We start from the raw sequence: 56,514 nt of genomic DNA on the forward strand, positions 1-56,514 counted from the left end.
GCAGTTTGAATAAAAGTCCGAAAGGCGTGGGCCGTGGTTGCGAATCCATCCGGCACCAGAATGCCCTTTGAGGTCAACTGCTGCAGCATTTCGCCTAAGGATGCATTTTTGCCCCCCACCAGCGGCAGGTCTGCTATTCCTACGGCATGCAGGGGAATGACAAGCAAGGTTTCTTTAACTGCGTTAGGGATGGATTCAATGGCTGTCCTCTGTGTCATGCGGTCTTTTTCTCCAAAGTTGGGATTGAAGAGATCGACGAACCCTTGCAAGCAAAGCCCCACTTTGATGGGGGCTGGGAATGCTTGCGTATCTAAACCCTAGATACTACTGAAGATACTACTGATATAAATGTAAAACTTGAGGAACTTGTGGGGGAATTCTGCTCGACTCAGTATGACAAAATAAAGCTACAGGATACAGACCATTCACTTAAAACGGGTTACTTCGCCAGTATGGCCTATTGTCTATCGCGATCGCAGGCGATCGGTCTCGGAATGGGTTTAGTCGGTTTGACGACGAGCTGCGCGACCCATACGGTGACCGCGCCTTCGCCGTCCCCGCCCGCACCATCCCCGCCCGCACAATCCCCTGCCGTGCAGGTCCAGACCCCAGCCGCAGATGCGCCCAAACAGCCCGTCGCTAAAACGCCTTTACCTTCAGCTTCAGGGTCGCCTGCATCTGGGGCAGTCGCGGATCTAAATCCGGCATTACTCAAAAAAATTCGCAAAAATCTTTCGGAAAAGGTGGCGATCGCCAAGCAGGATACAGGCAAAACCTACCTCAGTAGCTTATTGCTCTCCCAACAGGCCGAGAAGCTGGTCCAAGGAAAATTCACGAGCGACCTCAAACGATTGGCCGCAGACGTCCCGATCGAAACAGAGGAGTATCGTCTGGAAGTGCGCCAAGCCGATGCTTCTAAAGCCATCATGGTTGCTCTTGCCAAACAGCCTGGTTTTGCAAGCTATACCGGAGCCGTCCATGCAGTGGAGGGCGGCATTCCCGTGACGAGTATTTGCAAAACCAACGTTCCCTCTCAAACACCGCCCGCAGCGCCGAAATTCACCTACTCGACGTTTATGTGTCCTCCAGGGTCCTCTTCTACAAACTAGGAGAGCGTGCCAAGTTGCCCTTTAATGTCCCTTGAACATACGGAATTGAAGCCCTTAAAACCAAGTTGAGATTTCCTTAAGATCTTCTTGAGAAAACGCGACTTCCGTTTCGACGACCTCTTCGAGGCGCGGCAGCGGAGTTGAGTTAGAAACAGGATTTTGGAGCACTTTTCCCAGTGCTTGAGAAACCGCAGCCTTGATGCGATCGTTAAATTCTGCTAGACCTCGCTCGTACTGAAGACCGATCCCTTCCTGACTGGACGCGTAAAGTGGGGGCACGCGGTTGAGCGCGTAGGTTGCCACTTCAATGCGGTTAATTTTCTGCGCTTCGGTTTGCGAATAGCTGCAAGTTTGCAGATCGATTTCGTTATCGATCAAAAGCTCCATTACATTTTTATAGCTATTGGCTTGGTACATATTCTCCCTTTGCCCAATTTCAGCAACGGACTGCATTTGTCTGTGAATTTGCTTATAAAACAGAATGCCCCAAAATTTTAGATTTTGAACGACCCCCAATATTAGGCATCGGACGCGAGGAGATCGAGAGTGAGCTAGGATAGCGATGCTCCTCTACCTCAGGCCGTCTGGCGCGTTTTGTCCGTATGAACTCCCTCGCCTCCCTACTCAGTTCAGATCGTTTGCGCCAATGGTGCGTAATGGGTGCGATCGCGGGCGGGATCGCCATCAACACCCTCTCCAATTTCTTTCCGCTGAACGGATTGAATGTGGGGCAGCTCTCCAATCAACTATTCGGTGCCGTCCGCATTATTCCGGCAAACTACGCCTTCGCCATCTGGGGATTTATTTATTTGGGGCTGATTGCCCTAGGACTTTACCAACTGCAACCCCGTCAGCCGCAAAACTCTGCGCTCGGGCGGGGCGGGTGGTTGCTGGTCATGGCCTCTGTCGCGCAGATCGGCTGGATTTATCTCTTTCAAGCACGCTTGTTCGCGCTGTCCACCCTTGCCATGGCGGGTATCTTACTGCCCCTAATGGCACTCTACCGACAGCTAGAGATCGGCAAACGAACGGCCTCTCGCCAGACGCAATGGTTGGTGCAGTATCCCATCAGCCTTTATCTCGCCTGGATTAGCGTCGCAACTGTAGTGAACGTTGCCATTGCCCTTTACAGTCTTAACTGGAACGGTTGGGGTATCTCCCCTGGCGTGTGGGCGACGATGATGGCGCTGGCGAGTGGGGCGATCGCCGTTGCGGTCGCCATCCGCCATCGCGACCCGGTCTTTCCGTTGACGATCGTATGGGCCTTGGTGGCGATCGCCCTGCGTCACGCGGACATTCCGCTGCTGGCCGCTACCGCCGCTGCTGAGGCGGCAGGTTTAACAGGGCTTGTCATAGCTCAACGTCTCAGACCTCAGCGATTGGAAAAATAAGAATACGTCAGACGAGAGACCGTTTGGACGTAATCGCGACCGCGCGGGTCGTCGTAGGGTCGTTTCAGCATCACTGCCGCAATATATTGCCTGCCGTTGGGCATGTAGATAATGCCAGCATCGCCGATCGCAAAGCCAATGTCTCCCGTTTTGTGGGCAATCTGAGCGCTGGGGCCGATGCCCGGAACCAGCAAGCTGCGGGTACGGCACGTTTTGAGGATGGCGATCGCTCGTTCTTGGCTGCTATTGGAGAGAAAGTTACCCTTGGCGAGCTTGGTCAACGTCAGGGCCAGATCGTGCGCGCTGACGGTATTCGTGCCCGACAGGTCCGGCAGCCAATTGCGGATGGCGGTGTCTTGCAGTCCCCAACTTTTAAAGCGCTGATTGAGAACCCGCGCTCCGCCCAGGCGCTTAATAATCATATTGGTTGCGGTATTGTCGCTGGTTTCAATCATCTTGCCGACGGTGTATTTGGCCGAATAGGACGACCAAGGCGCTAGGTCTTGCATGTAGCCCGAACCCGATGCAATCAGCTCGGGCCGCATGACCAGTTTTTCCGTCAGGCTGACTTTACCTGCGTCCACATCCTGAAAAAAGGCGATCAAAATCGGCAGCTTAATGACGCTGGCGGCAGGAAAGGCTTTGCCGCCGCCAACGTCGGCATAGTCCCCCGTACCGAGGTCTAAGACAAATAGGCTGGGACTGACGACCGGATAGCGACCCTGCACTGCGGCAAGGCGCTGCTGCAGCCATCGTAGTTCTCGGCCTACGGGCAGCACGCCGCCGATGCTGCCACTGCGGACTAGGTCGGGATGGACGGTTGGCACTGCAACGGGGGCTTCCAGCTGCAGTAGGCGATCGTTCCCGCTATTTTGTCCCGGCTCCGGCAGCACTAAAGACCAACTGCGTCGCGAATTCGCCTGTACTCTAATGCGTTCGGGGTTGACGGCATAACCAGGATCCAACTCGACGACTAAGCGAGTGATGTACGCATTAAACTGCCCAATCCGCAGCGATTTATACTTGCCGCTGAGGGCGCTCAAGATTTTGGGGCGTTTCAGTCGAATGCCGGGGAGGTCGATCACAACGCGAGTCGGGTCGCCGATTACCTTTGCGACGGGTCGGACTTCTGCATCAGTTGTAAAGCTGAGGCGATCGGTGTGGGGGTCGAATTTCCAAGAAGTGAGGGTGTTGGCGGTTGCGGGCGGCAAGGCAATGAAAAGGGCACCCAAAACCGACGTTGATAGGTATCTCAGCTTCATGAAAACTTCTCCATAAGAGGAATCGTTAATGATTGACCGCAGGGCGATCGAGCAGCTTGCACTCTGGCCCTCTCAACACTTTAATCAGTACGGGCGTCTTGTCAATCTTAATTTTTGCCCAGTTGGATAGATTTCTAAGAGTTGTGCGAGAAATCTACTGCTGCAACAATCTCAGCATATTTTGGACGGACTGATAGAGTGGACCTTCTGTAATGTTTGCTTTTTGAAAGAGGGTTACGACGGTTCGGATATCGGCAATCGCTCCTTGTTTGTCTCCCATTCCTAACCTTGTATTGGCGCGACGAACGTAAACAGTTGCCGTATTGATGTTGTTGGGATCTCGATCGATCGTCGCACTCAACAATCCTTCGGCCTTCTTAAAGTCCTCAATCGCCCCGGAAAAGTCCTTGAGGGATTGCCTTGCGAGTCCGCGAGTTTGGATTGCATCAGCGTAATCTGGCTTCAGGGCGATCGCCTGATTCAAATCCAACAACGCCCGCTGCGGATCGCCAGCCTGGATATAAAACTCGCCGCGATTGTAAAAGGCCGCAGCATTTTTAGGCTGTAGCTCGATCAGTTGGCCCATATCGGCGATCGCCTTGGGCAAATCTTTGGTGCGGGCATAGGCCAGCGCCCGTCCCATATAACTTTGGGCAATCGTATTTAGATCGGTTTTGCCAGGAATGTTTGCATTAATGGCGGCAGTCCAATCGGCGATCGCCCCATTGAAATCTCCTCCCCCAAACTTCACCAGCCCGCGACTCATGTATAGCAAAGCCTGATAGGGCGAAGCCGCTGGAATAAACGTAATGGCCCGATCGAGGTCTGCCAAAGCTGCCGGAGATTTACCCAACGCCGCATTCATCGTGCCGCGACCGATATAGCTAAAGTAGTCGTTGGGCTGTAGTTCAATGGCTTTGCTGTAGTCTCTCAAAGCAGCTTGATAATCTCCAGCGCTAAACTGCGATCGCCCGCGCTGCATGTAGGTATAGTAGTTGGGTTTGAGGGTGATGGCCTGGGTATAGGCCGCCGTTGCGGGAGCATGTTGCTTGGACTGAAACAGTAAATCGCCCCTCAGCGCATGCAAGAGGGAATCATCGGGCTGGATTTGAATGGCCCTATCAATAGCCGCAATGGCCTGGGGATATTGCTTCATCTGCTCTAGCATTTGAGCCTGCATTCGCCATGCTTCGTAGAACCGAGGTTCAATGCGAGTGGCGGCCTCGAACGCGGCGATCGCTTCAGAAAACCGATCTTGGGCCGAAAGCGCCATTCCTTTAACAAAAAAGGCTTGATGGAAATTTGGTTTGAGCGCAATGGCACGATCTAAAGCCACCACCGCTTCCTGGAACCGACCTAGCCGCCACAAGCGATTCCCGTACTTTAACCAGTCAAATGCCGTTGCGGAGTTGTCAGAAGGCTTTTCTAAACGATTAAAATCCAGCACCGCCTGAATTGCGCTCTGATTCATCGCGGGCGGGACTGTATTTTCAACCTTGAGCAGATTGGGACTGACTTGAATTTGGGACGCCAACCCTAAAAAGGTATGAATGGGTACCCCCAAACTGCGGCCTAAATACGTAGGGAAAACTTCCCCGCTGCTCTCATCTGTTTCCAGCTTTGTCTCCGATGCATTGTGAATGCCAATGACTCGGCCTTGCCGATCTAACACTGGCCCGCCGCTCATACCAGGTTGAGAAAACGTCGTGTAGACCAGCTCTCGACCGCTTGCCATCGAGTAGGCATTTTGAGCGGCAAAAATTGTGGTGCTGGCTGGAAACACAGTGCCCACAGCGAGCTGACGCGAAGCGCCACCGCCGCCTGGGAACCCAGATAAAAAGGCAAGGGGGCGATCTTCCAGGCCAATGTAGTAATTTGCTAAAGTCGCGACTTGATAAGCTTTTGGACTTGCGAACCGAACAACTGCCAAGTCAATGCCTTCTAATTTTTTAACCATTCCAGCATTGACGGGATATTTCTGCCCATCAGGAGCAGTTATGGAGTAGTTATCGGGTTTTGGAACGACATGCTCTGCGGTCAGGACATAATAAGTCGTTCCTTGCTGAGCCACAATGACGCCAGATCCCGTCCCGCTTTGCTCCGATTCAATCCGTACCGTAATCTTTGCAGCAACTCGATCGACGGTCTCAACGATTGAGGATTGCGCGAGCAGGAATGAAGGATTGGCGTTTGATGCGACCAGTGGATGAATTGGCGCAGACCTCAGTTGAAGAGGCTGAGATAGGAGCATCCCAGCATTCATCGCAGTCAGCATTAATATGCTGCCAACTGGAACGTGCCATGAAAACAGTGAGACCATTTGATTTCTCGTTCTGAAAGGAGTGGAGCGATCGCAAACCACACCAAAGAATGATGGCGAAACGCTCTGGTTTTGCATGTGGAAGGCTACTAAGCGGCTAAGCAGAGACTACCAAATCTTATTCCCATGCGGTGTAGAAGCAGGAGGGGTTATCGTTCCGCTTTGCTTTGGCAGGGTAACAGCTTCATCGTCAGCGGGCTGAGATGTTTCAATGGGTGCAGCATTCAAAAAATCTGCCATATTGATGTAGACCTGAGGCGCACTCTCGTTCAGTACTACTCCGGGTGCCCGATCTCGAATACTGAGGAGTCGCTGAAGCGTCCGGCTGGGATCGCTATTGGGCTTGAGGGTAAACAGTACGCCAGAACATGGGCCGTTGTTCTTTTGCGCTGCGCAAATGACGGGCTGCTGATTGACAATACCTGTTGTCAAGTAATTTAGCGTCCCATCGTTATAGAACGTTTGAAATTTTTCCGATACAACTTTGCAGCGATATTCTGGCGTATAGGTTTCTCCAAGGGTTGAAACCCAATGAATTACAGGTACAACACCACGGGAAGTTTTTGCCATTGTGGCGGGCACGTTTTTGCTTTGACCGCAGTAAAATTTATTTTCGGTCGTGTTGGCCAATACCCCAGTAAGATTGGCGACCAGATAAGCTGCTACGGGTAATGAAAATCTTGATAAGAAGAGTAATGGCTTCATAAACTGCAAATTCTATATCCATATCAAAACTCGTCCCACCTGTCTACCTCATTCAACATTAAGGCTGAACTGAGCGATCGCCCTACCAACCTTTCTTCCCACTAGGACTGCAAACTCAGGGCCTCAAACTGCTGCCAGCAGAGGTACAGCGCGCGCGGGACGTGAAAACAGCCCTTCCACTTGCCGCCCTTGAGGTTTAGCAGCACCTCTCCCCGACGATTGAGGTAGCCAAACCATTCGCCATACTCTGGGTCGGCAAAATGGGACCAAGAATAGTCGTGCACCTTCTGGAACCATTCCCAACATTCAGGCCGCTGAGTCAGGCGATCGCCCATGGACAGGGCCACGAGCGTTTCTAAATGCACCCACCATAGCTTTTGGTCCCACTCCAGTTGGTGGGGTGGATGTCCCTCTGCATCCATAAAGTAGTACAGCCCGCCGTAGTCCGAGTCCCAAGCAAAGTTGAGGATATTGAGCACCACATCGACGGCTTTATGAATGGTTGCCGTATCGCCCCGACGGTTGGCAATGTCCATAACGAACCACATGGCCTCAATGCCGTGTCCGGGATTGAGCAGTCGCCCATCGAAACAATCCAGGTGCGATCCGTCGGGCATGACATTTTCAAACATCAACCCCCGCACCGGATCCAAGAAATCCGCCATCACTTCCTGGACCGTCTCGGCCAGAACGGTGTCTAAGGTTTCCTGGGGCAGCAGCCAATCCATCTCCAAGGTCAGATTGGCTAAAATCATGGGCACCGCCAAAGACTTCAGCGGGCGCGTACCGGGATAACCCTTGGTATACTTACCCTTCGGGTTGTCCTTGCGGCGCAGCACGTTGCCGTAAGCTTGGAGCGCCACTTCCTTCGCCCAGTCCTCCCCGGACGCGAGGGCAAATTTACTGAAGGCCATGGCTGCAAAACAGTCCGAAAAAATGTTGTAGGGCTGCACCAAGGGCTGGCCGTCGCGGGTTAGCGCAAAATACCAATTCCCCTCCCCATCGCGACCGTGCTTTGCCAGGAAATTTGCGCCATTAGCAGCGATCGCCAGCCAATCTCGACGCGGCTCGATCTGATTGTAGAACGTCGAAAACATCCATACTTGGCGGTTTTGGAGCCAGATAAACTTATCGGTGTCGTAGACGTTCCCCGCTCGATCGAGACAGGTGAAGTAGCCGCCCTGCTCCCAATCCACGGAGTGATTCTCCCAAAACGGAATCACATCCTCCAGGAGTGCGGATTTATATTGTTGGGCTAGGGCGTGAAAGTCGCGTTCCATGCAGGTTCTCTAAGACATTGATATCGCTGCCTTTACTGGACTTCCCACCAGCCGAAACTCGGCCCGATAAAGCGGATGACGATCCAGGCCCCAGCTAGGACAAAGATGCCAATCCAAGCCCCGCGAGTGGTCCATTGCACGAACTTTTCGCTTTTCGCTTTGTCAAAGGACAGCCCCGGCAACCCTGGGAATTTAGATTTTTCCTGACCGTACTTTTCGCCTAACTGCTCTTTGCGTCGCTTTGCTTCACCCATCTCGCGCCTCCATCATTCTGCCATGCAGCATCATTGTTGCTTATCTATCAGTATAGAAGCCAAGGTGCTCGAGGATTTGAAGAAAATTTCGAAACGGCGATCGCTGCCTTTTCTGCAAGACTCTGTCTGTGAATCAGCGATCTCCAACTGCACCCAGCGCGTTTAAGGTTGCTGTTTGGGCTTCGTTAGGCTAAGCCGATGTACCCATGATGGACGATCGCCCAGTTCCGCGCCTAGGCTCATCAACCCTATGTGTGTTTGCCGAGGATTGGGCGATCGTAATAATGGTTATTATGGAAGGATGGTTCTCAGGAAAACCTAAAGGATGGAGTGTATGACATCCGCCTTACCCGCAACTCAAGTATCGCTTACATTACCTGACCACACTCAGTTGCCAGAGTCAGACGGTACCTTTGTGAAAAATTTTCAAGAACATCCTCAAAGCATTTTACTCACAGAATCACTTCGGCCTGTACTAGAGCAACGTCATCCCGATGGTCAATATTGCATCGGTCAAGACTCTGGCATCTATTGGCGTTTGGTTGACCCACCGGAAAAGGGGGCGGAATCACCTGACTGGTTCTATGTACCCAACGTTCCGCCTACCCTAGATGGCAAACTACGCCGTTCTTACGTACTCTGGAAAGAGTATGTTGCACCCCTGATTGCCATTGAATTTGTCTCAGGGGATGGAAGTGAAGAAAGAGATCGCACTCCGCCTTCTCAAAGTGAAGGAAATCGGGTTGGTAAATTTTGGGTTTACGAGAAAGCAATTCGGATTCCCTATTACGCAATTTATGAAGCGGAAAAAGCCCAGGTAGAGGTCTATCATCTGCAAGATGATACCTATCAACCCATTGCTGCCAACGAACGGGGACATTATCCGATTCCCCCTTTGGGGATTGAGCTGGGGATTTGGCAGGGCAGGTATCAGAATGCCGAACTAGCATGGCTGCGATGCTGGGATGGGTCAGGCAACTTATTATTGCATGGGGAAGAACAAGCAATACAGGAGCGGCAACGGGCAGAGCAAGAACGACAGCGGGCAGAGCAAGAACAGCAACGGGCAGAGCAAGAACAGCAACGGGCAGAGCAAGAATGGCAACGGGCAGAGCAAGAACGACAGCAACGAGAACGATTGGAGATGTTTTTGCGATCGCAAGGATTCGATCCAGATAAGCTCCCAAACTTTTAGGGCTGTTACAGGACTTGTAGGAGGGGCGATCGCCTTCCTTCGATTGAGCTGCAAAGCGATCGGGTTTCCATTATATTCAGCTCGAGTAACCGCAATCGCCTTGATTTGAGCTAAACCAGTGCTGGCGATCGCCAAGTTAACCCATAGCTGAAAGATTTACAGGATGCGTTCGCCTCCCATACTGCAACGACCTACCCTTACTAAACCGAACATTGAGGTGGTATCAGGATCGATTCATCCAAATAGTTCAGCCGCGCGTAGGGACCGAGGGCCGTCAGTACCTGCTGACCGTAGGTGCGATGCAGCACTCGGCTGTCAAACAAGGCCAGCAAACTCGACTGGGACCGCAGAGGGGCGATCGCCTCCTGTAAAATCCGTAACGCTTCTGGCAGTAAGTACAGCCGGAACCAATCCTGCCGCTGTTGCTTGTAGTAGGCCACCCGCCCCGCCACCTTCGGATTTTCGAGGGAAGGGAAGGGTAAAGTGGCGATCGCCATCAGGTTAGGGTAGGGCAAACTGCGCCGATGCTCCAGCCAAAAAGTCCAGCCTGAAATCAACACATCTCCCACCTGACAGTCCCCCTTCTCCACCTTCACCCGCGAACCGAATTCTGCGGCCAAAGTCGAAGCAATGCGAGATTTAAGGGGCAGGTCATCAATGATGAGCGCGCTAAAGGTATCGGCAGCAAACCCGAGCGTCAGCAAACACTGGAGCTGGCGCATCAATGCAGGCGCAAATTCCGGGGTATTGGGCATGGGCACCCCGTCCGGCAGGTAGAGGGAGAGCGCCTCATTGTGGCGATCGGTCGCAAACTGCACGCAGGTCAGATCTGCTAAACCGAGCTGGAGCTGGAATTGCTCCGACTGAGCGTCCAAGTCCACCACGCCGTTCAAGAGAATTTGAGTGCGGCCCTCCCAGAGCGGCTGCAGCGCAGACGCCACTTCAATCGGCGCGCTGTTGAGGCTAAAAGAACCCTGCGAGCGATCGAGAACGGCCCACACCAAAGTATTGGGCTGCAAGAGCGTATCGGTAAATTGCTGCCATTTCCCCGAAAAACTTTGTCCCGAGTCCTGCTGCAATCGATCGACCAGATGACCCAGCAACCTGCGATCCTCCTCCGCCACTATCAGGCAGCCGTAGGGATTGGGCGGATGCCGAAATAGCGTGTGGGTCAGCGCCGCTCGCGCGTCGCGAATGGTCTCGACCCGAGTGGGATAAGCCCAAAGCAGCGCGTCCCAATCTTGGGGTAAAAGCGTTTGGGTTAGGTGCGCGCGAGTCCAGTCTTCAAGGCTTTCAGCACCATCGATCGCGACGGGAACGCCTGGCGGTAAGGGTGCGTGCTGGGGCAGACGATGCTGGAGCCAGTCTTGAGGAGAGAAGAGGGCAATTCCAGAAAAATTCGGATCCGGCCAAGTTTGAGCGAGACAAACTGGCTTCGTCAGGCCGAGCCAGTCCCGCAATCTGGGCAGCTCGACATGGCAAAGCGAGTGCTGAACCTCAGCAGAAGCCACTAGGATTAACGGTTCCGGCCACAGTAGCAGCGACGCCAGATAGCTCAGCCGATGCTGTCCCTGGTAGGCAGCAGTACTGCCGATCTGCATGAGCGTACTGCGCTGAAGCCGCAGGGCGCGGGCGACCAGTCGAGCCACCGTTAGATGATGTGGCCAAGCGTTCCCCCCCTGTGCCCGCAACAAAGCTCTAAGCTGCTGGTGGACTTCAACCTCAATCACAAGCGTTCTGCATCCAGATTTTTTTCATGCCCCTCATTTTGGCACAGTCCCTTCAAGGAATACAGTGCGCGTTTTATCCAGACGGTCCCCCTTAGGAACCGGAGGGAAGTGCCGTCTGAGAAAAGCGGATCAAAGACTCAAGTTTGTCCCAGGCTGCGCCGCTCTCTAAAATCTGACGCGACCGCTGGACGCCTGCAAAATAGTCCGCGACCGCACCTCCCACAAACAACGCGAGGGCTGCATTGAGGGCAACCGCATCGGTTTGGGCCGCAGTTCCCTTCCCCTGTAAAACCCTTTGAAGAATCTGGGCGTTGTCCGCGACCGTTCCGCCCTGAAGCGACGCCAAAGGCGCTGGTGCCAAATTCAGTTCCGCTGGATTTACGACCTGCGTCTGAACGCCCCGATCGGAAACAACCGCCAGATCCGTTGCATCTCCTAAACCCGCCTCGTCCAGACGTTCTCGACCGTGCAGGACGATCGCCCGCTCCACGCCAAGCTGATGCAGGGCGCGGGCAACGGGGGTCAGCAGATCTTGACAATAGACCCCTACCACCTGCCCCGTCGGACGCAAGGGATTCACTAAAGGGCCTAAAAGATTAAAAATAGTTCTGATCTTTAAGGTTTGACGCAAGGGCGCGACGGCTTTCATAGCAGGGTGCCACCCCGGCGCAAACAAGAATGTAACGCCGACGGTTTCCACCGCCGCCTGAGCCAAGCTCAAGTCAGCGGTCAGGTTTAGCCCGAGGGACTCTAAAACATCTGCCGAACCGACGCGACTGGATGCCGAACGATTGCCGTGCTTCGCTACGGGGATGCCCGCCGCCGCCGCAACAAAAGCAACAGCGGTCGAAATATTAAACGTTGACGCGCCATCTCCTCCCGTACCGCAGGTATCTATGAGATGCAGTGGTTTTCGACCGACAGGCCAAGGTGCTGGAGATTGCGCTAACAATACCGACGCCATTCCCACGAGCTCGTCGGCAACAGCGCCTTTGGCCTGAAGTGCGGCTAAAATTGCGCCGGACAGGACTGGCTCGATGGCGCTATCGAGCCAGCCTTGCATGAGCTGCTCGGATTGAGCGGTCGTGAGGGATTGACCCTCCAAAATCTGCTGGAGTAAAAGCGGCCAGTTCATTGGGACTGAGGGGTATTTTGATAAAAAATGTCGTCCCTTCAGCCTATCACCTTGGCACGTCAACCCATGCTTTAGACTCGCGGGACGACGCTCTGAACTTGCAGGACCGGATTTGGCAGAACTGATGACTCTAGGTCCAGCCAGTCTCGCACCATCTCGAGGGTTACGGAAATAAAGGGATTGTCGAGGAGCGCTCGATCGATCGGCAAACTGCCCGATCGAATGGCTTCAACTAATTTGGCTTTAAAGCGCGAGTTATCCTTTGCTTTTTGCTGAATCTCCAAAGCAGTAACGCTCAGGCGCTGAGGATCGGTGGCATCTGGATAGCGCTGGGCGAGGTCGTAGAAGATGGTCGTCAAGATCGTGGCAGTATCGACTGCCGTTGCAGCGGCGGACGACTCGGGGGGGTAGATAGGGGTGGATCCGGGATTGTTTTTACGGAATTCGGTCCGAGAATTTGAGTTTATGCTGAGCTGAGGGCTGAGGAGTTCGAAAAGCTGGTTGATGGACTCTCGGGGATGCGTCCCATCCGTACTGCTATGCCCGAGCAGCGTATCGCGAGTATTGAGTTGACGTCGGTTTTCTAAAGTTTGTTTGGTTTCTTCATAGATTCGCATGAAGTCTCGGTGGATTTGGACGGTATCGATGCCGGGTGCAGTGCTGAGCTTTAGCAAAATAATGCCGTCGCCTTTATTCTCGATACTTTGGATCCCGAGCTGCGCGGCTTTGTGTTCTGCATTGAGGCGATTGATGGAGTGGGCAAAGGCAGTCCAGTTGACCCCTGCATGGAGCGTTAAGTTGAGAGTTTCCAGCGCGCTATGGAAGAGCTGGGCAAATTCTCCAGGCAAAAACTCGCCGGAATTGGGCCGACGATCTTGATTGTTACGTTTGAGGTAGACAAAATTGCACGTTACGCCTTCTAGCTTTGTGGTGCTGCTGAGCTGAGCGTCTTCGAGGCAAAGGCCCGTCAGCATTGCTCCGTTAAAGTTAGTGGCAGAAATTTTACTGCGGGTGAGGTCGGCTTGGGCCAGGTTGACTTGGCGCAGATCTGTTTTGGTAAGGTCGGCTTCGCTCAGGTCGGCTTCGCTCAGGTCGGCGCTGGTTAAGGTGGCTTTATTGAGGTTCGCACCGCTGAGTTTGGCTTCCTTGAGAATAGCCCGATCTAAGAGGGTCTTACTCAAGGTGGCACGAATGAGATCCACACCTGCCAAGTTAGCTTCGGTGGCGTCGGCTTCGGTGAGGTCGGTACTGCCCAGGTTGGCACGTCCGAAACGACTTTTGCGGAGGCTCGCTTCGCGCAGCGTTGCGCCTCGGAAGTTGGCTTCGATAAAAATGCCTTTGCTGAGATTGGCCCGTCGGAGGTTGGCCTCAATGAGGGAGGCAAAGCTGAAGTCTGCCTTATTCAGCCTGGCTTCGACGAGGTTGGCTTCGCGCAGGCTGGCTTCGCTGGCGATCGCTAAGCTGAAGTTACAGGCCCGCAGGTTGGCATGGTCTAGACAGGCCTCAATCAAAATCGCTTTTGTGAGGTTGGCATTTTCGAGATTGGCTTTGTTGAGGTTGGCGCGATTGAGATCGGCAAAGCTGAGGTTAGCCCCCGTTAGGACGGTTTCGATTAGGGTAGCGCGATTGAGATTTGTTTCAATGAGGGTGGCGGCGGTCAGGTCGGCAAAGCTCAAGTCTGCTTTCGTCAGATCTGCTTTGCTCAGATTGGCTTTCATTAAATTGGCTTCGCTGAGATAGGCGTTGCTGAGGTTGGCGCAGCTTAAAAACACGCTCTTTAATACAGTGCAGCTCAGGTTGGCTTTACTGAGGTTGGCGCCAATCAGATTCGCGCCGCTGAGATCGCTGCCGCTGAGGTCAGCTCCGCTAAAGTCAGGTTGTTCGGCAAAATGTTGCCTGCGCCAGCTATTCCAATGATCTACACCAAGCTTAAGTGCTTTGACATGGGCGTCGTTTGCCACAGAGCGTCCTTCCTTATATTGTTTAATGCCTGCTGCTGCATGGGACCCCCCTCCGTCTGAGTCCGCCCATTGCCAAAAAATGCCGTTATTCTAAGAATTTGCGAGAAGCCAATCCTTAAAAGTCAACTTCGCAAGTGTTCATACCGAAAATTGCATGTCGAGACTTATTAACAGCCTCTCAACGAGGATAGTCGATCGTTTTCAGGATGGCAAAGCCTATTCGAAACGCGAGGGAATTTTCAAAAAGTGCGTCGAGTATCGCAGTCTCTATCGGGTTTACTGCACAATAGGAGAATGTAAACTGTCCTTAACTTTGCAGTACGGCAATGCAAGCAGACTATCGGCAACGACGACAAGCTTTCATGGAAAAAATTGGCGCGGGCACGGCTATCTTTCGCAGCGCGCCGACGGCTGTCATGCACAATGATGTGGAGTATAACTTCCGGCAGGACAGCGACTTTTTTTACCTGACGGGTTTTGACGAGGCCGATGCGGTGGCCGTCTTTGCCCCCCATCACGAAGAACATAAATTCGTGCTGTTCGTGCAACCGAAGGATCCGGAAAAAGAAACTTGGCACGGCTATCGGGTTGGGGTGGATGCGGCAAAGGAACGCTACGGGGCTGATGAAGCCTATCCCATTGCAGAACTCGACGAGCATTTACCCAAGTACCTAGAGCAAGCCGATCGGATTTACTATCGACTGGGACGCGATCGCAATTTTACCCAAACGCTCCTGACCCACTGGCAGCGGCTGATTGCGAGCTACGGCAAACGCGGCACGGGTCCGACGGCAATTGAAGATGTGGGGTTTACGCTCCACGGGATGCGGATGGTCAAAAGCGAGGCCGAACTAGCGTTGATGCGAAAGGCGATCGCCATTTCTGTGGAAGCGCACAACGTCGCCCGCGAGATGGCCCAGCCGGGACGCTACGAGTATGAAATTCAGGCGGAGATGGATTACATTTTCCGCAAAAATGGCGCGCAAGGTCCCGCCTACCCGTCTATTGTGGCTTCTGGGGACAATGCTTGCATTTTGCACTACACCACCAATAACCGCCAGATGCAGGACGGGGATTTGCTGTTGATCGATGCTGGCGCGAGCTACGACTACTACAACGCCGATATTACCCGCACGTTTCCGGTGGGGGAACGGTTTACGGAGGAGCAGCAGATTCTCTACGCTCTGGTGTTGGCAGCGCAAGAAGCGGCGATCGCCCAAGTGCAGCCGGGGAATCCTTATAACGCCTTCCACGACGCTGCCGTCCGCGTTTTGACGGAGGGGTTAGTCAGGTTGGGGCTTCTGGTGGGAGAAGTGGATAAGCTGATCGAAGAGGAAAAATATAAACCTTTTTACATGCATCGCACGGGTCACTGGCTGGGCTTGGACGTTCACGATGCGGGCTTTTACAAAATTGGCAAAGAAACCTGGCAACCACTTCAGGCTGGAAATGTGGTGACGGTAGAACCGGGCCTGTACATCGGTCCTGACATTAAGCTTGCCGAAGATCAGCCGGAGGTTCCCGCCAGATGGCGAGGAATTGGCATCCGTATTGAGGATGATGTATTGGTGACGGCTACAGGCCATGAGGTTTTGACGGCTGCGGTTCCAAAATAGAGCATGCGCAAGCTGTCTCGTAATAAATTGTTGTGCAAATGCCTTGGGTTCAAGCTACCAAAATATTTCGGTCAGTAAAGCCTCAATATCGGAAGTGAATTACCCGACGTTCACCTGAGTACAGGTAGAACGCGGGCTTCCCAGCTCAACCGCAACAGCCTCGACAGTAGTGGATTTGCGTCCATACCGCTTTGGTCTTACATCGCGTCCTTGGGCAGTAGCGCTGATTCCCAACGCCAAGATCCGTAAGCCTTCATTTCTGATATTGATGGCTGCATTCACATCTCGGTCATGACGCTCATGACAATAAGGGCATTCAAACGACCGAACAGACAAATCCATCTTTGGAACTGGCAGCAACGTCAAATGACACAAGTGTGACGATGGGAAAAATCGCCCAATCTCTAGGTAGATTTTTCCGTCAAATTCAGCCTTGTATTTGAGCATGGTACAAAATGTCGCCCAACCTGCATCGCTGATTGCTTTAGCAAGATTGTGATTTTGGACCATATTTTTGACTGCCAGGTTTTCTACAACAATAACTTGGTTCTCGTTCACTGTCTTACGGGACAGCTTGTGTAGAAAATCAGCGCGCACTCTCGCAATTTTAGAATGCACTTTTGCCACTGCAAGTTTTGCTTTGCGCCGCTTGTTCGTGGTTTTATCCTTTTTACGGGATAGTTTGCGCTGTTTACGTTTTAAGTTGCGCTCATGTTTTTGCAGATGCCTGGGATTCTGATATTTTGAGCCGTCTGATGTGACAGCAAAATCAATTAACCCCAAATCAATCCCAATCGCCTTCCCTTCACTACTGGGTTCTGGCTTTTCAATGCCATCCTCAACCAATAGAGAAGCGTAATAGCGACCATCTGGCATTCTGGATATCGTCACCGTTCTCAGCTTCCCGGAAACATCGCGATGCACCTTAGCCTTTACAGTCCCTAGATTTCCAGGAAACTTAATTTCAGTTTGGCTGAGCACTTTGACATTTGCGGGATATTGCAGGGATTGACGATCAAACTTACTTTTGAAGGTTGGGTATTGGGCTCGACCATCAAAGAAGTTGATGAATGCCTGAGACAAATTCAAAACGGATTGCTGAAGACATTGAGAATAACAAGTTTTCAACCAATCATGCTCAGCCTTCCACAACGGAATTTGTTTCTTCATGTCAAAGGCAGAAACCCCTTTCCCCGTCTCTTTATAGGTCAAGGATATGACTGCAAGAGACTGGTTCCAGACCCAACGAACACACCCAAAGGCTTGAGCCAAATGAGCTTGCTGTGCATCTGTGGGATAAAGCCTGATCTTCACTGCTTTCAACATATTCACATATTATCACACTCATTAAATTGCGATAATATAAAAATAAGTGATTTTGCGAGACATTATTTGTTCGTCTCGGCACTGTTACCTTCTCTCGCCTCCGGCATTGCTCAGGCAACGTACCTCGACTCACGCGTCTCTCATCCCGTCGCTCGCCTGGATACAGGTAGAGCGCGGGGCTTCCCGCCTACAAGCTAAATTGCCACTCTGCTGGAAATTGGTCGCTTGGATATTCGGCTCGAACGGTAGACAAAGATCTTTGCCAAATGTCTGGGAAAGTCTTAATGAGGTGGTTTCGCAAACTGGGTGATTGTTCTAACAAGTCGCTCAACTGTTCGCGCTGTTCTTGAATCGTCAGTTCCCAACCGCGATAGTCTTGAGGGGCATCGACATAAAGACGCTTCAGTAAGTGCACGAGCAATACCTTTAGTCGATTTTTTAATTCGCGGCGATCGCGTCCGGCCAAACCTTCAATCTCCTCAATCAGGCTATCGATATCGATTGCATCAAAATCTTTGGCTTTGAGCTTGGCAATCGTATCGTTAAACCACGCTGCCAAGTCTTGCTCGTATAGCGTTTGTTGCGACTGAGTTTGCATAGATTGGCTCCTAAGTCTGCAACCCTATCCTAGACTGCTGCGGGTAAGGCTGCGAACTCGATCCTTAAAGACCGAAAATCCTAACGCGATCGCGACCAACACTCCGCCAGTAATGGCATAGACCTGGCCCAATCCAAGGGCCTTCGTCAACGGCTGGGTCGCGATCGGCGACAGAAATTGCCCCAAAAACATTGCCGTGGAAAGTCCCCCCAACATGCGTCCTCGCACCGCATCGGGGACTGCTGCGCTCAGCCAAACCGTCATGTTAGGCATCAAAATCCCCAACCCCAGCCCGGCGATCGCCAACCCAACCAAAACCTGCACCCAAGACGCGGACTGCCCGATTAAAAGATAGCCAATGCCCATCAATCCAAAGATAATCGGCAGAAAAGTCACAAACTCCAGACGCTGCTTGAGTTTGCCGTAGGAGACCGAGGCGATCGCGCTAAACAGCGTACAAAGGGCGATCGCCATCCCGCTTTGGGTTGGAACTGCCTTCACTAAGGTTTCTAAGAAAAAAGGTAGTTGGACGGGAATCAAATAAAACGCAATCTGACTCAGCGTCGTGAGTCCGTAGACAACGCACAGAACCCCTATGGGGATGGATGAAGGTGGAGTCGCTGCGGTTTTATCGAGGGTTGCATCCTTGCGGGCGGGTTCCCAAATCGAGACGATAATCAACGGTATCAATAGCCAAGCCAATAAATAAATTCCAAAGGGATAGCGCCAGCTTTGCTGGGCCAAGACACCGCCTAACGTCAGAAACAAAACGCCGCCCAAACCCATAAATCCGGCCTGCAAGCCCATGAAGGCAGCACGCGCAGGGCCACTGTAATAGTCGGCAATCAGCGTGGTGGCACTCACCATTACGCCTGCAACAGCAATGCCAAGAAAAGCCCGCCCCGCCAAGATAGCAGGCAAACTACCCAGGTACAGTCCCGAACTCCCAGCAAACCCGTACAGCACGGTACTGAACAGCAGCAGCGGCTTGCGCCCAAAGCGATCCACGATCGCCCCCGCGATCGGCGAACCCATCACGATAAAAAGCGCGGGTAGGGTGATGACCAACTTGACCAGCGTCGCGCGGGTATCGACATCGGCGATCGCCGACGCAAATACGCTCTGCATGGCAGGCAGTGCCGGAGACACCGTCGCGCCCGCCATGACCGTAAGACTGCTGGCCAACAGAAGGGTACTTTTTGTCAGCCAAGACTGCGGACTGGGCAGGGATCTGGACATGAATTTACCTAGCTTGTGGGCACATCGTTATATTGCTCGGGCAACGGCCAGATTGCGGATCTCTTTCATTTTGCTTATAAAATACCGCCATTCACCTGAATCGTTTGCCCATTGACCCAGCGAGCATCCTTAGAGGCTAGAAACGCCACCACATCTGCAATATCCGAGGGTTGCCCCAATCGACCTAAGGGTGTGGATTGAATTAAATGGTCCAGGGCATCGGCAGGCATGATTAGGCCATCGGTGTTGGTGACACCGGGTGCAATTAAGTTGACCGTAATGCCTCGGTGTCCGAGTTCCTTGGAAAGGGCATAGCAGAATTGCTCGATTGCCGCTTTACTGGCCGCATACACCCCACCTGTGGGAATACTTTGTCGCGTTGCACCGCTGGATAAACTAATAATGCGTCCGCCATCGCTCAGATATTGAGCTGCTGCTTGTAGAGCAAAAAACGTTCCTTTGGCATTGGCATCGAAGACTTTATCAAAGTCCGCTTCAGTAATATCTACGGTGGGTTTGTAAACCGCGACCCCGACGTTATTCACCGCAATATCGATTTTGCCAAAGGTTTCTGCCACCTGCTGAAACAGCGTGCGAGTGGCTGTTAAGTTGCTGATGTCAGATTGCAGGGCCAGCGCTTCTGCACCGTATCCTTGGATCGCGTTCACCACCGCTTCTGCCTTCTCCTTATTGCCAGCATAGGTAATGGCAACCGTAGCACCTTCTCGCCCCAATCGTTCGGCGATCGCCTGACCAATCCCTCGCGATGCACCTGTAACAATGGCTACTTTTCCCTTTAATGAAGACATCGAATTTCTTCCTTGAATGGATAAAAGACAAGTTTGAATTCTCAAGGTATACTGCTACCAACTTTTTAGGAAGTACTTACTTTTTTGTAAGTCTCTATTTGCCCCTAATGCAGCACTGCAATGAACGTAGAACCCACGGATGGCACCCCATTTGTTCAGGCCACGCTGAAGGTCTTAGGTGGGAAATGGAAACTCTTGATTTTGTGGCATCTCAAAGATGGGGCAAGGCGATACAGCGAATTGAAGCGGCTTATACCGGAGATTACTGAAAAAATGTTGATTCAACAGCTCCGTGATTTAGAGCAAAACGGCGTGCTCAGCCGCACCACGCTCTCGGTGATGCCGCCCAAAGTTGAATATGGGTTTACAGACTACGGTAGGACGCTGATTCCCGTACTTCAGCCGCTCTGCGATTGGGGTCAAGAACACCTAAAGCGAATCCACGCGAAGGAGACTCAGGATGAACGCTAAGGTCGCGATCGCCAGACGTCCGCCAAACAAGAACCAACCCGCAGAAGCGCAGCGAGAGACATGACAGGTGCGCGCAGTCGAAGACAGGCATTTTTTTGTGAGAAACTGATAAGGCATCATGAAAAACGCCAACATAAAGGCACCCCTCCCCTGCTGGCCCGATTGATTTTGGCCTAGAGCATTTCCTTTAGCGCAAACAGAATTCATGCCCAACAATCTGAACAATAACGATCGCGTCCGAGTCCTGAGTGAGGCGCTGCCCTACATTCAAGCCTTCGTCGGAAAAACCATCGTCGTAAAGTATGGCGGCGCGGCCATGAAAGATAGCGCCCTTAAAGCGCAAGTCATTAGCGATATTGTTTTCATGGCTTGCGTGGGCATTCGGCCCGTGGTGGTGCATGGAGGCGGACCGGAAATCAACCACTGGCTGGGCAAGTTGGGGATCGAGCCTCAGTTTATTAACGGCCTGCGCGTCACCGACGCAGACACGATGGACGTGGTGGAAATGGTCTTAGTGGGGCGAGTCAATAAAGAGCTGGTTTCATTGATCAACCAAGCAGGCGGTTCGGCAGTGGGGGTTTGCGGCAAAGATGCAAATTTGATATTGGCGCGACCCGAGGGGTCCGAGGAAATGGGCTTCGTCGGCGAAGTCACCAGCATCAACGAAGACCTGATTGCAACCCTGGTAGACAATGGCTATATTCCCGTGGTGTCTACGGTCGCGACCGACGAAAACGGTCAGGCGTATAACATCAATGCCGATACGGTCGCCGGGGAAATTGCCGCTGCCTTGGGAGCCGAAAAGCTCATTTTACTGACGGATACCCCCGGCATCATGCAAGATTTCCACGATCCCTCCAGTCTGATTCACCAGCTGGATATCAATCAGGCCCGCGACTTGGTCAAATCCGGTGCGGTATCGGGCGGCATGATTCCAAAGGTGAGCTGTTGCGTGCGATCGCTGGCCCAAGGCGTGCGAGCCGCCCATGTCATCGACGGTCGCGTGCCCCACGCGCTGCTCTTAGAAATCTTTACCGATGCGGGGGTTGGCTCGATGATCGTGGGTTCTGTTGCTTACAACAATCGGATCCCAGCCGCATTTTGAGCTTTTCCCTAAGGCACGATCTTAGGGCTGAGGGTTGAATCTAGCGTTGGTGCTGCGGCCTTCACCTGCTGCTTCAGCCAGCCCGAAAACAGCTCCGTCAAGATCTGAGATCTCAGCGTTTCAGTTAACGCGGGAGAAACGATCGCTTCTACCCATACCAAGTAAACCTGTTTGCCCACGGCGATCGGTTTGAGGAGCTGCGGCGGTTTTGCCGCAAATATAGCTGCCGATAGTTCCGGCTTTAGGTCCTTTCGCGTCACCAGACCTCGATAGCCGCCCCTGCGTCTCATTTCTAGTTCTTGGGCGTACTGCTGCGCGATCTCCGCAAAGGTAATTTCTCCCTCCTGAAGGGCGTAAAACAGCTCCATTGCTAGATCGAAATCGCTCAAAACTACTTCGTACAGCACAATTTGCGTGTAGTCTAGCTGCCGTTCCGTAAAATAGGGTTTTACTCGATCGGCAAAGAGGCGATCGGCCAGCTTCGTCGAGAGCACCGTGTGATAGACCAGCGCCTCTAGATCGTCCAAGGATAGAGCGTGGCATTCGAGCCAGTCTATAGTTTCCTGGGCGGTCACTAGATTATTTTTTAAGCGAAAACTATCGGCAGCTTTTTGGAGCTCGGCTGTTTCGACTGTCAGTTCTAGCTCTTGAGCCTTCTGGGATACAATTTTGCGCTCTGCAATGGCTCGGACAAGCGCTGGCATTTGGCAAGATAATTTGACCTGCTGAAGGATTTCGTCCTGAGAAATGGGCGGCATCTTTGGCATTCGGTTGTCTGAAGGCATGAAGGCGTAGAGAATAATCGTAATCTAAGACCGAGGACAGGGATCGCCTACTACAGCGCCAGCCCGTCTTTTTTGAGTTTCCTAAACGGATCTAGAAATAAATCGATGACTCGCCGCTTTCGGATGATGACCTCTGCCGTGGCAGTCTGTCCGGCTTTGAGCGCGATCGCCTTGCCCTGAGCCTCAATAAACGGCTGCGCTAGCTCAATTTCAACTTCAAAATTGCTGGTAGTATTCCCAGGAGTCGCCGTTGGGGACCCCATCGGTGCCGGTAGGCTAGAGGTCGGAGAAATCCAGTTCACGCGTCCCGGCAGGATACCGTAGTCTTGGAACGGGTAGGCATCGAACTTCAGCTTGGCAGGTAGCCCTACCTTGAGAAAACCCGTTTGTTTATTGTCCATCCGCGCCCTCAGGACCAGCCGGGCATCCTTGGGTGCAATTTGGGCGATGGTTTGACCGGGCTGTACTACCGCTCCAGGGTGCTGGACGAGCAACTGAAAAAGGGTACCGCTAGCAGGGGCATAGAGTACCCGCTGCTGTCGCTGATACTGAAGCGATTTAATCAGGTTTTTGGTTTGGCCTGCTTCAGATTGGGCGTCGATAATTTGAGACTGGAGTTCCTTCACCTGCTTGGTTTTGTCGCTGAGACTCAGCTCTCCGTCCCGCAAAATCCGCTGGTACTCCTTGCGCTGCTTTTGGACTTCGGCTTCGGCCTGCTGGACATCGGTTTGAGCCTTCTGAAATTGCTGGTCGTTCTGGATCGCAATGCGCTCGGCATCTTCCACCTGCGATCGGGCAATGGCCCCTTGCGCGCTCAGCTTGCTTAGCTGTGCGATCCTCGCCTTATCTTTAGCCTGGATATTTCGAATGAGTCCGATAGACTCCTGAAAAGCACTTTTCTGCTTTTGCACCTTATCGATAGTGGCTTGTTGGCTGGCGACTAGGGCCAGAACCTGCTGTCTTGCGGTGCTGAGGCTGCTCTCTAAATCGGCTTTAATTGCCGTAAGCTGCGTTTGTCGATTCAATAAGCCTTCTAATTTAGCCTGCGCCTGCTGTAAATCGGCATTCACCACATCGGACTGAAGCTCCATGAGAGGCTGTCCTCGCTGGATCGCCTGTCCCTCTTTAACTTGGATTGTCGCGACGGTCCCTGCCACGGGCGCGTCTAGGCGAATGGTATTGCCTTTAGGCTCTAAGCGACCCTGTGCGGTTCCCACCTCATCCACCTGTGAAAAGGCAGCCCAAGGCAGCACTACTACGGTAAAGGCCAGCATCAGGTATAGAATGCCCCGCGTCCAAAGCTTGGGTAGCGTGTTGATGGTCTCGTGGGTCGCCACCGACCAGTCGAGGCCGTGCGACGGTGGCTCTAGGAGTGCCGAATCTTGGGGGGCAAGGGAGCGAATGGATGGTGCGAGGGGCAGTATGGCTTCCTGAGGGGGTGAAACGGCTACTGGGTATGGGTATTGTTCCAGTTTTTCAAATAGCCCCGGTCCCAGCTGGAGATATCCGAGCTGTACGAACCGAATCGCGTGGGCTAATTCCTCTGGCGGCGTATTTTTTAAGAGATAGCCCCTCGCTCCGGCTTGGAGCGAATCTCGGATGTAGTTTTCATCGTCATGGCTGCTGAGCATCAGCACCTTTGTCTGGGGGTAACGATCGCCGATCGTGCGAGTGATGTCTAGACCGTTCATTCCGGGCATTTCAATATCTACCAAGGCAATGTCGGGACGCAGCGCCTCAATTTGGGACAGAGCCTCCGAGCCGCTATTGGCCGTTCCCGCAATTTCAAAATCTGCCACAGAAGCTAAAGAATACTGAAGCATTTTGCACACAAAATTCTGATCGTCCACAATCAAGATGCGGATGGGGTGGGACGCGGGGGTTGCAGGAGCGGGACCTGCATTATCAGGAGAAATCGTGGGGTCGAAAAATTCGCGATCCATATCCATCGAATGAAAGGCTCCACGGATTAAACGGCAGCGTTCAACTGTTGTTGATTCAAATAGAAATACTGCCCTCGACGGGCCATCAACTCATCGTGAGTCCCTTGCTCGACCAACACCCCGCGATCTAAGACCAGAATGAGATCGGCGCTGCGAACGGTCGAAAGCCGATGGGCGATCGCGAGGGTGGTTCGATTGTTGAGGATGGTCTTGAGGTTGGTCTGAATGATGCGCTCGGACTCGGTATCGAGGCTGCTGGTGGCTTCGTCTAAGATGAGCAGGCGCGGGTTGCCCAAGAGGGCGCGGGCGATCGCCAGTCGCTGTCGCTGTCCGCCAGAAATCATACCGCCGCCTTCACCAATGGGGGTTTCGTATTTGAGGGGAAGTTCGTTGATAAACAGATCGGCTCCGGCTTGTCGCGCGGCTTCTCGAATCTCTTCCATCGTGGCACCGGGGCGAGCGAGGCAGATATTTTCGCGAATGGTACCTCCAAACAAAAAAGTTTCTTGATCGACCACGCCGACCTGAGGGCGCAGGGAAGATTTGGAAATCGCGCTCAAATCGTGACCGTCAATCAGAATCCGACCGCTGTTCAAGGGATACAGCCCCAGCAGCAGCTTGGCTAACGTCGTCTTGCCGGAGCCGCTGCGTCCCACGATCGCCACGGTTTGTCCGGGTTGCACCTCAAAGGAAATATTCTCTAAGGTATTGCGATCGCTCTCAGCGTTATAGCGAAACGTCACCTGCTGAAACGCGATGTGCCCCCGTACGGGCGGTAGCGAGGGCATCCGCAACGCCTGCTCGTCTTCTTCTGGAGGGGTATCGAGCACGTCATTGAGGCGTTCCACAGCAATGGCGACTTCTTGAAAATCGTTCCACAGGGCAACCAACCGCTCAAAAGGGCTAAAAACATTACCTAGAAGCATGTTAAAGGCAAAAAGCTGACCGATGCTGAGCTGGTCGTTAATTACCTGCCAAACCCCAAACAAAAAAATGAGCCGCGTTCCCGTGTTTTCCAGAACCTCATTAACGAGCGTGAGTCGTTCGCGCAGCAGTTGCCCTGAAAAGTTCGTTCGAATCGATTGATTGAAGAGTTCCTCCCAGCGCCAGCGCACGAGTCGCTCGATTCCGAGGGATTTAATCGTCGTTACCCCCGTCAGTGCCTCAATCAGATAGCTTCCTTCTTTCGTTTTAGCGTTAAAAATCTCGCGAGACGCCTGCTTCAAAAATGGGGTCGTAATCAGCGTGACGGTTGCCAAAACCGGAAAAAGCACCGCTGCCGTTAATGCCAACTGCCAGCTATACCAAAACATCAGCCCGAAGTAGACAAATACCATGAGCAGGTCGATGAGGGTGAGAACGGCATCGCTAGACAGAAACCGGCGAATGGTTCGGTTTTCACCGACCCGAGAGGTAATATCGCCCACGTAGCGGGTATCGAAATATCGTTGGGGCAGTCGAAACGCATGGGCAATAAACCCCACGGCCAGGGACAAATCGACGCGATTGGCCGTATGAAACAGGAGATACCGCCTCAAGCTCCGCATGAATATCCCAAATAGACTGAAAATTAACAGCCCCGTCCCCGCTGCAAAAAACGTCGAGGTGCTGCGCTCCACCACCACTCGGTCTAGCAAGATCTGGGTAAAAATAGGCGTACATAATCCAAAGACTTGAATCAGCAGCGACGCCAGCAATACTTCTACAAAGACCCATTTGTAGGGCTTCAGTAACGCGACAAACCGCCATAGGTTGGACTGGGCTTCCGGGGCGTGCTGAAAGGCTTGGGTGGGTTGGAGTAGTAGGGTATAGCCCGTCCACCCTTTCTGAAACTGCTCGCGGGAAAACTTGCGCCGACCCAAGGCCGGATCCGAGACCGTCACGCTATTACGATTGATGGCGTAGACCGCAATGTAGTGGTTGCCCTCCCAGTGGACGATCGCCGGAAGCGGCTGCTTTGCCAGACTTTCCAAACTCCCCTTCACGGGCCGCGTGGCAAACCCGATACTTTCTGCTGCTGTCACGAGGCCCAACAGAGAGGCCCCATCGCGATCGACGTTGGCTAAAGGGCGGAGCTGATGGATGCTAAACTGCTTGCCCCAGTAGCGACCGACCATCGCCAAGCAGGCAACGCCGCAGTCCGACATGCTTTGCTGCTTCACAAACGGATAGCGTTGGGTGAGTTGCTGCCACCAATGTCCTAGCTTCACCGCTGGACTGGGGAAATAAACCTGAGGTACCCGATCCTGCGGGAGCGCCGGAAGCGTCGCTGGGGTAGAGAATCCGGCGAACGGAGCACTTACAGCAGTATCTGCCGCTGGCGCAGCCAGACTTGGCAGCGGCTGTGCTTGTCTTGGCGCTGCAGATGTCTCGCGATCGCGCATCTGCTCGAGGACTTCGCTCGGCAAGCGATAGAGTTCTGTCGGTCGGACCACCTGCCACCGACCGGAACCTCGCTCGGCACCGTACAAGCTGCCGCTGAGGAGACGCTGACCGGATGGCCCCGCTATTTCGCCTTGGCGAATCAGCCAGATCTGCGCGGAGTCGGCCAATGCAGTGAGATGGGTGCCAGGGGCCAGCATTTCGCGCTGGAGAGCGCTGAGTAATTCCCATAGCTGCGATCGCGATAAATCTCGAAACTGTTTGTGCTGGAAAAACAACAGCAGCAGATCTCGATAGCGCGCTTGCTCGCAGAGGCGATCGCGAATCTGCGGGTATTGCTGCCAAAGCTGCTGCAAACAATCCTGGGTTAGATATCCCAATTGCGCGCCTCGAGCGGCCCGCACCCCATAGGGCTGTAGGTTTAGTTCTGGGAACAAAGAGGCTTCGCCCAAAGGCGTACCGCTGGCCAGAGAAATGACTAAATTTCCCTCGCCGTCGATCAGGCGAACCCTCCCCGACAAAATAATGTATAGCCCGACCGGCCCGACCAACGTTTCCCATAGGATCTGGCCTGCGGTCGGTTCCGTGCGGCGCATGGATTTCAAGCAAAATGCGAGGTCTTCTTCAGAAAGGGTTTCGCCTAAAGCTTCGCAAATTTGCACGCTAAAGTCTGACACTGGCACAAACGCTTTCAACCCTCAACCTTTACGTCTTTCAACAAACGGCCAGTTGAACTCTGGAATCGTCGCTGGGTTGAGATCCCGAATCAAAATTTTTGAGGACCGATGACTCTCCCCCTTCTCGGCTGGCGTAGCATTTGCCGTTCGCGTGGATAGGCCCATTTGCTGAAGCAGTCGATTGATGTGGCGATCGCTCACCTCAATACCCAACTCTTTGGCTAAGTGGTACCGCAACCACCCCGCCGTCCATCGCTTAAACGGGTAACCATAAGTTTGAGGGCTTTGTTTGACCAAGTTACTTAGATAGGCTACGTACTCATCTGTAATGACCTTGGGCCGTCCGATTGGCTGCATATTCCAAGCCAAGGTCTTTGCTGTTTTTTTCTGGCGTTTCACTGAAGCAAATCTCCCATAGAATAGCCCTACGCCCCCTTCGTCTCAGATATGGCTATCTTAACCGCCTCTTAGAAGATAAGTCACAAACAAGCTGGAGCGAATTTTTCAACGTGACTACTTTTTAAGTAAGACGCTTGTTTGTCCTCAACAAGCTGTAGCAAACGATCGCAGTCCGTAATAGATACAAATCCTTGGAAAACTCTTTGAAGGGGATATATACCAAAGCTTGAATCGTAGCAATGTCAAGCAACGAGCGGGCACTGAGTCCTGTCTTTATGTCCGAGTTTATGTCCGAAAAAGAGTTCGAATGGGCTTGATAGATCTTGGTTGAGTGAATACCATGCAGCATACAGTTCCATAAATTACGAGTCTTTTTCCAGAGTGGAAAGGGGATCGGCTGATTTTAATAGGAGAACTAAAAATGGCTAATATTACACTTGTCGATTTGCAACTTGCAGGCTCTGGGTTGTTTTCAGGTTCTGAGAGCTTCATCGATTCTATGCAAGGTCTATCGGAAAACGAACTGAAGCTGACGTTAGGAGGCAGCGGAAAGTACGGTAGAGGTAGCGGCAGTGGCAGCGGTGGCGGCAGTGGCAGTGGCGGCTACGGCAGCGGTAAAGGTAGTGGCAGTGGCAGTGGCAGTGGCGGCTACGGCTGTGGCTGTGGATACCACTGCTAAACGTCAAAATTTTTGTATAGCACAGTAAAGGGCTTTGGCTCTTTACTGTTTCTTTGTTAAACCCTTTTTACTCGGGAAATATAAATATGTCTGAGATTTCTATTCATGACTTGAGGATTGCCGGTTCGGGCTTATTTGCAGATCCTGAAAACTTTATTGGCTCTATGCAAGACCTATCAGAAAATGAGCTAAAAATGACTCTTGGCGGAAAGAAGGCTGGTAAGAGTAAAAAGTCGAGCGGCCATAGCAGCAACAGTAACAGCAGCAACAATAATTGTTATTGCTGTTATGGCGATGGTGGCACGGGCGGCGGTCACACGGGCGGCGGTCACACGGGCGGCGGTCACACGGGCGGCGGTGGAAACTAAGCGTTTTTACCAATAGATTGCTGTAGCTTGCCAGCAAGCACCTGAATATTAGGTGCTTCGTTTCTATTCATGAGAGCTGGCGCTAAACCAAGCCTCTATTTGAAAGAGCCAACCGCCCCATGACTTTTCTATTGAGTTCGGAAAATATATTTGATTATCTCGTCCGGTTCAACCTTTGTGCGGTGGAAGATCGTTCGGCGATCCAAGTGACCGCAAAGGAGTATAAAAACTTTAATTTATTGGTCAATCTAGGAAATCGACGATCGCTCCTAGTCAAGCAAGAGCGTCCGAACGCTCAGAAGAACGAGCGCAATGCACTCTGGCATGAATGGCGCGTTTGCGAGTTTGTTCGACATTTTCCAGAGCTTCAACATCTCGAATCTTCGCTTTCAGAGGTCGTTCACTTTGATTTAGAGAATTCTATTATCGTTCTCAATTATTTTGAGAACTACAGCGACTGCGCTCGGTTCTATGCCGATCGCCAAAATCAATTTTTTCCAACGGCGATCGCCGCCTCTCTCGGTACGACCCTTGCAACGCTTCACAAAAGTACCTTTGCATCCCAATCCTACCGAGCGTTTTTAACCCAATCTCCCACTCCTGGAGATTCCGCGAACGTTCGGACTCCAAATTTTTTAAGGGGATTAGAGCGAGTAGGACCCGGTCTTTTTAGCAGAATCTCGACCGATGGGATTGAGTTCTGGAAGCTTTACCAGCGCTATGAAAGTCTGCATCAGTCGATGGTCGGCCTTTGCGAGACGTTCGATCCGTGCTGTCTCACCCATAACGATCTGGGGCTGCGGAATATTTTGATCGATCTCAGTTGGAATACCTCTCCTGCAGAATCGCCAAACTCCGCTCCTATCGTGCGGCTGATCGATTGGGAGTTTTTTAGTTGGGGGGACCCTGCCTGCGATCTGGGAATGGTGTTGTCTGGCTATCTCAAAATTTGGTTGCGCAGCCTGGTGGTCAGTCGCGCGATCGACATTCAAATGGCACTGCGGCTTGCTACGACGCCCTTAGAAAAATTACAGCCTTCGATGGTGGCTCTCCTCAAAAGTTACACGACCAGCTTTCCAGAAATTCTAGAGCGACATCCTAACTTTTTGAGCCGAGTCATGCAGTTTACCGGACTCCTGCTGATCGAAAGAATTCAAGGAAAGCTAGAGCAACTCGATCCGTTTGACAACACCGGTATCTGCACGCTTCAGGTCGCCAAGGCGCTTTTGTGCAACTCAGAGCAATCCATCCTCAACGTTCTGGGTATCGCCAGTGCAGAAGCGATCGCGCGACCGATTCCGGCTTAGCGGGATACCCCACCCAACCGAGCATTGCCATACCTCCCTCGCTCGAACATCGATAACATCAGACAGTTGACCCTAGGACGCTCCAGCAAAATGCAATGCAACGACCGAATTTTACCGATCGAACCTTCAATGCTCCCGCAGATCGGGTTCTCCAAGTTTTAGAGGATATTGCAAACCACGTTCGGATTCTGCCTAATTTTCACTTCAGTCATTCTCGCTACACTCCTCGAGCGCTCGAACCCGAACTTTTTAACAGCCTTCAGCAACTCTCAACGCAACACCAAGACGATTATTTAAGATGGCGGCTGGGGAGCTATCTGTTTAGCCTGTACGAAGGCGGAGGTAATCCCCTCCCGATCGAGCCGAGGGCCGAGGCTGCGAGTCTTTCCACTCCTCAGGATAGGCCATTTCAGAACGCCGCATTGGGGGTGCATTCCCCCTTTTACGAGCGCCTGCACGCACGCAATACTGGCAAGGGATACTTTGACCCTAGGTGGCAAGTCCTGCGTCAAGAGCGGGACGGGCTTTTTGCCGTTCGCAAAGATGGACTGACGGTGCACGTTGGAGATCGCCACCTTCAAACGTCCACCATTGCCGCGGGCAATACCGTATCGATCCGCCTGCCCTCGAACTGTATAGAAAATGGATGCTATGTCGCGATCGGCAACGCGGGACCGTGTCAAAAAGACAGCTCAAACCCTGCCCCAAGGGTCGATCTTTTCTTCAACCTGAACCTTGAGGGCGTCATCGACGGCATGCAGTATTTCACAAATGCCCTTAACGACCTCAATTTGCCCTTCACCTTTGCCGTTCCCTACGACGAAGAACGGTGTAGAGAAGCCCGTATTGCTGCCACCCTTACAATTCACAAGGGCGACTACCAAGCCATTCAACCCATCCTGGCTCGGTTTTGGATCGGTCACGCCGACCGATTTCGGCCAGAGGTTCCCTTGTTTAGCAAAACGCTAGTCCCTGGCCTAGCGCTAGCGGAACAGCCCCTCCATCCCTTTATTCCTCAAGAAAACTTTGGGATGAATCGGTTTCAAATTATTGCCGCAGGAGCGATCGACGCTTGGAGACAGAAAAAGACCTCCTCCTCAGAGCGAGAAGCTTTCATCCTAAAAAGCTTTCGCAACCATCAGGTAGACCTGCGTTATCCTTACCTCAACAACCCTTCCCTCAATCACGAGGAAGATGACGGTTATTCCTTCGCAATCCATTCCTGAAATCGCGCAGTCCTCGGCATTGCGATTTTTATTCTTTATGCGTTCGGGATCTCGGAAGGGCGCGAGTTCTCGCGCCCTTCCAATCCGCTACTTCGCCTCTTGACGTTCTTTGGCTTCCTTGATCACCTCTTCTGCCACATTGGCAGGGCAAGGCGCATAGTGACCGAACTCCATAGAGAATTGCCCGCGACCAGAGGTCATGGTACGCAGATCGCCAATATAGCCAAACATCTCGCTGAGGGGGACATCCGCTTTAATGCGCGCACCCATCGGGCCAGTTTCCTGAGATTTAATCATGCCGCGACGTCGGTTTAAGTCACCAATGACATCACCCATGTAGTCATCGGGTGTGAACACGTCCACATTCATGATGGGTTCCAGAATCTGGGGGCCAGCTTTGGGGATGGACTGACGGTAGCCCGCCTGGGCCGCAATTTCAAAGGCGATCGCCGAGGAATCCACAGGGTGAAACGAACCGTCCGTGAGCGTGAACTTCAAGTCAACGCAAGGGAAACCTGCCAAAACGCCTTTTACAATGCTGGACTTAAAGCCCTTTTCAACCGCAGGCCAAAATTCCCGAGGTACCGTACCACCTGTGACTTTAGATTCAAATTGGAACCCACTCCCCGGTTCTCCCGGTTCGACCACATAGTCGATGCGGCCAAACTGACCGGAACCACCCGATTGTTTCTTGTGGGTATAGCTGTCCTCAATGCGTTTGGTCACGGATTCGCGGTAGGCCACTTGAGGTTTACCCACCTCAACATCCACGCCGTGAGTTCGTCTCAGAATGTCCACCTTAATATCCAAGTGCAGCTCGCCCATCCCCTTGATGATGGTTTCGCCGCTCTCTTCATCGGTCATGACGTGGAAAGACGGATCTTCTTGCACCATCTTGCTGAGGGCCATCCCCATTTTTTCATCGCCACCCTTGGTTTTGGGTTTCACAGAAATGGAAATCACGGGGTCTGGGAAGACCATGGGTTCTAAGGTTGCCGGATTCTTAGGATCGCAGAGGGTATGTCCGGTCTGGACGTTCTTCATCCCCACGATCGCCACAATATCCCCTGCCTGCGCCGAATCGATTTCTTCGCGGGAGTTGGCGTGCATTTCTACCAAGCGGCTGACTCGCTCGGACTTGCCCGTGTAGGTATTGAGTACCGTGTCGCCCTTAGAGAGGGTGCCAGAGTACAGACGCGTAAATGTCAGCGCGCCAAAGCGATCGTCCATGATCTTAAAGGCCAGTGCCCGCAAAGGTCTGGTCGGATCCACGATCGCAAAATTTCCTGTTTCGTGACCTTCTAAATCCACTTCTGGTTGCGGCTTCACTTCCGTAGGGTCGGGAAGGTAATCCACGACCGCATCCAGAACCAACTGCACGCCCTTATTTTTAAAGGACGAACCGCAATAGGTCGGGAAGAAAGCCAAGTCGCGGGTTCCTTTGCGAACACAGCGCTTAATGTCCTCGATGGATAGCTCTTCACCTTCAAGATATTTTTCCATCAAGTCGTCGTCCTGCTCCACAGCCAGCTCGATAAGCTGTTCTCGGTAAGCTTCGACGTCATCTACCATATCGGCAGGGACTTCTTCGATCGTGTAATTCATGGGATCGCCGGAGTTGTCCCAGATCCAAGCCTTACGAGTGAGCAAATCGACGACGCCCTTGAGTTGGTCCTCAACACCAATCGGCAAAACCATCACCAGTGGTTTTGCTGCCAGAATATCTTCGACCTGCTTCACCACGCGGAAAAAATCGGCTCCCGTCCGGTCGAGCTTATTGACGTAGATAATCCGCGCAACCTTAGAGTCATTGGCGTAGCGCCAGTTGGTTTCAGATTGAGGTTCTACCCCACCAGAAGCACAAAACACGCCAATCCCGCCATCTAAAACCTTGAGGGAACGATAGACCTCGATCGTGAAGTCAACGTGACCTGGGGTGTCAATGATATTGAGCTGATGGTCTTTCCAAAAGCAAGTGGTGGCAGCGGACTGGATTGTAATGCCGCGCTCCTGCTCTTGCTCCATGAAATCCGTCGTTGCCGCACCTTCATGCACCTCGCCGATTTTATGAATTTTTCCGGTCAGCTTTAAGATTCGTTCGGTAGTGGTGGTTTTGCCAGCATCTACGTGGGCAAAGATACCAATATTTCGATAGCGGGTGAGGTCTTTCATGTCTATTCTCTAATTGGGCGCGACAAACCAGACAGTCTTTGAGGGTTACTCAAAGGGAATCAGAATTGCCTTTGTCGTCATGTGCAGTTCAAATGTTAAGCCCTCGCCGAACGGAGAACCTCTGTGTCTGCTAAGGGCAACAGTTTTAATTGTAAAGTGTCGCGATGTAAAGTTGAAAGGGGATATGTGCGGTTGTCCCTACCGGAAGGCTCGATCCGACCGTATCGCGCTAACGAGCGCTCGTTTCCAGGGCTTCTTGTACTTCTGAGGGCAGGTTTGAGAGGAAATCGTAGCCCGTGCGCTGCTCTAATTCCCGAACGGTCGTGCGGAATGTTTGCCATCGTTCTGCCTGGATGCCCTGCTGGTTGGGGATTAAAACTGCGATCGCCCGCGTTTTGAGGGTGATGCTGCTCGGTCCCAGTCCGGGTCGATCGTTGACAACGACGATCTTCCAAAAGGCGGCAGGCACGGTAATGGTGGCGTCTGCGGACGCCTGACGTAAAGCGATTTCCGTTGCTGCCCCCGCAGTCCCCACTCCTCCTTTTCCAGTCGTTCCGGCAATAATATAAAGCTCTTTCCCCGACCTCGCTAAAGTACGACAGTAGCTTTCTAAATCTTCCCACGGCCCCCGGTTGTTATCCGGGGCTTGCGGCGCAATGTTGGTCATGTAAAATACCGCCGCAGAGTCTGCGGGCGTGCGGTTGCGATCGGCGGCGGGCACGATATGTCCCCGATCGAATCCGCGCCCCGTATAGTTGCGGGGCGTTACTTTGTACCAGCGCGGCGGCAGGTCGGGATCGGGGGTGAAGGCAGGACGGTCCAGGGTGCCCAGCCAAGATGCATTGAGCTGCCAGCTCGCCCAAGCGGGAGTGTTAGTGGCGCGATCGTAGAGCAGCGCGTACTGAGGCCGGAGAAACAGGTGATAGCGATCTGCCGCGAGGGAGGTCCCATGGCTGGGATTGCCCAACATCAAATGAATGCTACCCGATGGGGGCGCTTGCACTATCGACTGACAGCTCCCGCACAAAACGGCGATCGGCAGAAAACTCAGCAACAGCCGTCTCAGCCTGACGCAAAAACGTTGAATTCGGAAAATGATATCCATAGCGTCGGATCGAGTTTAAAGTCCTGCCCTTAAAGCGCTGACAAAACGATGACTAGGTACTATCGTCCGCTAAAGTGGGTACTCTAAAACCAAAGATATTGGGTTTACTTTGTTGTTTTACTGGAGCGTTTGGGCGTAATGAGTTTTTCAGAACAGGCAACAGAAAAAGCGCGACCGGAGAGTAGCATCCTGGCAATTCGGCCCTTTAAAGCCCGTCGGCCTTGGCTGGTGCTGTTGACTTTGCCTGTCATTTTGTCAGTCCTACCCGCTTGGGGCCAGCGTTCTGTCTCGCAGTTAGAGCAACAGCTCCAAGCAGCAGTAGCCCAAAGCAACTGGGCGTCTGCCGTACAAATTGTCGATCGGCTGATTCCACTGGTGCCCGGTCAAGCCAGTCAGCTCAAGCAGTACCGCGCCCAACTAGAACAGCTCTCGCGCAATAGCGTTTCTAAACCGACTCAGCTTCAAACCGCCGCCCAACCTCAAGGATTAGTGCCCATTAAGCGCCGCAGCAACGGCGTGCCCGTGATCGACGTGATGTTCAACCAGCGCAAAACGTTTGAAATGATGGTCGATTCCGGTGCTAGCATTACAACCATCACTCGACCGATGGCAGCCGCTTTAGGGATCGGTACTGCTCAGATCACCCAATACGCTACCTTTAAGACGGCCAACGGCTCCACGAAGATGCCAATTGCGTTCCTCAAGGCAGTCACGGTCGGAGGTCTCACGGCCACCCAGATCCCCGTCGCGATCGCGGGGCCAGACATGGAAATGGGCCTATTGGGTCAAGATTTTCTCCAGCGCTACGATGTCAGCCTCCGGGGCAGCCGAATTGAATTTCACGATCGCCGCTAGGACAATTGGCCCGTCCTGGAAACTGCACCCTCAGCGGGATGGCTCCTATCCTCGCTAGCGCTGTTGCTGCCGGACCAGTTCCTGCTGGATCAAATTCATCAAGCCCGAGTCAGATTGGCTGCGCTGAGTCAATTCGTTGAACTCGCCAATGGAAAGATTGTTTCTGCGGATGATGTTAGCCGACTCATCGAAAAAAGACGAGCAAACGGACTTGACATTGCTGGGAAGTCGATCTTGCCGACAGACATCGTTGGGAAGATTGCCGTTCATCATCCGCCTGACGTCCTTGTAAGCCTTACGGCGCAACGGCTCGATTTCTAAAACCGCCTCCGCGTAGCTGCGAATTTTACTGGCAGATTGGGCGGCAACTGCCGAAGACCAGGTTATCTGCGCAACTCCTTGGCCCGACCAAGTCGGCACGATGCCAGTTAGCCATGCACAGCACGCAAGTAAAAGAATTCCCCATCCACGAGCAGCAGAAGCAGAAGCGATGGAGCGCGACAATGCAGAATGGATCATGTTAGCCGGTCACTCAGGCAATAAAGCTCAGTCTTTCTATTTATATTGAAGTGGGTCTCTGGTCAGAAGTTCCTGAAAATGTCTGAAAAACTTAATCTCCGACAGAATTATCGCGCGGTCCGAGCCTTCTTTTCAAGGCTGACTTCAGGGGGCAATCGCCAATTTCCCAAACACGATTGTATTAGACAGATCGGGGGGGTTGGCAGGCTCGACAGAGCTCGATGACCTTGGTTTGTAACGTCCCTTTCGCCTCTTGCCCCTGCTTTAAGGCCGCTTCTAGCTCCATTAGAATGACCAATGTCTGCTGGAGTTGAGCGCAAGAGAGCGCCTTTACATCTTGACTCAAGAAATACACGCGTTTTGGGTTGGCAATCTCTGCTGCCTTCGCGATCGCCCGCTCGTCCCGCTCTCCAGACGCCTGCATCAGCTTCACCCAAAGCCACGTCCGAAACTGCTTGATCAAAGTAGCCGAAATCCGCAGCGGAGGCTCGTTATGGCGCAACAAATCCTCCACCAGACCGAGCGCCTTATCCGGCAACCCTTGCCGCACCCAGTTCGCCAGTTCCAGACTGCTCTGCTGTGTGGTACCCACCAAGGCCACCACCATTGCGGGATCGACCGTTCGTACGGAGCCGTCAGACTGAGTCCCGTAAAGCTTGAGCTTCTCGAGTTCGCTATACAACTGACGAGTATCATTGCCCACCGCCTCTGCGAGCAAATCCAGCGCCGCATCCGTCATGGGTAGCTTCATCTGTCGAGCCGATTGCCGAACGGCATTCCGAATCAGATCGGTTTTCCAAGGAGGAGCAAGGGCAAATTCCTCAACAACGCCCTGCTGCTGCAATAATTTTGCGATTTTACTGCGACCATCGGGTTTACCCTCATAGGTAAAAAGCAGGTGAGACGTTGCCGGCAAAACCGCCAGCGTGCGTTCGAGCTCCGTCAGAAATACTGATGATTCTTGCCCGCTCAAAGGAGGGTCGACCAGCCATACTAAGCGATCCCCTTGCCCGAAAGGTGGCGTCACCGCCTGATTGAGGCCCTGCACGAGCGACTCCGTCGAACTGCCGTTTTCGACCTTATCGAGATTAAAACTTTTCCAAGTCGGATCGAGGACGCGTTCTATCAGCGCTCGCACTGCTTTTTGCAGGCGAAATTCATCATCTCCCCAGAACAAGTAAACAGGCATGGCGCGGCCTACTCCCTCAGTATCGCAGTGAGGTCGAGTGGCAAGAAGCGGCAGCAGAAATGAGGAAAATAGTAACGCCTGCCCCAGCACCTGTAAATTCCATTTCTTTCCTCGCTACCGAACGTTTTAAAGACTTAATTATGCCGCAGGTATCCACCTTGTCGCAAAACTGGACGAGCGATGAGATCGAGCCGCACGTTCTACAAATCGATCCAGGTTCGATGGTTCTTGAGAAATTTATGCCTTTCCAAAGCTCAATCTTCTCCCGCGTCGTCTTCAGTCACTGGAATCAAGTGAATGTGCTTGTAGCCCAGCCTGATTTCAAATTCATCACCTGGATTCAAACCCATTTCTAGCGTGTAAGTAGACCCGATTACAATTTGTCCGTTTCTGTGAACGCTAACCCGATAGGTCGGCTCGCGCCCTCGCCCGTCCTTATTTCTTTCCGGGCTGAGAGGAATCCCCTTCGCTTCAATAATAGCATTCAGGAAATCGCCAATATTAACGCGGGTCTGGTTGCTTTTAGTGACGCTACAATAGCCGCATTGACGAGCCTTTTCGCGACGGGATAGGTGTTGAAGCTCTTTAACTTTTTGCAGTAGTGCTTTCCCTGTTAAAGGGACTGTTTCTGTTTCAGCTGTCATCTAAAAAACGTCCTTTTATATTGTGCGGGCAAGAACAGTGCTAAACGAACGAACATCCTGAGTCTAGCTTTAGGCATAACACTCAGAACTCTCGACTTCTTCTTACGCTCAGTCTAGCAAACTATTCTCTCAAGCAAACAAATTTAGACACTAATTTTGAAGGAAATCTAATTATTTTTTGACGTCCCTAGGCGAAAACGATAGAACTTAAGATCGCGACGATCTTTCGAAGCGCGCAGATAGACGTCTAACGGGATGGCTCTCGGATTTGATTCTAAAGTTTTTAAGAAATCCAACGAAATAGCCTAACATTCTCCATTGGGGCGGAGCTTCTTTTAAAATGGGAGACAAATCTTCCATTCGTTCGATCCGAAGTACTTGGATAAGGCACTGATAAGCTGAAGCTCGATCGAGGAAGAACAACCGCATCCGTTAAAATATTGCCCTTCTCCTCCGCGCGCGTTTGAGGAAGGAACGTTAATTTAATTTTGTAGAGATAATCGAACGATGCAAATTTGCTTTCAAATTCAGCGTCAAAGTACGGAGCGATCGCCCTGGGTTGAAACCTACCTTCTGGAGGCGAGTCCTAATACTACCATTCTTGAATGTTTGAACCAGATTAAATGGGAACAGGATGGCTCGCTTGCGTTTCGCAAAAACTGTCGAAATACCATTTGCGGCAGTTGTGCCATGCGCATTAACGGTCGACCGGCTTTGGCCTGCAAACAAACCGTACAAACAGAGCTGAAGCAAGCTGCTTTAGCGCTTGCCATGCCTGACAGCCCAAATCGCGACGACCTAACCCCTGCGATTGAAATTCAGCCCTTGCAAAACTTCCAGGTTATTAAAGATTTGGTCGTAGAAATGGGTCCGTTTTGGGAAAATCTAGCGCAGGTCGATCCCTACGTCAGTACTGCCGCGCGGGCGATTCCAGAGCGAGAATTTTTGCAGCTCCCTTCAGAACGCGCGGCACTCGATCGAATGGGCAACTGTATTATGTGCGGGGCCTGCTATTCCGAGTGCAATGCCAAGTCCGTAACGCCAGAATTTGTCGGACCTCATGCTTTGGCAAAGGCCTATCGCGTTCTGATCGATCCGCGCGACGACAGCCATTCCGAGCGCGTTGCCAAGTACACGCAAGATTTATCGGGGGTGTGGGGATGCACGCGTTGCTTTAACTGCAATACGGCTTGTCCCATGGATGTTGCTCCTCTCGACCAGATCGCTCGAATTAAGGCCCAACGCTTGGCCGAGACAACCAGCGCAGAAATACGCGCGGTTCGCCACCGTAGAGTCTTGCTCGACCTCGTCGCTCGAGGGGGATGGATTGACGAGCGACGTTTTGGATTGAATGTGGTGGGCAACCGCTTTCGCGATTTAAAGGGATTGTGGAGCTTGGTCCCTTTGGGGCTGCGCGCGATCGCCAAAGGCAAGTTTCCACTGAAGTTCGAGCCATCTGAGGGCACTTCATCCGTGAGGGCGCTCATCCAGTCAATTAAAGTGCGAAAATCATGACGCAATTGATGAAAGGATTGTTTGCTGTGGACCCATCTTCTCAGAATCCCGATCGACCTGAGGCAAACAAACGCTCGGGTTCGGAATTAGCTCGACCAGAACCCAAATTGGGATGGACTGCTTATGCAGAACAAATTAACGGTCGTTTTGCAATGATTGGATTAGCGATTTTGCTGCTTTTAGAAGCGGTTACCCATCAAAGCTTTTTGTCATGGCTGGGCCTATAATCGCCACCGAGCGACGGCACGAGTGCAGTGCCAACAATGTCGATCGAGGCGCGGTTAGACGCTGAAACTCAACCGCTTCGATCGCAATGAGATGCTTTGTTTTTCAAGCGATACAAATTAGGATCTTGACTTCAAGCGCAATACTTAAGTAACCGCAACTACCGAAAGTCTGTTTTTTTTTTGTTAGTTTAAGGATCGAGGGTTCCAAATCTATGAAGGAAGTTGGATGTAGTGGGCATTATCCACATTCAAATCGTTGAGGGCAACCCGCATCTGCGATCGCTCCTCGGCTGGCACTTACAGCAAACTGGATACACGGTTCATCTAACATCTGGAGTGCGGCAGGCGCGAGAAGTGTACTACCGACAACAACCCGATTTGGTCGTTGTAGACTCCGATTTGGCCGACGGAGATGGCCTGGAATTTTGTCGCTGGCTGCACCGGCAACAGCGGCCCCTCATTTTGATGCTTTCGGCACTGGTTGGCGAGCTAGACGTGGTCAGCGCGCTCAAGGCCGGTGCGGACGATTACCTCAAAAAGCCCTTTGGGATTCAGGAATTTTTGGCTCGGGTCGAGGCGGTGAGCCGTCGGTGCCGCTCTGTTCTGCCGGTGCAGCTGCGCTACGGCGACTTGCGCGTCGATTTAGTGCAGCGGCGGGTACATTACAACCACGAGCTGATGGATTTAACCCCTCAAGAGTTCAGCTTGCTGTACGTCTTAGCCCAAGCTGAAGGCCTTGCCATGAGCCGGATGGAGCTACTGCAGAGAGCTTGGCCAGACAACATCGACAATCCCCGCACGGTTGACACGCATATTCTCTCCCTCCGTAAAAAGATCGAGCTCGACCCGCAACAGCCCCAGCTCATTCAAACGGTTCGGAACGTCGGCTATCGGCTTAACCTTGAATTTTTGACCAACAATAAACCGTCTCGCCCTTGGAGCGAGGCAAAAGCGGCTGAAGAATCTGCGGTCGCTCGCGAGGAGCGGCGCTTCGGGTACCGAGAGGAAGCCTCTCCTCAGGCTTCCCACGGCTAGTCAAAATCGTTCCAATCGGAGACTGCTGCTGCTGATTTTTTGGAAAGTACGCTCTGGACCTCTTCCCAGTCCATTTCCAGGCGCGTCTTGTCCTGTCGCAATTGGCCTCGATCGATCCAAAGAATGCGATCGCACAGTTTTTGAATCATTGCGAGCTGGTGGCTCACGATCGCGACGGTGCCGCCGATTTGTCCGAGGACGCGGATCAGCAGTTCGGTCTTGCCGGGATCGAGCGACGATGCGGGTTCGTCGAGCAGCAGGAGTTGGGGTTGCGCGACGAACCCGCGGGCCAAACTAACCCATTGGCGCTGGCCTGCTGACAGCTCCAAAGCGGACCGCGATCGCCATTCTTCCGGGATATCTAGACGCTGCTCCCAGCGCTCAATTCGCGCCGCCACTTCCGCTGGAGGAAATCCCTGGAGTTGGAGCGGGTAAGCCAGTGCCTGCTCTACCGTCATGCCCAAAAGCTGAGGCTCTTGGGGAACCAACATAACCTGCTGGCGTAACGATGGCACCGGATAGTGACTGAGGGGCTGACCCCGCCAAAAAATCTGGCCCTCTGAAGGCTCTGCAAGGCGATTGAGGAGCCTTAGCAGTGTCGTCTTACCGGCTCCCGAGGCACCGACAATCCCAATCTTGCAACCGGGCCGATCGACGGCAAAGGAAATGCGATCTAAGAGACGGGTATGGCCTAGATGGCTGACAACGCTGACTTGCTCTAGTCTCAGTTCTGAGACGGTCTCGCTTGAGTTGAGTTGCTCCATGCAGCGCGCTAACCCTGCCCAGCCTGCGCTAACACCGTCCAGATGACCCAGAGATCGGCGATCGCCAACAATCCCGCCACTCCCAGCAACGTCGCATACATCCAAGGCTGAGCCAAGGGCTTGACATCTCTCGTATCGATCCCTGTCTTAATCTGGATCAGCCTCAGCATGCGGCTAAATCCAACAATCCGCATCGGAAGCAGAAACCCACTGCGGTCCTTCGACACCAGATAATAAACAAGCCCGCCTTGCCCTGTAGAGCGCGCCTTGAAATCCTCAATGTCAGACCACGCTAGAGACCAATCGCGGCGCAGCGGTACCGGCACCCACCAGGGATAGCAAACGGCAATCCCCAAGTCATCCAAACGAACTCGCTCGCTCAGAACCATCTGCAGAAGAACGCCACCGCCGACCAACCCCAGACCCAGCCAAAGCATAGAAATCTGACTATCTGAGGGGTTTGCTACGCTGTTGAGCCTTCCCAAAAAAGGAAGCGGCATCGTCAAAGCAAGATATAAGCTCCAGAGGGCAACGCGCACCAACGGCGAAACCTCGAACGTACTGGGGACAAAAACGTCTCCCTTTAACGGAACCGTCGGCATCTTCATCGCAAATTTAAGAAGGAACAGTGATTCAAGGGCCTAACAGCATTCTATGTTCCCTGGTGAATTTTGGGCTACGCTGGGTCTGAGTCATTTAAGGTTAAAGCCACAAGCTGCCGCGTCCCGATCGACCCTTCAGGCTCAGGCTTTTTGGTTTGGCAATACCCTTCCGCCATGAATTGGAGCACCCCCTATGCGCCTTGACCGTCTGCTTGCCACGCTTTTGATCGTTATTTGCCTAGTCGCCGCAGTCGGCAATTGGCTCTGGGGAGCTTCTTTTCAAGAATCCGAACAGAATAAAACGGCTGACATTGCGCTCATTGACGTGTACGGCAGCATCAGCGACACGCCTAGCGCCGGGCCTTTTGGAACTGCTGGCGGATCCAGTGCAAACGCACTGCTGGATGCCATTCAGAAGGCAAGAAAAGACAAGGTTAAAGCCATTTTGCTCCGCATCAATAGCCCTGGCGGCACCGCCGCCGCCGCTCAGTCTGTCTATCACGAACTCATGCGCGTTCGCAAAGAAACCAGCATTAAAATCGTGGCAAGTTTGGGCGATGTCGCGGCCTCCGGCGGGTACTACATTGCCAGCGCCGCCAACCACATTGTGGCAAACCCCTCTACCTTAACCGGCTCCATTGGCGTCGTTATCCGCACTCAAAATGTCGCAGGTTTTCTAGAAAAACTTGGCGTCCAGTCGAGCACCGTTCAAAGCGGCCAGTTCAAAGATATTTTGTCTCCGTTTCGGAGCGCCACCGCTGACGAGCGCCAAATCATCCAAAGTATCGTATCTGACTCCTACGAACAGTTTTTAGCTTCTATTGTGGAAGGACGAGGAATTAGTCTTGCAGAGCTCAAAAAGCTGGCAGATGGTCGAATTTTCACTGGCGCTCAAGCTAAAACAGTCAAACTGGTGGATTCTCTGGGCAATTATCAAGACGCAGTGCGGCAAACCGTCAAAACGATCGCCCTTAAAAAAGAACCCAATATCCGTAACTACACTCAAGGCTCCTCAGGATCCCTTTTGGGGAGACTGATACAGCCTTTTTCGATGGGACCGGATGGCGCGAGCGAGCTGAGCGTGCCATCCGCCGGAGATTGGAATAAAGTTCCTCTAGCCCTGATGGAATAGAGCTTATGTTAGACACGTTTTACGCCATCTTTTTTAGAGCGGACGCGACTCAACGCAACGGTTTGGCTGGACTGTCCCTAGGAATGCTTTCCTGCGTTGTTTTAGCCTTTAATGCAGCCGGACAACTGCACGTCGGGTTCCTGGGGCTACTGGGGTTGATGACTCTATTTTTAGGGCTGGGCGCGCTAGGGTGCTACTGGTACATGGCCTCCGTGCATCTTTTAAGCGCGTGGTTGGGTCAGACCTCGCGCCAAGCATCGCCGCTTAATTCTAGAGCGACCCGACCCTGGCTCTCGACCCTCCAAGGACTATGGCCCTTCATTCTATTAGGACCAGCCGTTTCCGTCCAACGATGGTGGACGGGGGTTGGAAACTTGATGACCTTGGGTATTCTACTTAGTAGTGGGTTCACACTCGTGTCTGCAATCCGTCGCGCCTATGACATTCATTGGATTCAAGCTAGCCTATGCTTGCTTTTGACCGTTATTTTGGGAGCCTTTGCCCTAATGGGATTACTGGGATGGCCCGTCATGTTCCTTTTGGGCGCAAAAAATTTTAGTATTGCCATACCCGTCTATACAAATTTCGCTCAAACTTTGGATATTTAGGACACTAGACAAAAGCCGATGACTAAAGTTGCTTTGATTTCTGGCATTACAGGGCAAGATGGAGCCTACTTGGCGGAGCTTCTGCTCGATAAGGGTTACGAAGTTCACGGGATAAAGCGACGCGCCTCCCTCTTTAACACCGATCGCATCGATCACTTATACCAGGATCCTCACGTTAAAGATCGGCAATTTTTCTTGCATTATGGTGACTTGACAGACTCGACGAACTTGATTCGAATCGTACAGCAGGTTCAGCCCGATGAAATTTATAACCTAGCCGCTCAAAGCCACGTCGCGGTTTCCTTTGAAACACCAGAATACACGGCCAATACGGACGGTATTGGCACGTTGCGTCTTTTAGAAGCGATTCGCATCCTGGGACTTCAAGATAAGACTAAGTTTTATCAAGCTTCAACTTCAGAACTGTACGGGCTCGTCCAAGAAATTCCTCAAACGGAAAAGACTCCCTTTTACCCGCGATCGCCCTATGCCGTCGCCAAACTGTATGCCTATTGGATTACGGTCAATTATCGCGAAGCTTACGGCATGTATGCTTGCAATGGCGTTTTGTTTAACCACGAATCTCCACTGCGCGGAGAAACCTTTGTGACCCGTAAAATTACGCGGGCCTTGGCGCGGATCAAGCTGGGGCTTCAAGACTGCTTGTTTCTGGGCAACTTAGATGCCCTGCGCGACTGGGGCCACGCTCAAGATTACGTCGAAATGCAGTGGCTGATGTTACAGCAAACTGAAGCGGAAGATTACGTGATCGCAACAGGTCAGCAACATAGTGTCAGGGATTTCGTCAACACGGCCTGTGCCGAACTCGACTTGGAGCTAACCTGGGAAGGAAAAGCTGAGGCGGAAAAAGGCTACGATTCGCAGGGACGCTGCGTAGTGGCCGTTGACCCGCGCTATTATCGACCCACTGAAGTGGAAACCCTACTGGGAGATGCGACCAAAGCCCACCAGAAACTGGGATGGAAGCCAAAGTTTACATTTGCGCAGCTCGTCACGGAAATGGTTAAGGAGGACCTCAATGCCGCTCAAAAAGATTCTCTCATTAAGGAGCACGGCTACAGCACCTATGACTATCACGAGTGAGGACTGCTCGCCCCACCTTGGCGGTCGAGTTTAATTCAACGCTGCGATCGCGATCGCCCATTCACAGTAAGGACGAGCACTGACGCTGCCACAAATTTTTGAGAGGCTGATGGAATCCGCACTATGGCGCTGTCTGCCCAACCCATCTCGTTTTTTGATATCGATCGCTGTTCTAACCTTAAAGCCAAGCGTTTATCACATTTAGCTTCATTGAGCCTTCCAGCAAAAGTCTTTGTCCTAAAAATTTCGTTTATATTTTGTGTACGAGAAATAATAGTAAAACTTTGTCTTGTTGCCCGATAGAGCAAAGACGAAGCAGATGGCGTGAGGGATCGAGATGACACATAATACCCATGGGCTGTTCCGAGAAAACGCATCTGCAATTTTAATCGTGCAGCGGTTGCTAGACCCCGTGGTCACCGTGCTGATGCTATTTGCGATCGCCTGGTTTTACGACCTTGGAATCAAGACGCCCTATATTATCTTGTCTGTAACATCATTTTTGTTGATGCTGCCGATCTTTAAAGGGGTGGGGCTGTACAGGCCTTATCGCAACTTGTCTCCAAGTACCTTGGGGCCGCGATTATTAACGGGATGGGTGATTTTACTCAGCACTTTATTGTTTTTGGGTTATCTCACCCAAACCTCTTTGGCCTTTTCGCGGGCGTTACTGCTCACTTGGTCCATTAGCGTTCCGATCGTGTTGATGGCGATCCACCTGACGATATGGCAACTGCTCCGAACCGTAAGAGCAGCAGGGAAAAATCAACGATCTGCTGTTTTGGCCGGGATGAATGATGTCAGCTATCACCTCGCCAATCAAATTCAGGAATCTCCAGAATTGGGCATTCGCCTTCATGGCTTTTTCGACCGACATTCCCTAGAGCCGCTCGGTCGCTTTCCCGGACGCAGGCTCATCGGATCTTTAGAAGAGCTTCCTAGATACGTTAGAGAGCACAGCATCGACGTCGTGTATATTGCCTGCACGACGGAAAAAGAGGACACGATCGCGACCCTTATCAAGGAACTCCAGGATACAACTGCATCCGTCTATTTTGTTCCTAATATCCTGATGTTCAATTTGATGAACGCTCGATCCTACGAACTGAACGGCATCCCTTTGATTGCGGTATGGGAGGTGCCGTTTTCAGAAATTCAGTATGTCCTGAAGCGCGCGATCGATATTGCGCTCTCCATTGCGGCGATCGCCGTTCTATCTCCCATCATGCTGTTGATTGCCTTGGCTATCAAGCTCACCTCTCCAGGCCCCATCCTCTTTAAGCAACGCCGCTACGGACTCAACGGGCAAGAAATTTTGGTTTACAAATTTCGGTCTATGAAGGTGATGGAAGATGATGAGAAAGTGAAGCAAGCGACTAAAAACGACAGCCGCATCACCCCTCTTGGAGCTCTGTTGCGTAAGACATCCCTAGACGAGTTGCCTCAGTTTATTAATGTTTTGCAGGGCCGGATGAGTTTGGTGGGACCTCGCCCTCACGCTGTGGCCCATAACGAGATGTATCGAAAGCTCATTAGCGGGTACATGCTCCGCCACAAGGTAAAGCCAGGGATTACGGGCTGGGCGCAGGTGAACGGACTGCGAGGCGAAACCGATACGTTAGAGAAAATGCAGCAGCGCGTTAATTACGACCTAGAGTATCTTCGGAATTGGTCTCTCAGCCTAGACCTTCAAATCCTCATCAAAACAGCCCTCGTGTTCTTAAGAGATCAAAATGCTTACTAGCGTCGACCGATCGTTAGGACTGCCCGGACTGACGGTCAGGTTTCTGCAAGCTGAAGTAAAGTAGGCCGTAGATAGCGAGCGTTAGAAGCACGAAAACGCTGGCACCGCTGGCACTGTGCCAGTAATGAAACTGCTCTGAAAATTGAGGCGGCGAGAGTATCGCTAGAATTGCGACCCGCACGCCATTCATGAAAAAACCCAGAAACACTGCGATCGCAGCAAAAAAGCAGCCATTCAATCGCTGCGGTGGAAAAACGCACAGAAAAATGATAGAAAGGCTGAGCATGTGGGTCATCAGGTTGATTCCAGAACAGGCGGGGACGACTTCTACGCCACCCTTTGGAACCTGAATGTGAATGCCCTGCAATGAGACTGGATAGCCTAAATACCACAGAAAAAACGCAGAAAACTTCGCAGTGAGGGGCGCTAGACCAAAGGCTGTATCCGGAACCAATTTGGGTATGCCAAATACGAGCAAAATACTGAATTCTTTAAAATAGCGTTTGCTTTCCGAAATCCCGACAAAGATCAGAAACCATCCTAAAAATGCAAATAGAGGAAAAAATCCCAATATTTTTTCTCCAGGGCGAACGACACAAAGCACTAAGAGTGCCGCCACTAAAATACACCCGAAGAAAAACGAGCCTTTATCTCGACTCTTTCTAAAATACGGGCGTCTGTCCCATAGCAGCAGACCGATCGCGGCCCAGAGAAGAAGGCTCATCATAAGATAGGCCTGCTTGCCAAGATAGATCCCTAGGGAAAAATGAATCAAAGACAGCATTGAAAGGCAGTAGAAGCTCGTCCTGAAATCGGTTTCGTTTTTGTCTGATCCCAGGAAAATCTGCTGCAAATGTTTCATGATTCGACATCGGGTTAGAGCTAAGAGGCAGTTTGAAAAGTTTCTTAGACATTACACTTGCTCCCCTAGCCCCCCAATTCTGGGGGGAAATAAACCTGGTTTTCGGAAATGACCCTAGTTTTCGGTGTTCTCCCCCCTTTCTTATGGCCCTTTCGGGCCTTGAATTGGGGGGCGGGGGGGCTAATGCAGGGACGAACGAGGCTTTTAAAACAGCCTCTAAGGCTAATCAAGTCGGCGCTGGTTCCAAGAAAAATTAAATGATATCTCAACTCATGGACGCCTACAAAAAAACCTCACGACAAACAAATCATCGTAGAGGCATTTTTTGCGGTGGGAGTTAAATTGACTGGGGCTGAGAAGAGCCAGATGGGATCTGAGGCTTTGTCCGCAGGGTGCAATCAAAACCAGCACTAAAGCCCTTCTAAAGATGCAAACATTCCAAATGTAATGACACTATTCTGTACGAACTGGTTGATCTGCTGTAGGTCTGAGTAGGGCATCTCTGTAAGCTGCTCGACCGTACCGTACTTGATTAGCTGTGGGACATCCCAAGATTTTTTAGTCTTCATGGCGCGATGAAATAGATATCCGATCCGAACGTAGTGTTCCCTTAATGACCCCCGATACAATCATAACCGTCTTTTTAGAACTGGCAAGAGCGATGCGGCAGATCGAAACGTTTAGAAATTTATGCCTCTTTTAGAACAGTAAAATCGAAGAAGCGGTTTGGCCTAATGTTTGCGGGCATGGGGCCAAACCACCGATCTCGATCGATCTTAAAGTTTTTCTCCCAAATATTAATGTTGCCTTGGTGCTTGCAAATGAATTGGCTTCGGATAATTCTCATTTCAGGAATCGGCGGGTTAGGGGCAATCCTGGTCGGCTGCGATCGCGCTTCGCTGCAGCGTACCTTTTCTGCCGACCCCAAGGCGAATCAGTGGAACACCTCTACAACAACCTCTACAGCAGCTAAAGTTCAGCTTCCAACCGATTTCCCGGAAACAGTTCGGTATCCTGGCGCCGTTCTAAAGGCGACTTCGCCATTGGGCGAATCGCCCAACGCAACCCCTAACTCCGCATCGCAGGGATACGAGACGCAATGGGTCACTTCCGACAGTCGAGATCGCGTTTTAGCGTTTTATCGGGAGCGCCTGCAGCAGCCGCAGTGGAAAGGTTTTAGGGAAGCGTTGGGAGATGGCGTCACGATTCTCTCTGCCCAACTCGGCGATCGACAGCTTTCAGTGTCCGTCCCTCAGGCTTCGACTGCTGCGTCTCCAGAACCTGCTTCTGCCGCAGCGATTGAGTTCGCGATTGTCAACCAAAAGATATCCGATGCCGTTGGGGTCGGCCCTGAGGCATCGCCAAATCGAGGGATTTTGGAGGTGGAGTCTCCCGATCTCTCTCGGGTTCCAGTCTCGCTTCAGCCTTACGTGAGAGATGTGGCTCAGCTTGAGGTTATCGCAGATTTGACGGCAACGCCCGACCGACCGATTTCACGGGCATTGTTTGCTCGGTGGCTGGTTGAACTCAACAACCGCATCTATCGCGATCGCCCGGCTCGGCAGATTCGGCTAGCGTCCGCTTCTCAACCCGCATTTGCGGACGTCCCCGCAACCCATCCAGAATTTGCCTACATCCAGGGTTTGGCAGAATCGGGTTATTTGCCCAGCCCCCTGTCGGGGGACAGCACCCAAACTCGTTTTCGTCCCAGCGATCCTCTCACCCGCGAAACCTTACTGTGGTGGAAAGTTCCCGTCGATCGCCAGCAGGTTCTCCCGACGGTTTCGGTCGAGCGCGTGAAGCAAGTTTGGGGCTTTAAGGATACGAGTCGGATCGCGCCCGCCGCATTGTCTGCGGTTGCAGCCGATCGCCAAAACGGCGATCTTTCCAACATCCGTCGCGTGCTGGGTTCTACACTGCTGTTTCAACCCCAAAAACCCGTTACCCGTGCGGAAGCCGCGGCTGCCCTATGGTTTATCGGTATTGAGGGCGACAGTTTATCCGCGCGGGATTTACTGCGCTCCGAACGGCAAGCTCAAGCTGCAGCAGAGGAAGCCTCCCCCGACGCTAAACCCACAGAACCCGTGCCCTAGGAGTGCGAACCACTCAGGGAGCGAGCTTGCTAAATATCCAGTTCCGCTAAGTTGAGGCGAGACCCGTAGGTTTCAATAAACTCGCGCCGGGGTGCGACGCGATCGCCCATCAAAATCGTGAAGATCCGGTCGGCTTCGGCAGCATCGTCGATATTGATGCGTTTGAAGGTGCGGGTTTCGGGATTCATGGTGGTGTCCCAAAGCTGCTGGGGCATCATTTCCCCTAACCCTTTGAAGCGCTGAATGGTGTAGTTGGCGTTGGCCGGAAAAACATTTTGCACCAGATGGGTTAGCTCTTGCTCGTTGTAGCAGTAGTGGTGAGAGCGGCCCCGTTCTACCTTGTACAGGGGAGGGCAAGCGATGTAAATATAGCCATCCTGGATGAGCTGGCGCTGATAGCGATAGAAGAAGGTCAAAATCAGGGTGCGGATGTGGGCTCCATCCACGTCGGCATCGGTCATGATCACGATGCGGTGGTAGCGCAATTGAGACGGATCGAACTCTTCGCCCTTGATCCCCAGTCCCAAGGCCGTAATCAACGCCTGAATTTCCGTGTTCTTGTAAATCTTGGAATCGTCGGTTTTTTCAATGTTGAGGATTTTGCCCCGCAGCGGCAGAATGGCCTGGAACTGGCGATCGCGTCCTTGTTTTGCGCTCCCGCCGGCAGAGTCCCCTTCCACGATGAAGATTTCCGATTCCCCAGGGTCGCGGGAACTGCAATCCGCCAGCTTCCCCGGCAGCGTGGAAGACTCCAGCACCGACTTCCGCCGCACCAGTTCCCGCGCCCGCCGCGCGGCTTCCGCTGCGTTGAACGCCTGTAATGCCTTATCTAGAACTAGGTCGAGCACTGCAGGCTGGAACTCAAAATATTCCGTCAGCACTTCCCCCACCAAGGATTCCACCACACCGCGCACTTCGGGGTTGCCCAACTTGGTCTTAGTCTGGCCTTCAAACTCCGGGTCGGGGACCTTGACGGAAATTACGGCAGTGAGTCCCTCGCGGATGTGCTCGCCCCCTAGATTGGGCGCACCTTCCTTGATTTTGTTGCGCTTGCGAGCCACTGAGTTGATCGTGCGCGTCAGAACTGCCTTCAGTCCTTCTAAGTGCGTTCCGCCGTCGATGGTGCGGATGTTGTTGGCAAACCCCAGCAGGTTATCGGTGTAGGCATCGGTGCACCATTGGAAGGCAACCTCCATTTGGATATTGTTGCGTTCTCCCGCCACATAAATGATTTCTTCATTCAGCGGCGTTTTGTCGCTGTTCATATAGCTGATGTACTCCCGAATGCCGCCTTCGTAGTAGTACACCTCCACTTTTGGCTCGTCTAGGCCTAAAAGCGTTAAGCGCTTATCTGTAAACGTAAGTTCGACGCCAGCATTGAGGTAGGCTAGCTCGCGAAAGCGGTTGGTCAGGGTTTTGTAGTCAAACTCAGTGCCAGAGGTAAAGATTTGCACGTCCGGCAAAAAGGTCATCTGCGTGCCCGTCTGACTGCGATCGGAGGTGCTTTCCACGAGTTCTGTCACTGCAATGCCGCGCTCGAATCGCTGGCTGTAAAGCTTTTTATTGCGCCAGACCTTAGCCTCCACCCATTCCGAGAGGGCGTTGACCACCGAAATCCCCACGCCGTGCAACCCGCCGGAAACCTTGTAGCCGCCGCCGCCAAACTTGCCGCCAGCATGCAGGACCGTCATAACTGTCTCTAGAGCCGACTTGCCCGTGCGCGGGTGAATATCGGTCGGGATACCGCGCCCATCGTCAGAAACCGTGACGGACCCATCCTCATTGAGGGTCACTTCAATATGCTTACAGTGGCCGGCCAAAGCCTCATCAACGGAATTATCGACAACCTCGTATACTAAATGATGCAGTCCCCGCGGCCCAGTGGTGCCGATATACATACCAGGGCGCTTGCGAACAGCCTCCAACCCCTCCAGCACTTGAATCTGACTGGCACCGTAGTTTTCAGTAGTGGTCATTAATTAACAGGCTCCTGTAAGCGGCGTAAAGCCCTTGTGACGCGACAAATAGTAAAACTTACCAAAATTTTATCACAAATAGGTCTTTGGCGACTTTGAACGGCGTAAACGAGAGAAATTAAATAGGGATGCTATCTAGTTTTTTAGGGGTTGTCAACTGGCCCGACGGAAAGGCCAATCGGTCGGCATGTCGGTCAGAGTCCTGGAATGGCCCTACTGCGTTCTTTCCGTTCGAGGCAGCTAGCGATTTTCTATGAAACCCGCGCTCATTGTCATTTGTGGTGCAACTGCCACTGGAAAATCCGATTTAGCTCTGCAATTGGCCGAACGGCTGAGCGCTCCCATTCTGAGCGCCGATTCTCGCCAAGTTTACCAGACGTTCGATATTGGGACGGCGAAGCCTTCAAAAGCAGACCGGGCGCGCGCGCCCCATTATTTGCTGGATTTGTACCCGCCCGATCGCTCTTTTACCATGGCGGAGTACCAATCCTTGGCCCAGTCTTTGATTGCAGACTTTCAGCGGCAGGGTAAGGTCCCCATTTTGGTGGGCGGGACGGGATTGTACATTCAGTCCGTGGTACAGGGCTTAAAAATTCCGCGCGTGCCCCCCCAGCCAGAACTGCGATCGCAGTTTCAGTCATTCTCTCAATCACTTCTGTATCGATGGCTTCAGCAGGTAGACTTTGCCAGTACCGCTAAAATTCACCCCCACGATCGCGCGCGTACCCTGCGGGCCTTAGAGGTGTTTTACGCCACGGGCGTCCCCCTCTCGGCCCAGCAGGGGAGCAACCCGCCTGCCTATCCGATTTTGCAAATCGGCTTAGAAATGAGCGATCTCGATCGGCACGCAGTCCTAATCCAGCGCAGAACAGAGCGCATGCTCGATCGGGGCTGGGTCGAAGAAGTCAAGCAGATTGTAGAAGCTTACGGCCCCGATTTGCCCCTGCTCCAAACACTAGGCTATGCCGAATTGGTGCGGTATCTGAAGGGAGAATGGACTCTAGAGGCGGCGATCGCCGCGATCGTCCTCCACACGCGGCAGTTTGCCAAGCGCCAACGGACTTGGTTTCGGGCAGATCCGGGAATCCAGCCGTTCGACGCACTGGACGAGCGACTGGGAGAAGCAGCCTGGATGGCCGTGAAATCTTTTCTCAGCGCTACCCAAACCTGCGATTCAGAGAGTTCGGTAAAAGATCGCCCAGCTTTGCTAAAATAGCGGCGTAGTTTCGGCAGAGAACCCCATTGAGCCAATCCATTGACCTGCCCCAAGTTGCCGATCCGAAAGTGGACGATTTCCTTCAAGAATTAGCCACTATTCAGCAGACAGGGGCTAAGCGTATTGCCATGCTGGGGTCTCGCCACGTTCCAATTCTCCACCAGCACGCGATCGAGATGCTGAGCTATGCCTTGGTGCTGTCTGGCAATCGCCTCCTCACCTCTGGGGCAACTGGAACGAACGCTGCCGCCATTCGCGGTGCGATGCGAGCCGATCCGAATTTGTTGACGGTCGTGCTTCCTCAGAGTCTCAAGCGCCAACCTGACGAATCGCGCGCCCAGCTCGAACAGGTCATGCATTTAGTCGAAAAACCTGAAAACGACCCGCTTTCTCTGGCCGAAGCCAGCGCCCTGTGCAATCAGGAAATTATTACGCGCTGCCAGCAACTCGTCTGTTTTGCTTACCACGACAGCAACACGCTGCTCCAAACCTGTCAAGAAGCGGAGGAGCAGCGCAAGCTCGTCACGCTATTTTATTTCGATTAGATTTTGCTGTGGATTTTGCTTTGACTGACCCCTGGGATTAGCCCGCAGATTTTTCAGCCGTGCTTTGAATTAACTGCCAGCCCTTGTTATCGAAGATTGCCTGGTTTAATTTTTCATAGACTTGAAAGCAATGATTGTTGGCTTGTAGGGGCAATTCCTCATTTTTGACCACCACACTCAGGTGCGTCGCTTCTTGCGTTGCTCGCGTGCTATCTACTAAAACTTCAACTGTAACCAGTCTGGAAAAAGGGACCTTCCCAGGAGATTCTCTTGCAATCAAGTAGTCTTCTTTGAAATAAAGAATTTCAAAGCTACAGGCTTCTAACACCTCTTTGATTTGCTCGTAGAAGTGGCTTAAGGAAACGGCCACTGTTAGATCGTGAGTGTATCGAGCCATACTCAAAATTTGAGCTACAACAGCAGTTATTTTGCTTATGATACTCAATATTGTTCGGTGTTTTCTAATTTGAGGCCAGATGGACGCGGGAAAGGGACGGTTCATCGTCTTTGAGGGGACGGAGGGGGTAGGCAAATCGACTCAGCTCAGGCGTTTGCGGCAGTGGCTCGCCCAGCGCCTGCCGCCTGGAGTTTTGTCTATCGCGGTCACCCGCGAGCCGGGGGGAACCGATCTCGGTCAGCGGCTGCGCGCGCTTCTGTTAGATAGCGCCCTCACAGAAGCGGAAGGTCTCCCCCACCTCACGGAGCTGCTGCTCTACGCCGCCGATCGCGCTCAGCACGTTCACACCACGCTCAAGCCCGCGCTGACCGAGGGGGCGCTGGTTTTGTGCGATCGCTATACGGGTTCGACGATCGCCTACCAAGGTTATGGGCGGGGGCTAGACTTGGCGCTGATCGAGCGGCTGAATGCGATCGCCACGGGGGGCTTAACGCCCGATCTGACCCTCTGGCTGGATTTAGACGTTCGGGAGGGGTTGCGCCGCGCCCGTCAGCGTCAGCCTGAAGCGGGCGAACTGGAGGGCAAGGATCGGATGGAAGCCGCCGAGCTTTCTTTCCATCAGCGCGTCCGGCAAGGCTTTGCGGCCCTCGCTGCCGCCAACCCGCAGCAAATCGTCCGCATTGATGCGGGGTTGCCCGAGGATCGAGTGAGCGCACAAATTCAAACGGCGATGGAGCAGCACTTACAGCAATGGTATCCGCAGCATTTAGCCTCCTCGTAGAGCAAACCCAGGCCGTCGAACTGCTGACCCAGGCCATCGAACGCGATCGCATCGCTCCGGCTTACCTCTTTGCGGGACCCGATGGTGTGGGACGCAAACTCGCAGCCCGATTGTTTTTGGATGCACTGCTCCAGCAGCGAGCCGGACATCGCCGACGCCAGTTGCAGGACAACCATCCCGATATTTTGTGGGTCGAACCAACCTACCAGCATCAGGGCAAGGCTGTGTCCGCCGCTGCCCTGGCCGAAAAGGGAGTCGCGCTCCCCAAGGGTCGCCCTCAAGTGCGCTTGGAACAGATTCGCGATATCGCGCGCTTTCTGAGCCAAGCACCCCTAGAATCTTCTCGGCTGTTGGTCGTTGTGGAGGGCGCGCAGACCATGGGCGAAGCCGCCGCCAATGGCCTCTTAAAAACCTTGGAAGAACCGGGGAATGGAACCTTGATTTTGATCGCGCCCACCCTGGAATCGCTGTTGCCTACCATCGTATCTCGATGCCAGCGGGTGCCGTTTTACGGACTGAGTGCTGCGGGCCTGGCGACCGTGCTGGAGCGTTTGGGCCTTGCTGCATTGCTCGGGGACGGTCCGATTTTAGCCATGGCCCAAGGCAGTCCGGGTCGGGCGACCCAATATTGGGAGAAATTACAGACCATTCCCGCTGAGGTTCTAGAAAGGTTCCAATTGCCGCCTCAGGCAGCCAAGGATTGTTTGGAGTTGGCTCGCCACGTGGATAAGGCGCTCGATTTAGAGACTCAACTTTGGTTGCTGGACTATCTCCAGCAGCGCTATTGGGCGATGGGTCGCGCGATCGCCCTCAAGCCTTTGGAGCAAGCCAAAACTTATCTAACCCAGTACGTTCAGCCCCAGTTGGTTTGGGAGGTCACGCTGTTGCAGTTAGCGAATCCATAACAGTGCGGGCGATCCCCGCTTCCATTAAAACTCGAGCGAACGGGCCGCTCTCTAACAGCCGCAATTTGCCCTGTGATCCAGATCGCACTGACGGGCATATCCTTGTTGTATGCTTTGCGGGATGGGGGTTGTGTCGTTTTTCGATATTTGCAAGATATACTTTTACAAATCTCTCCCGACTCGCAATGCATCACCTCCTCAAAAAACTTCCGCGATGGATAAATCTGCGTCCATTTTTAATTCATTGCTCGATCGCCTCAACTGCGATGGGATTGACGGCAGCTGCGGCGGTAGCTCAACCCTATGGCACTTGGCTTTCTAAGCCTCAAATCATGTTTCACCTGTCCAATTCAACGCTCGGCCCGGTCATGGACAGAATGAGAGCGCAACGCTATAGAGTCGTCTTCTTAGATTTTCGCAACGTCTCTAGCGAAGACCAGCAAAGGGTTGCCCAGACGGTCCGCCAGTACCAGCTCGTACCCATCGCTTGGATCCAGTCGCCGCAGTTTCGCACGCTATCGGTACAGCAGATTATCGATGAAGGCCGACATGCGGATGGCATTCAAGTAGACGATCATTTTTTCGCAAATTACTCGCGAGCGGATTTTTTTCAACTGCGATCGCAGTATAGAAAGCAGATTTATTGCAGCATTCAGCCGTTTCAGGCTGCCTTAATGCCCCCCACCGGATGCAATCAACGCGACGTTCAATGCTACGCACCCATCAATTTCAAACAATGTATGGGGCTAGCAGATAGGCTGAGGGCTGTCACGAGTCTATCCTCTCAAAACACCCTCGGTTATCGCGATCGAATGGGCGGACGGTCGTTTAATGTATTTTTGTGGCCCCACAGCCATGAGTTTGCCACCCATCCCCCGGCTCAAACGCTGGAAAGCACGACCTGGAATAGGGGTTTTTAACTGCGCCGCGACTTTGAGCGATGGCAGGGACGATCTTTCTGCTCCAACCGCTGCGAGCGATTGCGGTCCGTTTGGGGTGCCAAAGGTTGCGAAGCATTGCAATCCTTACTTCTGCCGAGTTATCGCGCAGAACGACTCAATTTTAGAGAGGCGATCGTAACTTTAAAGCCATGATTTTTTTCTATCTAAAAAAATCATCTGTAAAAAATTCTCTTTGTTTTGGTCTAGATCAGCTCTTATACTGGGAACTCAGATGCTCAGTCGCAACTGTGCCAAATTCATACAGGCAGCGATACGTTAGGGAGTAGAAACAACCATGGTTGGGGATGTGA

General features: G+C 52.6%; 54 protein-coding genes (2 of these 54 only partly in view). 25 read left to right on the forward strand and 29 right to left on the reverse strand.

Going from position 1 to position 56,514, the window contains the following annotated elements:
* On the reverse strand, positions 1 to 218 hold the 5' portion of the coding sequence (gene ppsA, locus R6H26_RS20180; RefSeq protein ID WP_404785001.1) for a phosphoenolpyruvate synthase. It extends 2,242 nt beyond the left edge of the window; only the first 218 of its 2,460 coding nucleotides appear in the window; its start codon is at positions 216 to 218; the stop codon falls past the left edge of the window.
* Positions 219 to 452: 234 nt separating this feature from the next.
* Between ppsA and R6H26_RS20185 the strand changes: the two genes are divergently transcribed.
* Entirely contained in the window at positions 453 to 1,109 is a 657-nt protein-coding gene (locus R6H26_RS20185; protein WP_404785003.1) for a type IV pilin-like G/H family protein, read from the forward strand.
* 54 nt (positions 1,110 to 1,163) lie between these two features.
* On the opposite strand, the gene R6H26_RS20190 is transcribed toward R6H26_RS20185, so the two are convergent.
* A complete protein-coding gene (locus R6H26_RS20190; protein ID WP_404785005.1) occupies positions 1,164 to 1,562 on the reverse strand; it encodes a late competence development ComFB family protein in 399 nt (132 codons plus the stop codon).
* Between the two features lie 149 nt (positions 1,563 to 1,711).
* On the opposite strand from R6H26_RS20190, the gene R6H26_RS20195 reads away from it, so the two are divergent.
* Positions 1,712 to 2,500 carry a tryptophan-rich sensory protein gene (locus tag R6H26_RS20195; protein WP_404785006.1) on the forward strand — a complete coding sequence of 263 codons (789 nt, stop codon included), beginning with the start codon at positions 1,712 to 1,714 and terminating at the stop codon, positions 2,498 to 2,500.
* Here the strand turns inward: R6H26_RS20195 and R6H26_RS20200 are convergent.
* The 5 genes from R6H26_RS20200 to R6H26_RS20220 form a co-directional block, all read right to left on the reverse strand.
* A complete protein-coding gene (locus R6H26_RS20200; protein ID WP_404785008.1) occupies positions 2,482 to 3,762 on the reverse strand; it encodes a serine hydrolase in 1,281 nt (426 codons plus the stop codon). The two genes, R6H26_RS20195 and R6H26_RS20200, sit on opposite strands and share 19 nt — an antisense overlap.
* 154 nt (positions 3,763 to 3,916) lie before the next feature.
* Positions 3,917 to 6,082: a tetratricopeptide repeat protein gene (locus R6H26_RS20205; protein WP_404785009.1), complete on the reverse strand. Its 2,166-nt coding sequence runs from the start codon at positions 6,080 to 6,082 to the stop codon at positions 3,917 to 3,919.
* A gap of 108 nt (positions 6,083 to 6,190) precedes the next feature.
* Positions 6,191 to 6,787, reverse strand: coding sequence for a COP23 domain-containing protein (locus R6H26_RS20210; protein ID WP_404785011.1), 597 nt, complete (start codon positions 6,785 to 6,787; stop codon positions 6,191 to 6,193).
* 101 nt (positions 6,788 to 6,888) lie between these two features.
* Positions 6,889 to 8,067, reverse strand: a complete 1,179-nt coding sequence (locus R6H26_RS20215) for an AGE family epimerase/isomerase (RefSeq protein ID WP_404785013.1) — start codon at positions 8,065 to 8,067, stop codon at positions 6,889 to 6,891.
* Between the two features lie 32 nt (positions 8,068 to 8,099).
* Positions 8,100 to 8,321: a DUF2839 domain-containing protein gene (locus R6H26_RS20220; protein WP_404785014.1), complete on the reverse strand. Its 222-nt coding sequence runs from the start codon at positions 8,319 to 8,321 to the stop codon at positions 8,100 to 8,102.
* 334 nt (positions 8,322 to 8,655) lie between these two features.
* On the opposite strand from R6H26_RS20220, the gene R6H26_RS20225 reads away from it, so the two are divergent.
* Entirely contained in the window at positions 8,656 to 9,516 is an 861-nt protein-coding gene (locus R6H26_RS20225; protein ID WP_404785016.1) for a Uma2 family endonuclease, read from the forward strand.
* 200 nt (positions 9,517 to 9,716) lie between these two features.
* Here R6H26_RS20225 and R6H26_RS20230 read toward each other — a convergent pair whose 3' ends face one another.
* The 3 genes from R6H26_RS20230 to R6H26_RS20240 all read right to left on the reverse strand — a co-directional run bounded on the left by R6H26_RS20230 (position 9,717) and on the right by R6H26_RS20240 (position 14,342).
* A complete protein-coding gene (locus tag R6H26_RS20230) occupies positions 9,717 to 11,246 on the reverse strand; it encodes an ATP-dependent DNA helicase (protein ID WP_404785018.1) in 1,530 nt (509 codons plus the stop codon).
* A gap of 91 nt (positions 11,247 to 11,337) precedes the next feature.
* Positions 11,338 to 12,381: an anthranilate phosphoribosyltransferase gene (trpD, locus tag R6H26_RS20235; RefSeq protein ID WP_404785020.1), complete on the reverse strand. Its 1,044-nt coding sequence runs from the start codon at positions 12,379 to 12,381 to the stop codon at positions 11,338 to 11,340.
* A gap of 71 nt (positions 12,382 to 12,452) precedes the next feature.
* Positions 12,453 to 14,342, reverse strand: coding sequence for a pentapeptide repeat-containing protein (locus R6H26_RS20240; protein WP_404785021.1), 1,890 nt, complete (start codon positions 14,340 to 14,342; stop codon positions 12,453 to 12,455).
* A 326-nt stretch (positions 14,343 to 14,668) separates the two neighbouring features.
* Here R6H26_RS20240 and R6H26_RS20245 point away from each other — a divergent pair, with 326 nt between their 5' ends.
* Positions 14,669 to 15,958 (forward strand): aminopeptidase P N-terminal domain-containing protein, encoded by a 1,290-nt coding sequence (locus R6H26_RS20245; protein ID WP_404785023.1) that lies wholly within the window; start codon positions 14,669 to 14,671, stop codon positions 15,956 to 15,958.
* 99 nt (positions 15,959 to 16,057) lie between these two features.
* On the opposite strand, the gene R6H26_RS20250 is transcribed toward R6H26_RS20245, so the two are convergent.
* The 4 genes from R6H26_RS20250 to R6H26_RS20265 all read right to left on the reverse strand — a co-directional run bounded on the left by R6H26_RS20250 (position 16,058) and on the right by R6H26_RS20265 (position 19,930).
* Positions 16,058 to 17,284, reverse strand: coding sequence for an RNA-guided endonuclease InsQ/TnpB family protein (locus tag R6H26_RS20250; protein WP_404783167.1), 1,227 nt, complete (start codon positions 17,282 to 17,284; stop codon positions 16,058 to 16,060).
* Positions 17,285 to 17,471: 187 nt separating this feature from the next.
* A complete protein-coding gene (locus R6H26_RS20255) occupies positions 17,472 to 17,882 on the reverse strand; it encodes a DUF29 domain-containing protein (RefSeq protein ID WP_404785025.1) in 411 nt (136 codons plus the stop codon).
* A gap of 24 nt (positions 17,883 to 17,906) precedes the next feature.
* Positions 17,907 to 19,121 (reverse strand): MFS transporter, encoded by a 1,215-nt coding sequence (locus R6H26_RS20260; protein WP_404785026.1) that lies wholly within the window; start codon positions 19,119 to 19,121, stop codon positions 17,907 to 17,909.
* A gap of 74 nt (positions 19,122 to 19,195) precedes the next feature.
* Positions 19,196 to 19,930: a glucose 1-dehydrogenase gene (locus R6H26_RS20265; protein WP_404785027.1), complete on the reverse strand. Its 735-nt coding sequence runs from the start codon at positions 19,928 to 19,930 to the stop codon at positions 19,196 to 19,198.
* A 120-nt stretch (positions 19,931 to 20,050) separates the two neighbouring features.
* Between R6H26_RS20265 and R6H26_RS20270 the strand changes: the two genes are divergently transcribed.
* Both R6H26_RS20270 and argB read left to right on the forward strand, forming a co-directional pair.
* On the forward strand, positions 20,051 to 20,401 hold the full coding sequence (locus R6H26_RS20270; RefSeq protein ID WP_404785029.1) for a winged helix-turn-helix transcriptional regulator: 351 nt from the start codon (positions 20,051 to 20,053) through the stop codon (positions 20,399 to 20,401).
* Positions 20,402 to 20,606: 205 nt separating this feature from the next.
* A complete protein-coding gene (gene argB / locus R6H26_RS20275) occupies positions 20,607 to 21,506 on the forward strand; it encodes an acetylglutamate kinase (protein WP_404785030.1) in 900 nt (299 codons plus the stop codon).
* Between the two features lie 8 nt (positions 21,507 to 21,514).
* Here the strand turns inward: argB and R6H26_RS20280 are convergent, their stop codons facing one another.
* From R6H26_RS20280 to R6H26_RS20295, 4 genes are all read right to left on the reverse strand, one after another.
* Positions 21,515 to 22,264: a peptidylprolyl isomerase gene (locus tag R6H26_RS20280; protein ID WP_404785032.1), complete on the reverse strand. Its 750-nt coding sequence runs from the start codon at positions 22,262 to 22,264 to the stop codon at positions 21,515 to 21,517.
* Positions 22,265 to 22,341: 77 nt separating this feature from the next.
* Positions 22,342 to 24,240: a response regulator gene (locus R6H26_RS20285; RefSeq protein WP_404785033.1), complete on the reverse strand. Its 1,899-nt coding sequence runs from the start codon at positions 24,238 to 24,240 to the stop codon at positions 22,342 to 22,344.
* Positions 24,241 to 24,260: 20 nt separating this feature from the next.
* Positions 24,261 to 27,293 (reverse strand): peptidase domain-containing ABC transporter, encoded by a 3,033-nt coding sequence (locus R6H26_RS20290; RefSeq protein ID WP_404785035.1) that lies wholly within the window; start codon positions 27,291 to 27,293, stop codon positions 24,261 to 24,263.
* A gap of 21 nt (positions 27,294 to 27,314) precedes the next feature.
* Entirely contained in the window at positions 27,315 to 27,692 is a 378-nt protein-coding gene (locus R6H26_RS20295; protein WP_404785037.1) for a transposase, read from the reverse strand.
* Positions 27,693 to 28,113: 421 nt separating this feature from the next.
* On the opposite strand from R6H26_RS20295, the gene R6H26_RS20300 reads away from it, so the two are divergent.
* The 4 genes from R6H26_RS20300 to R6H26_RS20315 all read left to right on the forward strand — a co-directional run bounded on the left by R6H26_RS20300 (position 28,114) and on the right by R6H26_RS20315 (position 31,272).
* On the forward strand, positions 28,114 to 28,371 hold the full coding sequence (locus R6H26_RS20300) for a hypothetical protein (protein ID WP_404785039.1): 258 nt from the start codon (positions 28,114 to 28,116) through the stop codon (positions 28,369 to 28,371).
* Between the two features lie 86 nt (positions 28,372 to 28,457).
* Positions 28,458 to 28,739: a hypothetical protein gene (locus R6H26_RS20305; RefSeq protein WP_404785041.1), complete on the forward strand. Its 282-nt coding sequence runs from the start codon at positions 28,458 to 28,460 to the stop codon at positions 28,737 to 28,739.
* Positions 28,740 to 28,858: 119 nt separating this feature from the next.
* Positions 28,859 to 30,046, forward strand: coding sequence for a phosphotransferase family protein (locus tag R6H26_RS20310; protein ID WP_404785043.1), 1,188 nt, complete (start codon positions 28,859 to 28,861; stop codon positions 30,044 to 30,046).
* Positions 30,047 to 30,141: 95 nt separating this feature from the next.
* A complete protein-coding gene (locus tag R6H26_RS20315; protein WP_404785045.1) occupies positions 30,142 to 31,272 on the forward strand; it encodes a T3SS effector HopA1 family protein in 1,131 nt (376 codons plus the stop codon).
* Positions 31,273 to 31,359: 87 nt separating this feature from the next.
* Here the strand turns inward: R6H26_RS20315 and fusA are convergent, their stop codons facing one another.
* Both fusA and R6H26_RS20325 read right to left on the reverse strand, forming a co-directional pair.
* Entirely contained in the window at positions 31,360 to 33,444 is a 2,085-nt protein-coding gene (gene fusA, locus R6H26_RS20320) for an elongation factor G (RefSeq protein ID WP_404785046.1), read from the reverse strand.
* A gap of 229 nt (positions 33,445 to 33,673) precedes the next feature.
* Positions 33,674 to 34,549 carry a DNA/RNA non-specific endonuclease gene (locus R6H26_RS20325; protein ID WP_404785048.1) on the reverse strand — a complete coding sequence of 292 codons (876 nt, stop codon included), beginning with the start codon at positions 34,547 to 34,549 and terminating at the stop codon, positions 33,674 to 33,676.
* Positions 34,550 to 34,687: 138 nt separating this feature from the next.
* On the opposite strand from R6H26_RS20325, the gene R6H26_RS20330 reads away from it, so the two are divergent.
* Entirely contained in the window at positions 34,688 to 35,404 is a 717-nt protein-coding gene (locus tag R6H26_RS20330) for a TIGR02281 family clan AA aspartic protease (protein WP_404785049.1), read from the forward strand.
* Positions 35,405 to 35,458: 54 nt separating this feature from the next.
* Here R6H26_RS20330 and R6H26_RS20335 read toward each other — a convergent pair whose 3' ends face one another.
* From R6H26_RS20335 to R6H26_RS20345, 3 genes are all read right to left on the reverse strand, one after another.
* A complete protein-coding gene (locus tag R6H26_RS20335; protein WP_404785050.1) occupies positions 35,459 to 35,923 on the reverse strand; it encodes a DUF4168 domain-containing protein in 465 nt (154 codons plus the stop codon).
* A 181-nt stretch (positions 35,924 to 36,104) separates the two neighbouring features.
* Positions 36,105 to 37,112, reverse strand: a complete 1,008-nt coding sequence (holA, locus tag R6H26_RS20340) for a DNA polymerase III subunit delta (protein WP_404785052.1) — start codon at positions 37,110 to 37,112, stop codon at positions 36,105 to 36,107.
* 254 nt (positions 37,113 to 37,366) lie between these two features.
* Entirely contained in the window at positions 37,367 to 37,756 is a 390-nt protein-coding gene (locus R6H26_RS20345) for an AbrB family transcriptional regulator (protein ID WP_404785053.1), read from the reverse strand.
* A gap of 507 nt (positions 37,757 to 38,263) precedes the next feature.
* Between R6H26_RS20345 and R6H26_RS20350 the strand changes: the two genes are divergently transcribed.
* The 3 genes from R6H26_RS20350 (at position 38,264) to R6H26_RS20360 (ending at position 40,533) form a co-directional block, all read left to right on the forward strand.
* The gene (locus tag R6H26_RS20350; RefSeq protein ID WP_404785054.1) at positions 38,264 to 39,271 is read left to right on the forward strand and encodes a succinate dehydrogenase/fumarate reductase iron-sulfur subunit; all 1,008 of its coding nucleotides are present in this window, start codon (positions 38,264 to 38,266) and stop codon (positions 39,269 to 39,271) included.
* A complete protein-coding gene (locus R6H26_RS20355; RefSeq protein WP_404785056.1) occupies positions 39,268 to 39,498 on the forward strand; it encodes a high light inducible protein in 231 nt (76 codons plus the stop codon). The genes R6H26_RS20350 and R6H26_RS20355 overlap by 4 nt, the downstream gene beginning before the upstream one ends.
* 231 nt (positions 39,499 to 39,729) lie before the next feature.
* Complete coding sequence (locus R6H26_RS20360; protein WP_404785058.1) at positions 39,730 to 40,533, forward strand: response regulator transcription factor; 804 nt, start codon at positions 39,730 to 39,732, stop codon at positions 40,531 to 40,533.
* On the opposite strand, the gene R6H26_RS20365 is transcribed toward R6H26_RS20360, so the two are convergent.
* Both R6H26_RS20365 and R6H26_RS20370 read right to left on the reverse strand, forming a co-directional pair.
* Positions 40,530 to 41,402: an energy-coupling factor ABC transporter ATP-binding protein gene (locus tag R6H26_RS20365; protein ID WP_404785060.1), complete on the reverse strand. Its 873-nt coding sequence runs from the start codon at positions 41,400 to 41,402 to the stop codon at positions 40,530 to 40,532. The genes R6H26_RS20360 and R6H26_RS20365 overlap by 4 nt on opposite strands.
* On the reverse strand, positions 41,306 to 41,905 hold the full coding sequence (locus tag R6H26_RS20370) for a hypothetical protein (RefSeq protein WP_404785062.1): 600 nt from the start codon (positions 41,903 to 41,905) through the stop codon (positions 41,306 to 41,308). Before R6H26_RS20370 ends, R6H26_RS20365 begins: the two co-directional genes overlap by 97 nt.
* 187 nt (positions 41,906 to 42,092) lie before the next feature.
* Between R6H26_RS20370 and sppA the strand changes: the two genes are divergently transcribed.
* The 4 genes from sppA (at position 42,093) to R6H26_RS20390 (ending at position 46,487) form a co-directional block, all read left to right on the forward strand.
* Positions 42,093 to 43,031: a signal peptide peptidase SppA gene (gene sppA / locus R6H26_RS20375; protein WP_404785064.1), complete on the forward strand. Its 939-nt coding sequence runs from the start codon at positions 42,093 to 42,095 to the stop codon at positions 43,029 to 43,031.
* Between the two features lie 5 nt (positions 43,032 to 43,036).
* Positions 43,037 to 43,639, forward strand: a complete 603-nt coding sequence (locus tag R6H26_RS20380) for a hypothetical protein (protein WP_404785065.1) — start codon at positions 43,037 to 43,039, stop codon at positions 43,637 to 43,639.
* 18 nt (positions 43,640 to 43,657) lie between these two features.
* Complete coding sequence (gene gmd / locus R6H26_RS20385; RefSeq protein WP_404785067.1) at positions 43,658 to 44,743, forward strand: GDP-mannose 4,6-dehydratase; 1,086 nt, start codon at positions 43,658 to 43,660, stop codon at positions 44,741 to 44,743.
* A gap of 337 nt (positions 44,744 to 45,080) precedes the next feature.
* Positions 45,081 to 46,487, forward strand: coding sequence for an undecaprenyl-phosphate glucose phosphotransferase (locus tag R6H26_RS20390; RefSeq protein WP_404785068.1), 1,407 nt, complete (start codon positions 45,081 to 45,083; stop codon positions 46,485 to 46,487).
* A gap of 13 nt (positions 46,488 to 46,500) precedes the next feature.
* On the opposite strand, the gene crtA is transcribed toward R6H26_RS20390, so the two are convergent.
* Positions 46,501 to 47,349 carry a cyanoexosortase A gene (gene crtA, locus R6H26_RS20395; protein ID WP_404785070.1) on the reverse strand — a complete coding sequence of 283 codons (849 nt, stop codon included), beginning with the start codon at positions 47,347 to 47,349 and terminating at the stop codon, positions 46,501 to 46,503.
* Between the two features lie 410 nt (positions 47,350 to 47,759).
* Positions 47,760 to 47,918 carry a hypothetical protein gene (locus tag R6H26_RS20400; RefSeq protein WP_404785072.1) on the reverse strand — a complete coding sequence of 53 codons (159 nt, stop codon included), beginning with the start codon at positions 47,916 to 47,918 and terminating at the stop codon, positions 47,760 to 47,762.
* Positions 47,919 to 48,170: 252 nt separating this feature from the next.
* Between R6H26_RS20400 and R6H26_RS20405 the strand changes: the two genes are divergently transcribed.
* Positions 48,171 to 49,442: an S-layer homology domain-containing protein gene (locus R6H26_RS20405; RefSeq protein ID WP_404785073.1), complete on the forward strand. Its 1,272-nt coding sequence runs from the start codon at positions 48,171 to 48,173 to the stop codon at positions 49,440 to 49,442.
* 29 nt (positions 49,443 to 49,471) lie between these two features.
* Here R6H26_RS20405 and gyrB read toward each other — a convergent pair whose 3' ends face one another.
* Positions 49,472 to 51,418 (reverse strand): DNA topoisomerase (ATP-hydrolyzing) subunit B, encoded by a 1,947-nt coding sequence (gene gyrB, locus R6H26_RS20410; RefSeq protein ID WP_404785075.1) that lies wholly within the window; start codon positions 51,416 to 51,418, stop codon positions 49,472 to 49,474.
* Positions 51,419 to 51,671: 253 nt separating this feature from the next.
* On the opposite strand from gyrB, the gene miaA reads away from it, so the two are divergent.
* Both miaA and R6H26_RS20420 read left to right on the forward strand, forming a co-directional pair.
* On the forward strand, positions 51,672 to 52,634 hold the full coding sequence (gene miaA / locus R6H26_RS20415) for a tRNA (adenosine(37)-N6)-dimethylallyltransferase MiaA (protein ID WP_404785077.1): 963 nt from the start codon (positions 51,672 to 51,674) through the stop codon (positions 52,632 to 52,634).
* Between the two features lie 26 nt (positions 52,635 to 52,660).
* Positions 52,661 to 53,179 (forward strand): DNA recombination-mediator protein A, encoded by a 519-nt coding sequence (locus R6H26_RS20420; protein ID WP_404785078.1) that lies wholly within the window; start codon positions 52,661 to 52,663, stop codon positions 53,177 to 53,179.
* 37 nt (positions 53,180 to 53,216) lie between these two features.
* Here the strand turns inward: R6H26_RS20420 and R6H26_RS20425 are convergent, their stop codons facing one another.
* Positions 53,217 to 53,576, reverse strand: coding sequence for a hypothetical protein (locus R6H26_RS20425; RefSeq protein WP_404785080.1), 360 nt, complete (start codon positions 53,574 to 53,576; stop codon positions 53,217 to 53,219).
* A 79-nt stretch (positions 53,577 to 53,655) separates the two neighbouring features.
* Between R6H26_RS20425 and tmk the strand changes: the two genes are divergently transcribed.
* From tmk to R6H26_RS20445, 4 genes are all read left to right on the forward strand, one after another.
* Positions 53,656 to 54,357 (forward strand): dTMP kinase, encoded by a 702-nt coding sequence (gene tmk, locus R6H26_RS20430; RefSeq protein WP_404785081.1) that lies wholly within the window; start codon positions 53,656 to 53,658, stop codon positions 54,355 to 54,357.
* Positions 54,327 to 55,262: a DNA polymerase III subunit delta' gene (locus tag R6H26_RS20435; protein WP_404785082.1), complete on the forward strand. Its 936-nt coding sequence runs from the start codon at positions 54,327 to 54,329 to the stop codon at positions 55,260 to 55,262. The genes tmk and R6H26_RS20435 overlap by 31 nt, the downstream gene beginning before the upstream one ends.
* Before the next feature lie 185 nt (positions 55,263 to 55,447).
* The gene (locus R6H26_RS20440) at positions 55,448 to 56,182 is read left to right on the forward strand and encodes a hypothetical protein (protein WP_404785083.1); all 735 of its coding nucleotides are present in this window, start codon (positions 55,448 to 55,450) and stop codon (positions 56,180 to 56,182) included.
* Between the two features lie 316 nt (positions 56,183 to 56,498).
* Positions 56,499 to 56,514, forward strand: the start of a protein-coding gene (locus R6H26_RS20445) for a hypothetical protein (protein WP_404785085.1). The gene runs 455 nt beyond the window's last position; 16 of the gene's 471 nt are visible here — the first part of the coding sequence; it begins with the start codon at positions 56,499 to 56,501; its stop codon lies off the right edge, out of view.

It is taken from the genome of Altericista sp. CCNU0014 (assembly GCF_044923475.1).
Classification (GTDB): Bacteria; Cyanobacteriota; Cyanobacteriia; order Thermosynechococcales; family Thermosynechococcaceae; genus JAAURS01.

Excerpts from the sequence above, each read along its gene's own strand:
- R6H26_RS20285 (WP_404785033.1), bottom strand. The coding sequence starts at position 24,240 with ATGGATATGGATCGCGAATTTTTCGACCCCACGATTTCTCCTGATAAT.
- R6H26_RS20380 (WP_404785065.1), top strand. The coding sequence starts at position 43,037 with ATGTTAGACACGTTTTACGCCATCTTTTTTAGAGCGGACGCGACTCAA.
- R6H26_RS20305 (WP_404785041.1), top strand. The coding sequence starts at position 28,458 with ATGTCTGAGATTTCTATTCATGACTTGAGGATTGCCGGTTCGGGCTTA.
- R6H26_RS20355 (WP_404785056.1), top strand. The coding sequence starts at position 39,268 with ATGACGCAATTGATGAAAGGATTGTTTGCTGTGGACCCATCTTCTCAG.
- R6H26_RS20335 (WP_404785050.1), bottom strand. The coding sequence starts at position 35,923 with ATGATCCATTCTGCATTGTCGCGCTCCATCGCTTCTGCTTCTGCTGCT.
- R6H26_RS20260 (WP_404785026.1), bottom strand. The coding sequence starts at position 19,121 with ATGTCCAGATCCCTGCCCAGTCCGCAGTCTTGGCTGACAAAAAGTACC.
- R6H26_RS20225 (WP_404785016.1), top strand. The coding sequence starts at position 8,656 with ATGACATCCGCCTTACCCGCAACTCAAGTATCGCTTACATTACCTGAC.
- R6H26_RS20345 (WP_404785053.1), bottom strand. The coding sequence starts at position 37,756 with ATGACAGCTGAAACAGAAACAGTCCCTTTAACAGGGAAAGCACTACTG.
- R6H26_RS20370 (WP_404785062.1), bottom strand. The coding sequence starts at position 41,905 with ATGAAGATGCCGACGGTTCCGTTAAAGGGAGACGTTTTTGTCCCCAGT.
- R6H26_RS20220 (WP_404785014.1), bottom strand. The coding sequence starts at position 8,321 with ATGGGTGAAGCAAAGCGACGCAAAGAGCAGTTAGGCGAAAAGTACGGT.
- gyrB (WP_404785075.1), bottom strand. The coding sequence starts at position 51,418 with ATGACCACTACTGAAAACTACGGTGCCAGTCAGATTCAAGTGCTGGAG.
- gmd (WP_404785067.1), top strand. The coding sequence starts at position 43,658 with ATGACTAAAGTTGCTTTGATTTCTGGCATTACAGGGCAAGATGGAGCC.
- R6H26_RS20400 (WP_404785072.1), bottom strand. The coding sequence starts at position 47,918 with ATGAAGACTAAAAAATCTTGGGATGTCCCACAGCTAATCAAGTACGGT.
- R6H26_RS20255 (WP_404785025.1), bottom strand. The coding sequence starts at position 17,882 with ATGCAAACTCAGTCGCAACAAACGCTATACGAGCAAGACTTGGCAGCG.
- R6H26_RS20245 (WP_404785023.1), top strand. The coding sequence starts at position 14,669 with ATGCAAGCAGACTATCGGCAACGACGACAAGCTTTCATGGAAAAAATT.
- R6H26_RS20280 (WP_404785032.1), bottom strand. The coding sequence starts at position 22,264 with ATGCCGCCCATTTCTCAGGACGAAATCCTTCAGCAGGTCAAATTATCT.
- R6H26_RS20330 (WP_404785049.1), top strand. The coding sequence starts at position 34,688 with ATGAGTTTTTCAGAACAGGCAACAGAAAAAGCGCGACCGGAGAGTAGC.
- sppA (WP_404785064.1), top strand. The coding sequence starts at position 42,093 with ATGCGCCTTGACCGTCTGCTTGCCACGCTTTTGATCGTTATTTGCCTA.
- R6H26_RS20210 (WP_404785011.1), bottom strand. The coding sequence starts at position 6,787 with ATGAAGCCATTACTCTTCTTATCAAGATTTTCATTACCCGTAGCAGCT.
- R6H26_RS20195 (WP_404785006.1), top strand. The coding sequence starts at position 1,712 with ATGAACTCCCTCGCCTCCCTACTCAGTTCAGATCGTTTGCGCCAATGG.
- R6H26_RS20205 (WP_404785009.1), bottom strand. The coding sequence starts at position 6,082 with ATGGTCTCACTGTTTTCATGGCACGTTCCAGTTGGCAGCATATTAATG.
- R6H26_RS20425 (WP_404785080.1), bottom strand. The coding sequence starts at position 53,576 with ATGGCTCGATACACTCACGATCTAACAGTGGCCGTTTCCTTAAGCCAC.
- R6H26_RS20325 (WP_404785048.1), bottom strand. The coding sequence starts at position 34,549 with ATGGATATCATTTTCCGAATTCAACGTTTTTGCGTCAGGCTGAGACGG.
- tmk (WP_404785081.1), top strand. The coding sequence starts at position 53,656 with ATGGACGCGGGAAAGGGACGGTTCATCGTCTTTGAGGGGACGGAGGGG.
- R6H26_RS20315 (WP_404785045.1), top strand. The coding sequence starts at position 30,142 with ATGCAACGACCGAATTTTACCGATCGAACCTTCAATGCTCCCGCAGAT.
- R6H26_RS20435 (WP_404785082.1), top strand. The coding sequence starts at position 54,327 with ATGGTATCCGCAGCATTTAGCCTCCTCGTAGAGCAAACCCAGGCCGTC.
- R6H26_RS20250 (WP_404783167.1), bottom strand. The coding sequence starts at position 17,284 with ATGTTGAAAGCAGTGAAGATCAGGCTTTATCCCACAGATGCACAGCAA.
- R6H26_RS20390 (WP_404785068.1), top strand. The coding sequence starts at position 45,081 with ATGACACATAATACCCATGGGCTGTTCCGAGAAAACGCATCTGCAATT.
- R6H26_RS20200 (WP_404785008.1), bottom strand. The coding sequence starts at position 3,762 with ATGAAGCTGAGATACCTATCAACGTCGGTTTTGGGTGCCCTTTTCATT.
- argB (WP_404785030.1), top strand. The coding sequence starts at position 20,607 with ATGCCCAACAATCTGAACAATAACGATCGCGTCCGAGTCCTGAGTGAG.
- R6H26_RS20300 (WP_404785039.1), top strand. The coding sequence starts at position 28,114 with ATGGCTAATATTACACTTGTCGATTTGCAACTTGCAGGCTCTGGGTTG.
- R6H26_RS20270 (WP_404785029.1), top strand. The coding sequence starts at position 20,051 with ATGAACGTAGAACCCACGGATGGCACCCCATTTGTTCAGGCCACGCTG.
- R6H26_RS20215 (WP_404785013.1), bottom strand. The coding sequence starts at position 8,067 with ATGGAACGCGACTTTCACGCCCTAGCCCAACAATATAAATCCGCACTC.
- R6H26_RS20190 (WP_404785005.1), bottom strand. The coding sequence starts at position 1,562 with ATGCAGTCCGTTGCTGAAATTGGGCAAAGGGAGAATATGTACCAAGCC.
- R6H26_RS20350 (WP_404785054.1), top strand. The coding sequence starts at position 38,264 with ATGCAAATTTGCTTTCAAATTCAGCGTCAAAGTACGGAGCGATCGCCC.
- holA (WP_404785052.1), bottom strand. The coding sequence starts at position 37,112 with ATGCCTGTTTACTTGTTCTGGGGAGATGATGAATTTCGCCTGCAAAAA.
- R6H26_RS20185 (WP_404785003.1), top strand. The coding sequence starts at position 453 with ATGGCCTATTGTCTATCGCGATCGCAGGCGATCGGTCTCGGAATGGGT.
- fusA (WP_404785046.1), bottom strand. The coding sequence starts at position 33,444 with ATGAAAGACCTCACCCGCTATCGAAATATTGGTATCTTTGCCCACGTA.
- R6H26_RS20265 (WP_404785027.1), bottom strand. The coding sequence starts at position 19,930 with ATGTCTTCATTAAAGGGAAAAGTAGCCATTGTTACAGGTGCATCGCGA.
- crtA (WP_404785070.1), bottom strand. The coding sequence starts at position 47,349 with ATGAAACATTTGCAGCAGATTTTCCTGGGATCAGACAAAAACGAAACC.
- R6H26_RS20405 (WP_404785073.1), top strand. The coding sequence starts at position 48,171 with ATGAATTGGCTTCGGATAATTCTCATTTCAGGAATCGGCGGGTTAGGG.
- trpD (WP_404785020.1), bottom strand. The coding sequence starts at position 12,381 with ATGAACTGGCCGCTTTTACTCCAGCAGATTTTGGAGGGTCAATCCCTC.
- R6H26_RS20310 (WP_404785043.1), top strand. The coding sequence starts at position 28,859 with ATGACTTTTCTATTGAGTTCGGAAAATATATTTGATTATCTCGTCCGG.
- miaA (WP_404785077.1), top strand. The coding sequence starts at position 51,672 with ATGAAACCCGCGCTCATTGTCATTTGTGGTGCAACTGCCACTGGAAAA.
- R6H26_RS20440 (WP_404785083.1), top strand. The coding sequence starts at position 55,448 with ATGCATCACCTCCTCAAAAAACTTCCGCGATGGATAAATCTGCGTCCA.